66 protein-coding genes and 2 pseudogenes (1 of these 68 only partly in view) are annotated in these 57,080 nt (G+C 39.2%); 57 read left to right on the top strand and 11 right to left on the bottom strand.

The features are described from left to right. The 25 genes from ACFCYJ_RS09640 to upp all read left to right on the top strand — a co-directional run. A protein-coding gene (locus ACFCYJ_RS09640; protein ID WP_376073658.1) for a UDP-N-acetylglucosamine 1-carboxyvinyltransferase crosses the window boundary here: on the top strand, nt 1-88 show its final stretch. The gene continues 1,199 nt to the left of window position 1, outside the view; the window shows 88 of its 1,287 coding nt (coding positions 1,200-1,287); its start codon lies beyond the left edge, outside the window; it ends in the stop codon at nt 86-88. A 95-nt stretch (nt 89-183) separates the two neighbouring features. Next, nucleotides 184-1,143, top strand: a complete 960-nt coding sequence (glpX, locus tag ACFCYJ_RS09635; RefSeq protein ID WP_376073656.1) for a class II fructose-bisphosphatase — start codon at nt 184-186, stop codon at nt 1,141-1,143. 338 nt (nt 1,144-1,481) lie between these two features. Continuing rightward, nucleotides 1,482-2,765 (top strand): transcription termination factor Rho, encoded by a 1,284-nt coding sequence (gene rho, locus ACFCYJ_RS09630; RefSeq protein WP_049668004.1) that lies wholly within the window; start codon nt 1,482-1,484, stop codon nt 2,763-2,765. A gap of 300 nt (nt 2,766-3,065) precedes the next feature. Continuing rightward, complete coding sequence (locus ACFCYJ_RS09625) at nt 3,066-3,197, top strand: zinc ribbon domain-containing protein (RefSeq protein WP_376073654.1); 132 nt, start codon at nt 3,066-3,068, stop codon at nt 3,195-3,197. Between the two features lie 102 nt (nt 3,198-3,299). Further along, nucleotides 3,300-4,103 (top strand): hypothetical protein, encoded by an 804-nt coding sequence (locus ACFCYJ_RS09620; protein WP_376073652.1) that lies wholly within the window; start codon nt 3,300-3,302, stop codon nt 4,101-4,103. A 166-nt stretch (nt 4,104-4,269) separates the two neighbouring features. Next, on the top strand, nt 4,270-4,473 hold the full coding sequence (rpmE, locus tag ACFCYJ_RS09615) for a 50S ribosomal protein L31 (protein ID WP_010857976.1): 204 nt from the start codon (nt 4,270-4,272) through the stop codon (nt 4,471-4,473). 118 nt (nt 4,474-4,591) lie between these two features. Then, complete coding sequence (locus ACFCYJ_RS09610; RefSeq protein WP_376073650.1) at nt 4,592-5,164, top strand: thymidine kinase; 573 nt, start codon at nt 4,592-4,594, stop codon at nt 5,162-5,164. A 203-nt stretch (nt 5,165-5,367) separates the two neighbouring features. After that, on the top strand, nt 5,368-6,444 hold the full coding sequence (gene prfA, locus ACFCYJ_RS09605) for a peptide chain release factor 1 (protein ID WP_376073648.1): 1,077 nt from the start codon (nt 5,368-5,370) through the stop codon (nt 6,442-6,444). Further along, nucleotides 6,431-7,291, top strand: coding sequence for a peptide chain release factor N(5)-glutamine methyltransferase (prmC, locus tag ACFCYJ_RS09600; protein ID WP_376073646.1), 861 nt, complete (start codon nt 6,431-6,433; stop codon nt 7,289-7,291). Before prfA ends, prmC begins: the two co-directional genes overlap by 14 nt. A 44-nt stretch (nt 7,292-7,335) precedes the next feature. Further along, complete coding sequence (locus ACFCYJ_RS09595) at nt 7,336-7,935, top strand: stage II sporulation protein R (RefSeq protein WP_376073645.1); 600 nt, start codon at nt 7,336-7,338, stop codon at nt 7,933-7,935. Between the two features lie 101 nt (nt 7,936-8,036). Next, the gene (locus ACFCYJ_RS09590) at nt 8,037-9,071 is read left to right on the top strand and encodes an L-threonylcarbamoyladenylate synthase (RefSeq protein ID WP_376073643.1); all 1,035 of its coding nucleotides are present in this window, start codon (nt 8,037-8,039) and stop codon (nt 9,069-9,071) included. 306 nt (nt 9,072-9,377) lie between these two features. Continuing rightward, a complete protein-coding gene (locus ACFCYJ_RS09585; RefSeq protein ID WP_376073641.1) occupies nt 9,378-9,875 on the top strand; it encodes a manganese efflux pump MntP in 498 nt (165 codons plus the stop codon). Nucleotides 9,876-9,899: 24 nt separating this feature from the next. Continuing rightward, complete coding sequence (locus tag ACFCYJ_RS09580; protein ID WP_376073639.1) at nt 9,900-10,340, top strand: low molecular weight protein arginine phosphatase; 441 nt, start codon at nt 9,900-9,902, stop codon at nt 10,338-10,340. An 8-nt stretch (nt 10,341-10,348) separates the two neighbouring features. Beyond that, entirely contained in the window at nt 10,349-11,632 is a 1,284-nt protein-coding gene (locus ACFCYJ_RS09575; protein WP_376073638.1) for a methyl-accepting chemotaxis protein, read from the top strand. 257 nt (nt 11,633-11,889) lie between these two features. Further along, a complete protein-coding gene (locus ACFCYJ_RS09570; protein WP_376073637.1) occupies nt 11,890-12,033 on the top strand; it encodes a hypothetical protein in 144 nt (47 codons plus the stop codon). A 62-nt stretch (nt 12,034-12,095) separates the two neighbouring features. Next, nucleotides 12,096-12,239: a hypothetical protein gene (locus ACFCYJ_RS09565; RefSeq protein WP_376073635.1), complete on the top strand. Its 144-nt coding sequence runs from the start codon at nt 12,096-12,098 to the stop codon at nt 12,237-12,239. A 165-nt stretch (nt 12,240-12,404) separates the two neighbouring features. Next, nucleotides 12,405-12,527 carry a hypothetical protein gene (locus ACFCYJ_RS09560; RefSeq protein WP_376073629.1) on the top strand — a complete coding sequence of 41 codons (123 nt, stop codon included), beginning with the start codon at nt 12,405-12,407 and terminating at the stop codon, nt 12,525-12,527. A gap of 83 nt (nt 12,528-12,610) precedes the next feature. Beyond that, on the top strand, nt 12,611-12,733 hold the full coding sequence (locus tag ACFCYJ_RS09555) for a hypothetical protein (protein ID WP_376073633.1): 123 nt from the start codon (nt 12,611-12,613) through the stop codon (nt 12,731-12,733). Then, nucleotides 12,714-12,857 (top strand): hypothetical protein, encoded by a 144-nt coding sequence (locus ACFCYJ_RS09550; protein WP_376073631.1) that lies wholly within the window; start codon nt 12,714-12,716, stop codon nt 12,855-12,857. The genes ACFCYJ_RS09555 and ACFCYJ_RS09550 overlap by 20 nt, the downstream gene beginning before the upstream one ends. 62 nt (nt 12,858-12,919) lie before the next feature. Further along, nucleotides 12,920-13,042, top strand: a complete 123-nt coding sequence (locus ACFCYJ_RS09545) for a hypothetical protein (protein WP_376073629.1) — start codon at nt 12,920-12,922, stop codon at nt 13,040-13,042. Nucleotides 13,043-13,671: 629 nt separating this feature from the next. Beyond that, nucleotides 13,672-14,109: a ribose 5-phosphate isomerase B gene (gene rpiB / locus ACFCYJ_RS09540; RefSeq protein ID WP_376073627.1), complete on the top strand. Its 438-nt coding sequence runs from the start codon at nt 13,672-13,674 to the stop codon at nt 14,107-14,109. 105 nt (nt 14,110-14,214) lie between these two features. Beyond that, nucleotides 14,215-14,757: a TIGR01440 family protein gene (locus ACFCYJ_RS09535; protein ID WP_376073626.1), complete on the top strand. Its 543-nt coding sequence runs from the start codon at nt 14,215-14,217 to the stop codon at nt 14,755-14,757. 58 nt (nt 14,758-14,815) lie between these two features. Further along, nucleotides 14,816-16,057 carry a serine hydroxymethyltransferase gene (glyA, locus tag ACFCYJ_RS09530; RefSeq protein WP_376073624.1) on the top strand — a complete coding sequence of 414 codons (1,242 nt, stop codon included), beginning with the start codon at nt 14,816-14,818 and terminating at the stop codon, nt 16,055-16,057. 385 nt (nt 16,058-16,442) lie between these two features. After that, nucleotides 16,443-18,593 carry an EAL domain-containing protein gene (locus ACFCYJ_RS09525; RefSeq protein WP_376073622.1) on the top strand — a complete coding sequence of 717 codons (2,151 nt, stop codon included), beginning with the start codon at nt 16,443-16,445 and terminating at the stop codon, nt 18,591-18,593. 125 nt (nt 18,594-18,718) lie between these two features. Then, the gene (gene upp / locus ACFCYJ_RS09520) at nt 18,719-19,348 is read left to right on the top strand and encodes a uracil phosphoribosyltransferase (RefSeq protein ID WP_376073621.1); all 630 of its coding nucleotides are present in this window, start codon (nt 18,719-18,721) and stop codon (nt 19,346-19,348) included. Between the two features lie 22 nt (nt 19,349-19,370). Here upp and ACFCYJ_RS09515 read toward each other — a convergent pair whose 3' ends face one another. Then, nucleotides 19,371-19,514 carry a hypothetical protein gene (locus ACFCYJ_RS09515; RefSeq protein WP_376073620.1) on the bottom strand — a complete coding sequence of 48 codons (144 nt, stop codon included), beginning with the start codon at nt 19,512-19,514 and terminating at the stop codon, nt 19,371-19,373. Nucleotides 19,515-19,771: 257 nt separating this feature from the next. Here ACFCYJ_RS09515 and wecB point away from each other — a divergent pair, with 257 nt between their 5' ends. The 16 genes from wecB (at nt 19,772) to ACFCYJ_RS09435 (ending at nt 33,292) form a co-directional block, all read left to right on the top strand. Next, nucleotides 19,772-20,893, top strand: coding sequence for a non-hydrolyzing UDP-N-acetylglucosamine 2-epimerase (wecB, locus tag ACFCYJ_RS09510; protein ID WP_376073619.1), 1,122 nt, complete (start codon nt 19,772-19,774; stop codon nt 20,891-20,893). Between the two features lie 518 nt (nt 20,894-21,411). Continuing rightward, complete coding sequence (locus ACFCYJ_RS09505; RefSeq protein ID WP_376073618.1) at nt 21,412-21,783, top strand: ATP synthase subunit I; 372 nt, start codon at nt 21,412-21,414, stop codon at nt 21,781-21,783. 36 nt (nt 21,784-21,819) lie between these two features. Then, entirely contained in the window at nt 21,820-22,542 is a 723-nt protein-coding gene (gene atpB, locus ACFCYJ_RS09500; RefSeq protein ID WP_376073616.1) for a F0F1 ATP synthase subunit A, read from the top strand. 63 nt (nt 22,543-22,605) lie between these two features. Then, on the top strand, nt 22,606-22,818 hold the full coding sequence (gene atpE, locus ACFCYJ_RS09495; protein WP_049668022.1) for a F0F1 ATP synthase subunit C: 213 nt from the start codon (nt 22,606-22,608) through the stop codon (nt 22,816-22,818). A gap of 173 nt (nt 22,819-22,991) precedes the next feature. Continuing rightward, nucleotides 22,992-23,513: a F0F1 ATP synthase subunit B gene (atpF, locus tag ACFCYJ_RS09490; protein ID WP_376073615.1), complete on the top strand. Its 522-nt coding sequence runs from the start codon at nt 22,992-22,994 to the stop codon at nt 23,511-23,513. Beyond that, nucleotides 23,510-24,046 (top strand): F0F1 ATP synthase subunit delta, encoded by a 537-nt coding sequence (locus tag ACFCYJ_RS09485; RefSeq protein WP_376073613.1) that lies wholly within the window; start codon nt 23,510-23,512, stop codon nt 24,044-24,046. Before atpF ends, ACFCYJ_RS09485 begins: the two co-directional genes overlap by 4 nt. A gap of 28 nt (nt 24,047-24,074) precedes the next feature. Then, complete coding sequence (atpA, locus tag ACFCYJ_RS09480) at nt 24,075-25,583, top strand: F0F1 ATP synthase subunit alpha (protein ID WP_053596444.1); 1,509 nt, start codon at nt 24,075-24,077, stop codon at nt 25,581-25,583. 47 nt (nt 25,584-25,630) lie between these two features. Next, on the top strand, nt 25,631-26,488 hold the full coding sequence (gene atpG, locus ACFCYJ_RS09475; protein ID WP_376073611.1) for an ATP synthase F1 subunit gamma: 858 nt from the start codon (nt 25,631-25,633) through the stop codon (nt 26,486-26,488). A gap of 49 nt (nt 26,489-26,537) precedes the next feature. Continuing rightward, the gene (gene atpD, locus ACFCYJ_RS09470) at nt 26,538-27,953 is read left to right on the top strand and encodes a F0F1 ATP synthase subunit beta (RefSeq protein WP_376073610.1); all 1,416 of its coding nucleotides are present in this window, start codon (nt 26,538-26,540) and stop codon (nt 27,951-27,953) included. A 24-nt stretch (nt 27,954-27,977) separates the two neighbouring features. Beyond that, nucleotides 27,978-28,385 carry a F0F1 ATP synthase subunit epsilon gene (locus ACFCYJ_RS09465; RefSeq protein ID WP_370078469.1) on the top strand — a complete coding sequence of 136 codons (408 nt, stop codon included), beginning with the start codon at nt 27,978-27,980 and terminating at the stop codon, nt 28,383-28,385. Nucleotides 28,386-28,487: 102 nt separating this feature from the next. Further along, the gene (locus ACFCYJ_RS09460) at nt 28,488-28,727 is read left to right on the top strand and encodes a DUF1146 family protein (RefSeq protein ID WP_376073608.1); all 240 of its coding nucleotides are present in this window, start codon (nt 28,488-28,490) and stop codon (nt 28,725-28,727) included. A 366-nt stretch (nt 28,728-29,093) separates the two neighbouring features. Further along, on the top strand, nt 29,094-30,407 hold the full coding sequence (murA, locus tag ACFCYJ_RS09455; RefSeq protein ID WP_376073606.1) for a UDP-N-acetylglucosamine 1-carboxyvinyltransferase: 1,314 nt from the start codon (nt 29,094-29,096) through the stop codon (nt 30,405-30,407). A gap of 376 nt (nt 30,408-30,783) precedes the next feature. Beyond that, nucleotides 30,784-30,939, top strand: a complete 156-nt coding sequence (locus ACFCYJ_RS09450) for a hypothetical protein (protein ID WP_376073604.1) — start codon at nt 30,784-30,786, stop codon at nt 30,937-30,939. A gap of 162 nt (nt 30,940-31,101) precedes the next feature. Further along, the gene (gene spoIID / locus ACFCYJ_RS09445) at nt 31,102-32,040 is read left to right on the top strand and encodes a stage II sporulation protein D (protein ID WP_376073603.1); all 939 of its coding nucleotides are present in this window, start codon (nt 31,102-31,104) and stop codon (nt 32,038-32,040) included. 37 nt (nt 32,041-32,077) lie between these two features. Further along, on the top strand, nt 32,078-32,743 hold the full coding sequence (locus ACFCYJ_RS09440; RefSeq protein WP_376073601.1) for a peptidoglycan DD-metalloendopeptidase family protein: 666 nt from the start codon (nt 32,078-32,080) through the stop codon (nt 32,741-32,743). A 288-nt stretch (nt 32,744-33,031) separates the two neighbouring features. Continuing rightward, entirely contained in the window at nt 33,032-33,292 is a 261-nt protein-coding gene (locus ACFCYJ_RS09435) for a sporulation transcriptional regulator SpoIIID (protein ID WP_079559420.1), read from the top strand. A gap of 151 nt (nt 33,293-33,443) precedes the next feature. Here ACFCYJ_RS09435 and ACFCYJ_RS09430 read toward each other — a convergent pair whose 3' ends face one another. Then, complete coding sequence (locus ACFCYJ_RS09430; RefSeq protein WP_376073599.1) at nt 33,444-33,677, bottom strand: hypothetical protein; 234 nt, start codon at nt 33,675-33,677, stop codon at nt 33,444-33,446. A gap of 135 nt (nt 33,678-33,812) precedes the next feature. Here ACFCYJ_RS09430 and ACFCYJ_RS09425 point away from each other — a divergent pair, with 135 nt between their 5' ends. From ACFCYJ_RS09425 to ACFCYJ_RS09375, 11 genes are all read left to right on the top strand, one after another. Beyond that, nucleotides 33,813-34,085 (top strand): hypothetical protein, encoded by a 273-nt coding sequence (locus tag ACFCYJ_RS09425; protein ID WP_376073598.1) that lies wholly within the window; start codon nt 33,813-33,815, stop codon nt 34,083-34,085. 91 nt (nt 34,086-34,176) lie between these two features. After that, nucleotides 34,177-35,172, top strand: a complete 996-nt coding sequence (mreB, locus tag ACFCYJ_RS09420) for a rod shape-determining protein (protein WP_376073596.1) — start codon at nt 34,177-34,179, stop codon at nt 35,170-35,172. Between the two features lie 21 nt (nt 35,173-35,193). Then, nucleotides 35,194-36,027, top strand: coding sequence for a flagellar hook-basal body protein (locus tag ACFCYJ_RS09415; protein ID WP_376073594.1), 834 nt, complete (start codon nt 35,194-35,196; stop codon nt 36,025-36,027). Nucleotides 36,028-36,051: 24 nt separating this feature from the next. After that, complete coding sequence (locus ACFCYJ_RS09410) at nt 36,052-36,891, top strand: flagellar hook-basal body protein (protein WP_376073593.1); 840 nt, start codon at nt 36,052-36,054, stop codon at nt 36,889-36,891. A gap of 47 nt (nt 36,892-36,938) precedes the next feature. Then, nucleotides 36,939-37,223 (top strand): DNA-directed RNA polymerase subunit beta, encoded by a 285-nt coding sequence (locus ACFCYJ_RS09405; protein WP_376073591.1) that lies wholly within the window; start codon nt 36,939-36,941, stop codon nt 37,221-37,223. Between the two features lie 248 nt (nt 37,224-37,471). Then, nucleotides 37,472-37,915, top strand: coding sequence for a 3-hydroxyacyl-ACP dehydratase FabZ (fabZ, locus tag ACFCYJ_RS09400; protein WP_323648661.1), 444 nt, complete (start codon nt 37,472-37,474; stop codon nt 37,913-37,915). Nucleotides 37,916-38,106: 191 nt separating this feature from the next. After that, nucleotides 38,107-38,490 carry a hypothetical protein gene (locus tag ACFCYJ_RS09395; RefSeq protein WP_376073590.1) on the top strand — a complete coding sequence of 128 codons (384 nt, stop codon included), beginning with the start codon at nt 38,107-38,109 and terminating at the stop codon, nt 38,488-38,490. A gap of 109 nt (nt 38,491-38,599) precedes the next feature. Further along, nucleotides 38,600-38,998 carry a hypothetical protein gene (locus ACFCYJ_RS09390; protein WP_376073589.1) on the top strand — a complete coding sequence of 133 codons (399 nt, stop codon included), beginning with the start codon at nt 38,600-38,602 and terminating at the stop codon, nt 38,996-38,998. Nucleotides 38,999-39,175: 177 nt separating this feature from the next. Then, entirely contained in the window at nt 39,176-39,445 is a 270-nt protein-coding gene (locus ACFCYJ_RS09385) for a hypothetical protein (RefSeq protein ID WP_376073588.1), read from the top strand. Beyond that, nucleotides 39,442-39,693, top strand: a complete 252-nt coding sequence (locus ACFCYJ_RS09380; protein WP_376073587.1) for a hypothetical protein — start codon at nt 39,442-39,444, stop codon at nt 39,691-39,693. The genes ACFCYJ_RS09385 and ACFCYJ_RS09380 overlap by 4 nt, the downstream gene beginning before the upstream one ends. Then, entirely contained in the window at nt 39,690-40,019 is a 330-nt protein-coding gene (locus tag ACFCYJ_RS09375) for a hypothetical protein (RefSeq protein WP_376073586.1), read from the top strand. Before ACFCYJ_RS09380 ends, ACFCYJ_RS09375 begins: the two co-directional genes overlap by 4 nt. On the opposite strand, the gene ACFCYJ_RS09370 is transcribed toward ACFCYJ_RS09375, so the two are convergent. Together ACFCYJ_RS09370 and ACFCYJ_RS09365 are read right to left on the bottom strand one after the other, a co-directional pair. After that, the gene (locus ACFCYJ_RS09370) at nt 39,989-40,969 is read right to left on the bottom strand and encodes a nuclease-related domain-containing protein (protein ID WP_376073584.1); all 981 of its coding nucleotides are present in this window, start codon (nt 40,967-40,969) and stop codon (nt 39,989-39,991) included. The genes ACFCYJ_RS09375 and ACFCYJ_RS09370 overlap by 31 nt on opposite strands. Nucleotides 40,970-41,071: 102 nt before the next feature. Next, nucleotides 41,072-41,497, bottom strand: a complete 426-nt coding sequence (locus ACFCYJ_RS09365) for a YwpF family protein (protein ID WP_376073583.1) — start codon at nt 41,495-41,497, stop codon at nt 41,072-41,074. A gap of 308 nt (nt 41,498-41,805) precedes the next feature. Between ACFCYJ_RS09365 and ACFCYJ_RS09360 the strand changes: the two genes are divergently transcribed. Further along, nucleotides 41,806-42,237 (top strand): single-stranded DNA-binding protein, encoded by a 432-nt coding sequence (locus ACFCYJ_RS09360; RefSeq protein WP_376073582.1) that lies wholly within the window; start codon nt 41,806-41,808, stop codon nt 42,235-42,237. A gap of 248 nt (nt 42,238-42,485) precedes the next feature. On the opposite strand, the gene ACFCYJ_RS09355 is transcribed toward ACFCYJ_RS09360, so the two are convergent. Further along, the gene (locus tag ACFCYJ_RS09355) at nt 42,486-45,248 is read right to left on the bottom strand and encodes a DEAD/DEAH box helicase (RefSeq protein WP_376073580.1); all 2,763 of its coding nucleotides are present in this window, start codon (nt 45,246-45,248) and stop codon (nt 42,486-42,488) included. Continuing rightward, the gene (locus tag ACFCYJ_RS09350; protein WP_376073578.1) at nt 45,245-46,819 is read right to left on the bottom strand and encodes a hypothetical protein; all 1,575 of its coding nucleotides are present in this window, start codon (nt 46,817-46,819) and stop codon (nt 45,245-45,247) included. Before ACFCYJ_RS09350 ends, ACFCYJ_RS09355 begins: the two co-directional genes overlap by 4 nt. A gap of 198 nt (nt 46,820-47,017) precedes the next feature. Here ACFCYJ_RS09350 and ACFCYJ_RS09345 point away from each other — a divergent pair, with 198 nt between their 5' ends. The 3 genes from ACFCYJ_RS09345 (at nt 47,018) to ACFCYJ_RS09335 (ending at nt 49,052) form a co-directional block, all read left to right on the top strand. Further along, entirely contained in the window at nt 47,018-47,491 is a 474-nt protein-coding gene (locus tag ACFCYJ_RS09345) for an IDEAL domain-containing protein (RefSeq protein WP_376073576.1), read from the top strand. A 35-nt stretch (nt 47,492-47,526) separates the two neighbouring features. Further along, on the top strand, nt 47,527-48,054 hold the full coding sequence (locus ACFCYJ_RS09340) for a hypothetical protein (RefSeq protein WP_376073574.1): 528 nt from the start codon (nt 47,527-47,529) through the stop codon (nt 48,052-48,054). Between the two features lie 164 nt (nt 48,055-48,218). Next, the gene (locus ACFCYJ_RS09335) at nt 48,219-49,052 is read left to right on the top strand and encodes a flagellin N-terminal helical domain-containing protein (protein ID WP_376073685.1); all 834 of its coding nucleotides are present in this window, start codon (nt 48,219-48,221) and stop codon (nt 49,050-49,052) included. A gap of 36 nt (nt 49,053-49,088) precedes the next feature. On the opposite strand, the gene csaB is transcribed toward ACFCYJ_RS09335, so the two are convergent. From csaB to ACFCYJ_RS09315, 4 genes and pseudogenes are all read right to left on the bottom strand, one after another. Further along, nucleotides 49,089-50,168, bottom strand: a complete 1,080-nt coding sequence (csaB, locus tag ACFCYJ_RS09330; protein ID WP_376073572.1) for a polysaccharide pyruvyl transferase CsaB — start codon at nt 50,166-50,168, stop codon at nt 49,089-49,091. After that, a pseudogene (locus ACFCYJ_RS09325) lies at nt 50,168-51,922 on the bottom strand (DUF5693 family protein); the annotation flags it as partial. The gene csaB and the pseudogene ACFCYJ_RS09325, both read right to left, overlap by 1 nt. Nucleotides 51,923-52,111: 189 nt before the next feature. Continuing rightward, nucleotides 52,112-53,659 (bottom strand): annotated as a pseudogene (locus ACFCYJ_RS09320) (putative polysaccharide biosynthesis protein); the annotation flags it as partial. Continuing rightward, nucleotides 53,656-54,396: a WecB/TagA/CpsF family glycosyltransferase gene (locus ACFCYJ_RS09315; protein WP_376073570.1), complete on the bottom strand. Its 741-nt coding sequence runs from the start codon at nt 54,394-54,396 to the stop codon at nt 53,656-53,658. The pseudogene ACFCYJ_RS09320 and the gene ACFCYJ_RS09315, both read right to left, overlap by 4 nt. Before the next feature lie 260 nt (nt 54,397-54,656). Between ACFCYJ_RS09315 and ACFCYJ_RS09310 the strand changes: the two genes are divergently transcribed. Then, nucleotides 54,657-54,854: a hypothetical protein gene (locus tag ACFCYJ_RS09310; protein ID WP_376073568.1), complete on the top strand. Its 198-nt coding sequence runs from the start codon at nt 54,657-54,659 to the stop codon at nt 54,852-54,854. Between the two features lie 226 nt (nt 54,855-55,080). Here the strand turns inward: ACFCYJ_RS09310 and ACFCYJ_RS09305 are convergent, their stop codons facing one another. Beyond that, complete coding sequence (locus ACFCYJ_RS09305; protein WP_376073567.1) at nt 55,081-56,952, bottom strand: S-layer homology domain-containing protein; 1,872 nt, start codon at nt 56,950-56,952, stop codon at nt 55,081-55,083. Nucleotides 56,953-57,080: the final 128 nt, after the last annotated feature.

Here is a 57,080-nt window from a genome sequence, read left to right as displayed (position 1 = left end):
TAGCTCACTTATTGAGAAATTACGTGATTTAGGCGCTGATATTCGACGTGAAACAATAATGGCACGCGTAGCAGAGACAAAGGAATAATGAGAGCTAAAAGTTTTGAACTAACTATGTTACAATAGAGGTAATTTGAATGTTTCGGCGAAGAAATATGCCGATAACGGGAGGCAAATAAGACAATGGAACGTAGTTTATCGATGGAAGTAGTACGAGTAACAGAGGCAGCAGCAATCGCATCCGGGAAATGGATGGGTCGCGGTTTAAAAATTGAGGCAGATGATGCAGCAACGACAGCGATGCGCGCAATGTTCGATACAATTCCAATGCATGCTACAGTAGTGATTGGTGAAGGCGAAATGGATGAAGCACCAATGCTTTATATTGGTGAAGAGCTTGGCTTACGCAATGGTGGTCCTCAAGTAGATATTGCAGTTGACCCATTAGAAGGTACAAATATTGTAGCGAAGGGTACAAATGGTGCAATGACAGTTCTTGCTATTGCAGATAAAGGTAACCTGTTAAACGCGCCTGATATGTACATGGAGAAAATTGCAGTAGGACCAGAAGCGGCTGGTAAGGTAGATATTAACGCTTCTGTTACGTATAATTTATTACAGGTAGCAAAAGCTAAAAATAAAGATATTTCAGACGTAGTAGCTACACTTTTAGATCGACCACGTCACCAAGCAATTGTTGATGAAATCCGAGAAGCTGGAGCACGTATTAAATTTATTCAAGACGGTGACGTTGGAGCAGCTATCAATACTGCTTTTGATGAAACTGGCATTGATATTATGTTTGGTACAGGTGGTGCACCAGAGGGTGTTATTTCAGCTGTTGCATTAAAATGTCTAGGTGGAGACTTCCAAGCGAAGCTAGTGCCAGAAGATGATGAACAGTTAGAACGCTGCAAAAAAATGGGTGTAGACGTAGAAAAAGTTCTTTATTTAGATGACCTAGTTAAAGGTGACGATGCTATTTTTGCAGCGACTGCTGTAACAGATTGTGAGTTATTAAAAGGTGTTCAGTATAAAGGAGCCTACGCATTAACACATTCAGTAGTTATGCGAGCTAAATCTGGAACTGTGCGATTTGTAGAAGGTCGTCACGCTCTTGATAAAAAACCTAGCTATAAATAAAATTTTCTTCTAAAATATACCTAGTGCATCTTTTTGCACTAGGTACCTTCTTCTAAATTTTCAACCATCCCATAGTTTTATAAGGCTATGTTATGCTTCAATGTTTTGCCTAGTTAATTGAAGTATCTATCGCCCTGCTTAATTTCTAACGAACAACTGAAAATGCTGACAGGTACGAAAAAATTAACTTTATCTTCATTTAGCAAAATGCTATTGTAGTGAAAGCAAAGTGTAACAAATTACGCCAAGGCGATATGGATCACTAAGCCTATCGCAAAAAACTTCTATGATAACCCCAAAAATGAAATTATATTTTGAAAAAGACTGGAGTTGTGCATATGTCTGCATTGACAATCGCTCAATTAGAAAACATGACGTTAAAGGAGCTTTACGCCCTTGCACGCCAATATAAAATTTCATATTATAGCAAGCTAACGAAAAAAGAATTAATATTTGCTATTTTGAAAACACGTTCGGAGCAAGAAGGCTATTTCTTTATGGAAGGTGTACTAGAAATTGTTTCGCAAGAAGGCTTTGGCTTCCTTCGACCAATTAACTACTCTCCAAGTAAAGAGGACATTTATATTTCTGCTTCTCAGATTCGTCGCTTTGACCTACGAAATGGGGACAAGGTATCTGGTAAGGTACGTCCACCTAAAGAAAATGAACGCTATTATGGACTGCTACAGGTAGATGCTGTGAACGGTGAAGACCCAGAAGTGGCTAAGGAACGTGTGCATTTTCCTGCATTAACACCTTTATATCCTGATCGACAAATTAAGCTTGAAACAACACAACGCAATTTATCGACTCGTATTATGGATTTAGTAGCACCTGTAGGGTTTGGGCAGCGTGGATTGATCGTTGCACCACCAAAGGCAGGGAAAACATCATTATTAAAAGAAATCGCAAATTCAATTACAACCAATTATCCAGATGCAGAGTTAATTGTATTACTTATTGACGAACGCCCTGAGGAAGTAACTGATATTGAACGTTCAGTGAATGCAGATGTAGTGAGCTCGACTTTCGATGAGGTTCCAGAAAATCATGTGAAAGTTGCAGAAATTGTGTTAGAACGTGCACGCCGCTTAGTTGAGCATAAGCGTGATGTTATTATTTTAATGGATTCTATTACACGTTTAGCACGAGCGTATAACTTAGTTATTCCTCCGAGCGGTCGTACACTTTCGGGTGGTATTGATCCGGCTGCCTTCCATCGACCAAAACGATTCTTCGGTTCTGCACGTAATATTGAAGAAGGCGGTAGTTTAACAATCTTAGCTACAGCTTTAGTGGATACAGGATCTCGTATGGATGAGGTCATTTATGAGGAATTTAAAGGAACAGGTAATCTAGAGCTTCATCTTGATCGCCAATTAGCAGAGCGTCGTATTTTCCCTGCGCTTGATATCCGCCGTTCAGGTACACGTAAGGAAGAGCTTCTTCTTGAGCCTGAGCAACTTGAAAAGCTATGGGCAATTCGTAAAACATTCTCGGACGCACCTGATTTTGCGGAGCGCTTCATGAAAAAATTACGTACGACAAAATCAAATGAAGAATTCTTTGAAAAGTTAAATGAAGATATGAAAAAAGCTACTAAAGGTAAAGGTCTACTATAAACATGAATCACCATTGACTAGCGATAGTCGATGGTGATTTTTTTTACCATACCGTGCGGTAATATTCCGATAAAATTTGAAATTGTTCCGATAAATCTTCAAAGTATTCATCTAAAAATGAATTCATCACAATAACGTGGAGTTGATTGTCCGATGGGCCGCTTGGGCCAAAACGAAGGCGTTATCACAGGACGTGACGCTGATCTCCAATAAATTTAACCAGGAAAATGGTATAGAAAACAAATAATCAAAGAAAGGTATGAATAATTATAGTAATCAAATGTATTATTTTATAATTTTGTGTTGTATAATTTTGTTATAATATATAGTGAATGGGTATTATTAGTGGAATTTTGCACAAATTGTGGGGCGCGAAATAGTGAGGAAGTATCGTTTTGTGCATACTGTGATAAAGCTGCAATCGTGATATAAAGAAGGTTCCGCTGATGATGAACATAAAAAAGAAATATGTCTTTTCGTATGAAAATGGACAACTTAGATGCGAAAAAGACAAAAAGTTAATGAGGTGTACATATGAAAAACTGTTTAGCATGTGGTCATGCACAGGATGAAGGAAGATTTTGTGGGAAATGTGGAGCGCCATTTGAAAATGCTGCACATGAACAAGCAGCGACAACGAGTAGCATGAGTGATGAACAACCACAATCGCAATATGCGCAGACTGCTCAGGGAACTACGCAAAGTAATGAGCAAATTGAATTAATTAAAAAGCAATCTAAGTTATACTTTAATTATTTTTTAGAACAATTAAAAATGCCATCCGCAAATTTTAATGTAGAAGCTACTTGGAAAAATAGTTTTATTAGTATGATTATCTATGTTGTATTAACAGCATTATCAGTATTCACATTAATAAAAGGATTCTTTTCTGGAGGATTTGGTTTCTTTGAAAGCTTTGGCCCATCCTTCATGCAAGTATTTTTTTACATGTCTTTATTTATTTCTTTACTAATAGCAATAAGTATCTTTGCTATATTTTTAACGGCAAAACTATTTTCAGAAAGTCTAAGTTTTACAAATGTTATTAGTAAAATAGGAAACTATTATACACTACCTATAGCTATTATGGTTTTAAGTATTTTATTAGGGTTGTTGAAATCATTTTCGTATTCAACAATGATGATATATATTGGATTTGCGTTAGCTATTGGTATCATCCCTATGTTTGTAATGATTAAGTTGTTAAGTAATAAATCTAAAAATATTGATAGTTTTTACGGTTTTATTTTCTATTTAGTAGTAACATGTATTTTATCTTCGATTGTTTTTTCATTTATAATAGACTCTGCAATAGGTGAAGTGTTTAAATTTTTTTAATAACTGATCGTTAATACACTCAAAACTATTGTCAATTGTATATTTCATATGGTATTATTGCTAAGTATGCAACGTGTACATATGTAGCCGACATATTCGGGCTAGGTAAGGTACAGTTCGATAATACTCTGTTCCAGATGGTTCAGGGCGAGAGGAGAAAACGAATATGAAACAAGGAATTCATCCAGATTACAAAGAAGCAACAGTAACTTGCTCTTGTGGTAATACTTTCAAAACTGGTTCAGTAAAAGAAAACATCGTTGTCGAGTTCTGCAACGACTGTCACCCATTCTATACTGGCCGTCAAAAATTCGCGTCTGCTGATGGTCGCGTGGATCGTTTCAACAAAAAATACGGTCTTAAAAACTAATGTTAGTTTAATACCTGCCAAGCATGTGCTTGGCAGGTATTTTTTTCAGTATAATAAAGAAACCCTGATGCGAGTCTTTTCAGTATCCAGATCGACATGAAGAAAGGGAGAAGACAAATTGGCACAGCTATATTTTAAACATGGCGCAATGAACAGTGGTAAATCCATAGAAATTCTAAAAGTTGCGCATAACTATGAAGAACAACAAAAACCTGTAATGATGTTTACACCAGGCATAGATACGCGAGATGAAGTAGGCTATATCTCAAGTCGAGTAGGCTTACGTCAACAAGCCATTCCTGTTAATGATGATACAAATATTTTTGAACTAGTAAAAAACAATGCTGTAAAACCATATTGTGTGCTTGTTGATGAAGTACAATTTCTAAAAAAAGAGCATGTTTTGCAGTTAGCATATATCGTAGATGAGTTAGATATTCCAGTTATGGGCTTTGGTCTAAAAAACGATTTCCAAAATGAGCTATTTGAAGGCAGTCAGTACATGCTTACATATGCAGATAAGATTGAGGAAATGAAAACAATTTGCTGGTTCTGTCAAAAAAAGGCGACAATGAATTTGCGTGTTGATGAAAGTGGAAAGCCTGTTTATACTGGTGATCAAATTCAAATTGGCGGGAATGATTCCTATTATCCAGTTTGTCGAAAGTGTCACGCACATCCGCCACTATAACGTAAAACGGCTCAGTTGATAGGGCTAAGAAAAAGTAGCATACGTGCGGAAATTTCCTTATACTAAGTAGTGGAAATAAAAAATATTTATAAAAAATCTTTACGCGCTTAGCGTAATTCTAATTTAGAGTTTCTCTTTTTCAGTAACGATACGACAGTTACAACAGAGCAAACTTCATAAAAAACTAAATAGAGGTGAAATCCATGTTCGATCGATTACAAGCAGTAGAGGATCGTTACGAAAGGTTAACAGAGCTTTTAAGTGATCCCGATATTGTGAATGATAGTAAAAAATTACGTGAATATTCCAAAGAACAATCAGATATCCAGGAAACTGTAGATGCTTATCGTGAATATAAAAGTGTAAAAGAGCAATTAGCTGATACACGTGAGATGCTAGATAATGAAAAAGATCCTGATATGCATGAGATGGTGAAAGAAGAATTTAACCTTCTTAAAGAACAGCAAGAGGAGTTAGAAGAACGTTTACGTATTTTATTAATTCCAAAAGATCCTAATGATAATAAAAACGTTATTATGGAGATTCGTGGGGCAGCTGGTGGAGACGAGGCAAATATTTTCGCGGGTGATTTGTTCCGTATGTACTCTCGTTATGCAGAAACACAAGGCTGGAAAATTGACATAATGGAAGCGACGCCAAACGCAATGGGCGGCTATAAAGAAGTCATTTTTATGATTAATGGTCAAGGAGCATATTCGAAATTCAAATTTGAAAATGGCGCACACCGTGTACAACGTGTACCTGCAACAGAATCTCAAGGGCGTATTCATACATCGACAGCGACAGTAGCTTGCTTACCTGAAGTTGAAGAAGTAGATGTTGAAATCCATGAGAAAGATATCCGAGTGGATACATTCGCATCTTCTGGTGCCGGTGGTCAATCGGTAAATACAACGATGTCAGCTGTACGTATGACTCACTTACCGACAGGTGTTGTTGTATCGATGCAGGATGAACGATCACAAATTAAAAACCGCGAAAAGGCAATGAAAATTCTGCGTGCTCGTGTTGCTGATATGTATATGCGAGAAGCACAAAAAGAAATCGATGCTACACGTAAATCAGCTGTAGGTTCAGGCGATCGCTCTGAGCGTATTCGCACATACAATTATCCACAAAACCGAGTAACAGACCACCGTATTGGTTTAACGATTCAAAAACTAGACCAAATCGTCGAAGGAAGACTAGACGAAATCATTGATACGCTCATTTTAGAAGAGCAAGCATCGAAGTTAGAGCGATTAAATGATGACCTATAATAATGTAATGGAGGCCCTTCAATGGGCTTCTTCTTTTTTAGTGGATAATGGTCGTGAGGAAACAGCAGCACGTATTGTCATGCAGCATATACTTGGCACAAGCTATTCAGAAGTAATGTTACACCTTCAAGACGAATTAACAACTGAACAACAAGAGAAATTTAAAGAACTCATCGAAGAGCACGCGAGTGGAAGACCAGTACAGTATTGCGTCGGCAGTGAAGAATTTTATGGTCGTTCATTTATGGTCGATGAGTCAGTACTTATTCCTAGACCGGAGACCGAGGAATTAGTACTTGGAACGATCAATCGTATGAACAAAATATTTAAAAATCAAATATTAAAGCTTGCAGATATCGGTACCGGTAGTGGTGCAATTGCTCTTTCTATGAAGCTAGAATGTCCAGAGCTAACAGTCGTAGCCACTGATTTATCCGAAGCTGCTTTATCTACGGCACAAGAAAATGCACAAAGGTTAGCGGCGGATATTGATTTTCGACTAGGGGATTTAACGAAACCTCTATCAGGTGAGAAATTTGATATCGTTTTATCGAATCCACCGTATATTGCTTTTGATGAAGCAAAAGAGATGTCAAATACCGTGCTAGAGCATGAACCACATAGTGCTCTTTTTGCAGAAGAAGCCGGACTTATTTTATATAGAAAATTGGCTGAACAGCTTCCACCCCTTATGAATAAACCAGCCCTCATTGGTCTTGAAATCGGTTATACACAAGGAGAGCAGGTGGCTCAATTCTTTAAAAATAGTTTTCCGCAGGCTACAATTTCGATAGAAAAAGATATAAACGGTAAGCCTCGAATGATTTTTTGTGAAATTCATGTATAAAGTATCTACTTCTTGCCCACAATGTTGAGCAAGGAGGGATTTTTATGTTAAACGAATACAAGATTATTAGATTACCTAAACAAAATATCTTTTTAGCTTTTGCAAGATTAGTAGTAATTGCGATTGCATTGCAATTATGTATTTTATATATTCCAACATTAGTAGGTTTTGCGAAAGAAGCTAGCAATCATGAGCAAGAAAGTGATTTTCGTATACGCGTGATTGCCAATAGCAACACGACACAGGATCAGCTTGAAAAAGAACAGCTTGTCAAAAATTTAAAGCCGTATTTTAAGCAATTAGTAGCTAGTGCTGGAGCTAAAACTGTGGATAACGAGCAAATACTTTCGTTAAAACAAGAAATTGAAGCGGAAATTAAAAATAATTATCCACAACTTCATGCACAAGTTGTAATTGGGGATAACTTATTTCCACCGAAGAGACATAACGCAGTGCTTTATCCACAAAATTTATATCAATCGATTGTCGTGAAAATCGGTGATGCACGTGGTGATAACTGGTGGTGTAGCATATTCCCATCGGTTTGTGAGCCTGATAAAGTAGAAGCGAAAGAAGAAGTAAAAGAAGAGAAGGAACATGTTACATTTTTTATATGGGAATGGATTAAAGGTTTTTTTGAATGAATTATTTACAAATTCAGATAACTTATGCACAATTTTTAATAAGTTATAAACATTATGTGGATAATTCAGTAAAAACGAATAATTGAAGGAAGGTTTTAATTATGGAAACCGTTTGCAAAATTGTGGATAGTAATGCGAATAGTCAGATAAATTATACACAGGCTGTGGATATCTTAAATGCAGGTAAAGTCGTGGCATTTCCAACAGAAACGGTTTATGGACTTGGAGCTGTTGCAACAAATGATACAGCAGTCAAAAAGATATTTGAAGCAAAAGGTCGTCCTTCAGACAATCCGCTAATTGTCCACATTGGCACGAAAGAGGAAGTTGAACTCTATATCGAGCATATTTCAGAAGTAGCCAAAAAATGCATGGATTTATTTTGGCCAGGTCCACTGACACTTGTCATGCCTGTAAAGCCAAATGTGCTGGCAAACAGTGTGACAGCTGGTCTTACGACTGTCGGGATTCGAATGCCAGATCATCCAGTTGCACTAGCTTTACTGCAACATTTAAAAAAGCCACTTGCTGCGCCGAGTGCTAATCGTAGTGGTAAGCCAAGTCCTACAGAAGCCATACATGTTCAGGATGATTTGGGAGGGTACATACCTTATATTTTAGATGGAGGTTCTACTGGGATTGGGCTCGAATCCACAGTGTTAGATGTTACACACGAACCTCCAGTAATTTTGCGTCCAGGTGGAATTACAAAGGAAATGTTAGAGGCTAAGATTGGTCCAGTACTGCAACCTTCAAAAACAGAGCAGAAATTAGAGACTACCCCAAAAGCCCCTGGTATGAAATATACACACTATGCTCCTAACGCCCCTGTGCTATTAATTGATTGTGATTTGGAGAAAGTTCATGAGGCTGTATATCAATTACAAAAGCAAGGGCAAAAAGTAGCGTTACTTGCACCAGCTAGCTTTGTTGACAGCAAGGCTGATTTTTATTTCTCAGTAGGACAAGCTGGTAGTAAAGAAGAAATGGGTGCGACATTGTACCATGCCCTAAGAGCTTGCGATAAAACAGCAGCTACAATAATCTTAGCGACTACTACATCGACTGATGGGGTAGGGGCTGCAATTATGAATCGACTTGAGAAAGCAGCTGGCGGGAAATGGTATACTCCATAAATAAACTACCGATAAAATAGTATGCTGGAGGTAACTTCTAGCATACTATTTTTTGTGGGATTTTCTTTCCTTCGCAAATTAGCAGTGAGCAGTTAATGAACGCTTCGCTTTCGGTATAAAAATCCACATAGTCTTTTGTACTTGAGCTATAGATGTAGAAAGCATAGCGAGTTTTTACCATAACGGAAGCCACTTCTCCATTGTTAGAGTGACTTTTAGCACCATATTGTAAGGAAATTGTATTATGATAATACTGTATTTTCGAGCATAAAATGATAAAATATTAGAGAGCGAAGGAGTGCTTTCTTGCAGGGAATTCTTGCAGGTATAATAACGTCTGTAGATGTGATTGGCTTATATGTATTAATGCCAAATGTTAGATATCGATTTTTTTTATCAGTATGGACAGCTGCTTTGCATATGCTCTTCCCGTTATTAGGTTTCGAATTAGGAAGCTATTTAATGCGTTTCCTCTTAGAATGGGGACAATGGATTTCAAGTATTTTGTTATTTTGTATGGGCTTGCATTTACTATTATTTTCGCGAAAAGATGAAAAAGTTACAATTTCACCAATACTATTAGCCGTGACCGCAAGCCTAGATACCTTTTCAGTAAGTGTTTCTTTTGGTATGCTAAACTTAGAGAAAACTGTATTTATTATAAGTGCAGGTGTCAGTGCACTTATTTGCTCTTATGGGTCATTAGTCATTGCGCGTAAAAGTCAGATCCTACTTGGCAATAAATTTCAAATCATTACAGGAATTTTTTTAATTATTATGGGTTTCCTTGCTATCCGGCAATAGAGAAATCAATGGAGGGTGATAAGTATGAAAATACTATTTGTTTGCACCGGGAATACTTGTCGCAGTCCCATGGCAGAGGTAATTTTAAAACATAAACAAATGGGCAATGTAGAGGTCCGTTCGGCGGGCATATATGCCATGCCAAATGCAGAAATGTCTGCACATGCACAACAAGTATTATATGAAGCAAATATGACGCATCAGCATTTAGCAACACAATTATCAATAACTGAAATGGAGTGGGCTGATTTAATTTTAACAATGACAACAGCTCATAAAGATACAATTATTGCTAATTATCCAAATGCTGATCAAAAAGTTTTTACTTTAAAAGAATATACAAGCGAAGTTAGTGGCGGAAATGTTGTAGATCCTTACGGTGGTAGTATAGGAATTTATCAAGAAACATTTGCAGAATTAACGAAATTAATAGAACGATTAGTAAAAAAAATTGAAGAGAATTGAGGGTCGCTATGAAAAAGCAGCTTGGTTTACGACTTAAACTAATATTATTTGTCGGTATTCTTGCACTAATCACATACAGTATCAGTTTTATATTTATCGAATATTTACAACCTATCCTCTTCCCAGAGAGCAACCGTAAGATGTTTGAAATTATTACTTATCTGTTAGGGATTACGTGGTCATGCATTTTGGCCGCGGTGTTCAGTGTAATCTTAATTAAACCTTTACAGCAACTTGAAAATTCAGCTTCCCGTGTGGCAGAAGGGAAAATTGGACAGGATGTAGAAATGCCGAAAACAAGTGATGAAATTCGATCTGTTGCAGAGGCATTTCAACAAATGGTATTAAATTTACGACAGATGGTTGAAAGTATAGATCTTAACTTCCAACAAACAAATCAATCGATCATTCAACTATCTGATGAAGCCGCAGTTGCAACGAAAAAGGCAGAGGGTATTGCCTCTACGGTAAAGCATATTTCTTCAGGAGCAGAGGCGTCTGCTACAGCCGTACAAGATACAGCTGAAGCTATTGAAGATGTAAGAGCCCTCGCTACAGAAGTCAATAGTAGAGCTGAGGCATCGGCAACCCAATCCAAAGAGATTCTACATAATTTAACGACAACAACAAAAGCGATCGAAACGTTAGTGAATAGTATTCAACAAATTGCGGCTGGCAATAATGAGGCATTAGAAAGCATTCGTCTACTAGAGGGAAATGCCGGACAAGTAGAGCGTATTATTAGCTTAGTTGGCGATATTGCAGCACAAACAAATTTACTAGCATTAAATGCTTCAATTGAGGCAGCGCGTGCTGGAGAACATGGCAAAGGTTTTGCAGTTGTAGCTGAGGAAGTTCGTGGTTTAGCTGATGAAAGTGCGAAAGCGGTACAAGGCATTACGTCCCTTATTCAATCCATGCAACAAAACGTTGAGGTTGTTGTCAAACAAATGAATCACCAGGTGGCATTTGCGACAAAAGAAGCTGCCCGCGTATCAGAAACTACGACAGCGGTAGAAGGCATGTCTTCAAGCGTACACGAAATGGCAACATCGATTGTAGAAATTTCTTCACTAATTGAACAACAAATGCATAATATAGAAACAACTGCTCGTCAATCTCAAGAAGTGGCAGCCATTGCAGAAGAAACGTCAGCAGGTGCACAAGAAGTTCGCAGTGCAACAGAAGAACAAGCCTACGCAATTGAGCAAGTAGAAAAACTAGCAGAAGGCTTAAAGAAACAATCAGAAGAGCTGCACAAAATGATTCAACAATTTGATAGACAAGCATAAATGCAATTTTTTTAGACTGTAGATAAACTCAGGTGAGCCTTGAGTTTATCTACAGTTTTTTTGTTTTATTAAGGCTTTGTACTGATGCCCGTAGAGAGAAGAGCGACGGAAAGAAAAGCCGAAACGAAGGATAGTCGGCCAAGCGACGGAAAGAAGAGAAGTAACGACGGATAAAACTGTTGGAGTGACGGATAGAGAGAGAAGAGCGACGGAAAGAAAAGCCGAAGTGAAGGATAGTCGACTAAGCGACGGAAAGAATGGCAGTAACGACGGAAAGAACTGCGGGAGCGACGGATAGAGAGAGGAGAGCGATGGAAAGAAAAGCCGAAGCGAAGGATAGTCGGCCAAGCGACGGAAAGAAGAGAAGTAACGACGGATCAAACTGCGGGAGCGACGGATAGAGAGAGAAAAGCGACGGAAAGAAAAGTCGAAACGAAGGATAGTCGACTAAGCGACGGAAAGAATGGCAGTAACGACGGAAAGAACTGCGGGAGCGACGGATAGAGAGAGGAAAGTGATGGAAAGAAAAGCCGAAGCGAAGGATAGTCGGCCAAGCGACGGAAAGAATGGCAGTAACGACGGAAAGAACTGCGGGAGCGACGGATAGAGAGAGGAAAGTGATGGAAAGAAAAGCCGAAGTGAAGGATAGTCGACTAAGCGACGGAAGGAGGAGCAACAACGACGGAAAGAACCGCGGGAGCGACGGATAGAGAGAGGAAAGTGATGGAAAGAAAAGCCGAAGCGAAGGATAGTAGGTCAAGCGACGGAAAGAATGGCTGTAACGACGGAAAGAACTGCGGAAGTGACGGATAGAGAGAAGAAAGCGACGGAAAGAAAAGCCGAAGCGAAGGATAGTCCGTCAAGCGACGGAAAGAAGAGTAGTAACGACGGATAAAACTGCGGGAGCGACGGATAGAGAGAGAAAAGCGACGGAAAGAAAAGTCGAAACGAAGGATAGTCGACTAAGCGACGGAAAGAATGGCAGTAACGACGGAAAGAACTGCGGGAGCGACGGATAGAGAGAGGAAAGTGATGGAAAGAAAAGCCGAAGCGAAGGATAGTCGGCCAAGCGACGGAAAGAATGGCAGTAACGACGGATAGAACTGCGGGAGCGACGGATAGAGAGAGGAAAGTGATGGAAAGAAAAGCCGAAGTGAAGGATAGTCGACTAAGCGACGGAAGGAGGAGCAACAACGACGGAAAGAACCGCGGGAGCGACGGATAGAGAGAGGAAAGTGATGGAAAGAAAAGCCGAAGCGAAGGATAGTAGGTCAAGCGACGGAAAGAATGGCTGTAACGACGGAAAGAACTGCGGAAGTGACGGATAGAGAGAAGAAAGCGACGGAAAGAAAAGCCGAAGCGAAGGATAGTCCGTCAAGCGACGGAAAGAAGAGTAGTAACGACGGATAAAACTGCGGGAGCGACGGATAGAGAGAGAAAAGCGACGGAAAGAAAAGTCGAAACGAAGGATAGTCGACTAAGCGACGGATAGAGAGAGGAAAGTGATGGAAAGAAAAGCCGAAGCGAAGGATAGTCCGTCAAGCGACGGAAAGAATGGCAGTAACGACGGATAGAGAGAGAAGAGCGATGGAAAGAAAAGCCGAAACGAAGGATAGTCCGTCAAGCGACGGAAAGAAGAGTAGTAACGACGGATAAAACTGCGGGAGCGACGGAAAGAAAAGTCGAAGCGGCGGATAAACCGCAAAGCGTGGATAGAACCATCGAAATGATGGTTAGAGCAATCAAATACTGGTAATACATAGAAAAAATATTGATATAGTATGTCCACTGTAATTGAAAAAGGAAACAAAAATTAGAAGATAGAATATTACATCAAAAGACGATTATCCGAATTTATCAACATGATATTCACAATATCCACAGGAAAAGAGGTCTTAAAGTGAATGATTTTATGTTAGTTTACAAGAAACGTTCGTCTTTTAGGAGAAATCAGCATAAAAATGCAAGAAAAATCATGTTATTCTTGGGAGAGAAGTGGTACACTAGTGTTGACTATAATTTCGAAAAGAGGGAACCCAGTGAGAATAGCAATTTCTTCTGATCACGGAGGCAATAACTTACGTCGTGAGATTATGCAGCTGTTAGATGAGCTACATATTAGCTACGAAGATTTTGGTCCACAATCTGCGGATTCAGTAGACTATCCTGATTATGCAAAACCAGTTACTGAAGGTGTTGCTAGCGGGGAATTTGATAAAGGTATTTTAATTTGTGGTACAGGCATTGGTATGTCCATTGCTGCAAATAAAGTTAAGGGGATTCGTTGTGCTTTAGTACATGATTTATTTAGTGCAAAAGCAACGCGTTGCCACAACGATTCAAATATTTTAGCAATGGGTGAGCGTGTTATTGGGCCAGGCCTTGCACGTGAAATCGCTAAAGTATGGCTTGAAACAGATTTTGAAGGTGGTCGTCATACGCGACGCATTGAAAAAATCACTGAGCTTGAGCAATAAGAAAAGCAATTAAGTTTGTTAACATATGTCCTACGCTAGAAAGTTTCTTCAAAGAGCTTTTTAGCTGTGTGACATAAATAATTTAGAAATAAGGGGCTGAGCATAGTGGTTGTACAACAAATACGAACACATTTGACTCAGTTACTCAGTGAATTTGAAGAGCAGGTAACCCTACGACCAAATACTATTTTTGTTGTAGGTTGCTCGACATCTGAAGTGATTGGTCAGAAAATTGGCACAGCAGGCGCGCTTGAAATTGGAGAGGCGATTTTTGAGCCGTTGCAGGCATTTGCAAAAAAACATCAACTACATCTAGCGTTCCAAGGATGTGAGCATATTAATCGTGCTATTACAATGGAAGCTACAACGGCAGAACGATTTGGTTATGAACCAGTAGCAGTTGTACCAGTTCGTACAGCAGGTGGCTCGATGTCCGCTTATGCGTTTACGCAATTTACAAATCCAGTTGTTGTGGAAGGTGTGCAAGCACATGCAGGTATTGACATTGGTCAAACCCTCATAGGTATGCATTTAAAGGCAGTAGCTGTTCCAGTTCGTACTTCTGTGCGAATGGTAGGAGAAGCGGTTGTAACAATTGCAACAACACGTCCGAAGCTGATTGGCGGAGAGCGTGCAGTATATAAATAAAATTACCTCTGAAATCAGTGGTATACAAATAATGATTATACTTAGGAGGCTTTTTAACATGGCATACGAAAAATTAGCAGTACAAGACAAAGCAGTATTAGACGGAATTCTTGCGGAAAAAAAACGTCAACAAGCAAATATTGAGTTAATCGCATCAGAAAACTTTGTATCAGAAGCAGTAATGGAAGCACAAGGTTCTGTTCTAACAAATAAATATGCTGAAGGTTATCCAGGTAAACGCTACTATGGCGGTTGTGAACACGTAGATGTTGTGGAAGATATCGCACGTGATCGTGTGAAAGAAATCTTTGGTGCAGAATATGCAAACGTACAACCACACTCAGGTGCACAAGCAAACATGGCTGTATACCACACAATTTTAGAACCAGGTGATACAGTACTTGGGATGAATTTATCTCATGGCGGTCACTTAACACATGGATCTCCTGTAAACTTCTCAGGTATTCTATATAATTTCGTTGAATATGGCGTAACAAAAGATACTCAAGTAATCGATTATGAAGATGTACGCCAAAAAGCGTTAGAGCATAAGCCAAAACTAATTGTTGCAGGAGCATCTGCATACCCACGTGAAATCGATTTTGCTAAATTCCGTGAAATCGCTGATGAAGTAGGAGCATATTTCATGGTGGATATGGCACATATCGCTGGTCTTGTAGCTACTGGTGAGCACCAATCACCAGTGCCATACGCTGATTTTGTAACATCTACAACACATAAAACATTACGTGGCCCACGTGGTGGTTTAATCCTTGCTTCGAAAGAATGGGAGCAAAAGCTTAACAAATCTGTATTCCCAGGTATCCAAGGTGGACCATTAATGCACGTAATCGCTGCAAAAGCTGTTGCATTCGGTGAAGCATTACAACCAGAATTCAAAGAGTATACAAAACAAATTAAAGCGAATGCTAAAGCTTTAGCAGAAGTATTAATGGCAGAAGGTGTTGAAATTGTATCTGGTGGTACAGATAACCACTTGTTACTTCTTAATGTGAAATCTCTTGGCTTAACAGGAAAAGTAGCAGAGCACGCACTTGATGAAGTAGGGATTACAACAAATAAAAATACAATTCCTTACGATACAGAATCTCCATTCGTAACTTCTGGTATCCGCATTGGTACACCGGCAGTAACATCTCGTGGCTTCAATGAAGAAGACATGAAAGAAGTTGGTGCAATTATTGCTACGATTCTTAAAAACCCAGAAGATGAAGCGGTTAAAACTGAAGCGAAAGCTCGCGTAAAAGCTTTAACGGACAAACATCCATTATACGCATAATTTAATAGAGTAGATAAGGCTGTGGTTAAAGTGGTAGATTGCACTTTAACCGCAGCTTTTTTTGTTGGCTCTGCCGCTACCGCTACGCTTTCGCGCAAAAACCATCTGCTGCTCAAAGTGGCTCACGGATACTCCTAAGAAAGGACTTAGTGGAATGGAAAATCAACCACGCGTTTCGATAATAAGTTATTTTTCGCTCGCATGGAAATAAAATACTTTTATTTTTGAATTTATTTACATAAACTTAGTATAAAAGGATATATTATAAAAGAGCGAGACAAATAGTGTCCTTATGAAGAAGTGTTTTTTTATAAAAGTGACAATTTATTGAATTTTTATGTACAATGTAAGAAGGATTTAAAGTGATAGAGGGAGGAGGGGCTGTATGGTTACTAAAACGATGTCCATAGAAAATGAAATGTTATTAAATACAATTCGTAGATTAGGGGATAATTCTAAAGAAAGCTACGTTATTTTTGATGCGACAAATAATCATGGCGTATTGGAATGTAATGATTCTTTTTGTACGCTGACAAATACTACACATTCGCAAATAATAAATAGCGATTATTTTTCATTGTTGTCAAACGAAGAACAGACAACTATTGAAAAGTTTAAACAAAAAATACATAGCGGAGTACTGGTACAAGCAAAATTGCACCATAGTTGCTTCGATAAACCTCTTTTTTGGGCAGAGATACAGGCACTCCCGTTTCAAAATGATAAAAATGAAACCTTATTTGTTTTAGTACTTGTAAAGGATGTTACGCACTATCACAACGAGGAGTTTTTAATGCGCCTTGAGAAAGCTATGTACGAAGCGATTGAAAAGGACAATTCCTTTGATAAAAAGATGAGCATTATTTGCAGTGGTCTAGATGAATTTTTCATGCCGAATATATCAAGTATGGTACTTGTCAAATCGGAGGCAGATCAATTACAGATTTTTAGAGGGAACGATAAAATAAAAGGTTTATCCGAGTGTTGTGCAAACAATGGCTTTTTTAAGAAAGTTATGCAAGGGGAGACATCCATTCTAGTGAAGAACTTGGATGATATTGATATTCCAATAGAACATAAAATGTTTGCTAATGCATCTAAAAAGCCATTTGGATGGTTTATGCCGATATACAATCAACAACAGCAAGCAATTGGACTGTTCGCGATATTGTTAGAGCAGCATAGTAGCGACCAGAAGGTTTTTGAATGCATGTTTCGAAAAATCGGTGCTCTTGTTGCATTGGCATACTCGTATGCAAAAACGCAAAAAAAGATATGGGATTTAGCCTATATCGATATCACAACGGGGCTACCTAATCGACATGGTTTTTTAAATAAGGTAGAAAAAGAGTGCAGGCAAAATGGCAACATCAAAATCTTAAAGCCAAGCGAGTTTCATCAAATTGTCGAGTTATATGGTCGTGAAGCGGGAGACGAGCTTTTAAGACAAATTGCCAAACGTCTAGATGAAGAGAAGTATGAGCATAACGAATATATTGCTAGATTTACAAGCTCTAGTTTAATCATTTCAAATGCGACATCTGAAGAAGATTTCTTCTATTATGAAAGGCGTATAAAAGAGATTATTCGTCAGCCTTTCATTATAGGTGGAAAGAAAATTTATATTACGTTAAAAACTGGTATTGCTTTATATAACGATGAGATCAAAATGGCTGATGCGATTCGCTTTGCAGATAATGCGGTATCCTTTGCTGCTAATAAACCAGGTACTCATACAGAAATATTTACACAAGAAAGAAACGATGTGCTTGAGCAACAAATGACCGTGTTAAACCATTTGGCACAGGCATTAAAAAATAAAGAGATCTCGGTAAATTTGCAGCCAAAGGTTGATTTACGGACAGGTGAAATTCATAGTATTGAAGCGCTTGCTCGCTGGATTTCTCCAAAACTAGGTTTTGTGTCACCGGCAATCTTTATTCCAGTGGCGGAAAGTGCGGGAAAGGTACGCGAAATCGATGTTCAAATATTAGAGCTTGTTCTTTCATGGTTAGCAGAGCGCGAAAAATTAGGGAAAAAAATAGTGAAGGTGGCAGTCAATATTTCGCCTGATCATTTTTACTATGCTAATTTTGTACAGGATACATTGGGGCTTGTCCGGAAATATGATATTGATCCGAAATATATCATTTTAGAGGTGACGGAAAATATTGGCCTAGTAGATTTTCAGGCCGCTTTTTCTATTATCCAGGAATTAAAGGGCTACGGTTTTAAAACGTCGGTGGACGACTTTGGTACAGGCTTCTCATCACTCAGTTATTTGCAAAGACTGCCGTTTACTGAATTAAAAATAGATCGAAGCTTTATTAATGCTATTGATGATGGTGCGACACTTGCTATTGTCCGATCCATTATTCAATTAGCATTAAACCTAGGAATGACTTCGGTCGCAGAAGGTATTGAAAATAAAGAGCAAGTTGAGATTTTACGTGCACTCGGCTGTACAGTTGGACAAGGATATTTCTATTACAAACCAATGACAATAGAGCAAGTAGATGCAATACTCGATAAATAATCAATATTATATGTAGAAAACATTCTTGAAAAGGAATTGTCCCAAATTTATTTTTGAGACGACTCCTTTTTTCTGTTATACTAGGTGAGATAAAAATGAATCCGAACGGTTAGGAGAGAATCCCTTTGAGCAAAGTATACGTATTTGATCATCCACTAATCCAACACAAGTTAACTTATATTCGTGATAAGAATACAGGAACAAAAGAATTTCGTGAGCTAGTAGACGAAGTGGCAACATTAATGGCATTCGAAATTACACGTGATATGCCTGTAGAAGAAATTGAAATTGAGACACCTGTTACTATTGCTAAGACAAAAGTACTTTCTGGTAAGAAAATGGCGATTGTTCCGATTTTACGTGCAGGTATCGGCATGGTAGATGGCGTATTAAATCTAATTCCAGCTGCTAAAGTTGGTCATATCGGTCTTTATCGTGATCCAGAAACGTTAAAACCTGTAGAATACTATGCAAAACTTCCTGCAGATGTGGAGGAACGTGATTTCATCATTGTAGACCCAATGCTTGCAACTGGTGGATCAGCAGTGGAAGCGATCAACTCACTGAAAAAACGTGGTGCGAAAAGCATTAAATTCATGTGCTTAATCGCTGCGCCAGAGGGTGTAAAAGAAATTCAAGAGCAACATCCAGATGTAGATATTTATATTGCTGCACTTGATGAAAAATTAAATGACCATGGCTACATTGTACCTGGTTTAGGTGATGCAGGCGACCGCCTATTCGGTACGAAATAATACTGAACAATATTCAATGGTATTAACAAAATTCACCAACGGAAAATAGGGATGACATTTTGTTAAAACGTATATCATGATGATAAGTTGATTGGAGTGGAGACTGGGCGACTCCTCGGGGATCAGCGTTACAGATGAGACCCTGCAGCGAAGCGAAGCGGCTCATCGGACGCCCCCAGGAAAGCGCCCAGTCGGAACGGAAATCAACCTCACGTTATGATGATAAGCCAATGAAAAATAGATTTAGTATGTAATTTTTAGGAAACTTATAACTTTTGAGAGCGTCCTTCATTATTGAAGGACGTTTCATAGTATGTTAGGCGAATTACTTCTCTTGAAGTTCGACGCTTGCCTCATATGACGCAGATCAATGGAAGTAAAGCACTTTTCATACAAATATAACAAAGGACGGTGCAAATCGTTTTGACGAAAAAATGGAAAGTAATGACGATTTTTGGTACGAGACCAGAGGCTATTAAAATGGCCCCACTAGTATTGGAATTACAAAAGCATCCTGAGCAAATAGAGTCGATTGTGACGGTAACAGCCCAACATCGCCAAATGCTCGATCAAGTTTTAGAAACATTTAAAATTACACCTGACTACGATTTGAATATTATGAAGGATCGTCAAACATTAATTGACGTGACGACGAATGCATTACAAGGCTTGGACAAAGTCATGAAAGAAGCGAAACCAGATATTGTTTTAGTACATGGCGATACAGCAACAACTTTCATTGCAAGCTTAGCTGCATTTTATAACCAAATTGCTATCGGACATGTGGAAGCAGGTCTTCGAACTTGGAATAAGTATTCACCATACCCAGAGGAAATGAATCGCCAGTTAACAGGTGTTATGGCTGACCTTCATTTCGCGCCGACAGAAGTATCAAAGAAAAACCTTTTAGATGAAAATAAAAACTCTGAAACTATTTTTGTCACAGGTAACACAGCTATCGACGCATTAGCGACAACAGTAAGTGAACATTACACACATCCTGTGTTAGAAAAAATAGGTTCGGATCGTATGATTTTATTAACAGCACATCGTCGTGAAAATCTAGGTGAACCTATGCGTCATATGTTCAGAGCGATTACTAGAATTTTAGCAGAGCATGAGGATGTACAGGTTGTTTACCCAGTCCATATGAACCCAGCTGTACGAGAAATAGCGAATGAAATTTTAGGAGATCATAAGCGTGTTCATTTAATTGAACCTCTTGAGGTCTTCGATTTCCATAACTTTGCGGCTAATTCTTATATGATTTTAACGGATTCTGGTGGTGTCCAAGAGGAAGCACCTTCATTAGGTAAACCAGTTTTAGTACTTAGAGATACAACAGAGCGCCCAGAAGGTATTGCAGCAGGGACTCTAAAGCTAGCAGGAACGGAAGAAGAAACAATCTACTCTTTAGCTAAGCAATTAATAGAAGATAAAAATGCTTATGAAGCAATGGCGAAAGCGTCAAATCCTTATGGTGATGGACATGCTTCTGAACGTATTGTGAAGGCTCTTCTAGGATTTTTGCAAAAAAGCAAGTAATATCCCTTTTCGAAAATGAAAAATGAGTCTAATGTACTAATCGTGATAGGTGGGCTAATTTACGAGCATATATGTGTCGTAAATTAGCTTTTTTTTGCACAAACGTGAACCATGATTTTGAAACTATGAATTTTCATACACAAATTTGTCAACAATTTGACAAGAGTATAGTGGCTGTGAAGTTTTTCTCCTTTACTAATTGACTTCAAATATCTCCTATTGTATGCTTACAAAGGGTAAGAATGATAAGGGTTTCTATTCGTAAATAGTGGTTGAAACACTTGTTACATCAAGTTTCTACTAAATTGACAGTTCAAACCAGAAACTGTCGATTTGCAACGTTTTGTGCGTTTCGGGGTGTAAGATATTTTTTTGGATTTACACCTGTAATTTCAAAATGACGCTCTCCCGTTACTATTCCGCTGTGAGTAGTGTTTTTCACTGCTCTTTTCTGATTTCACATAGTGGTCAGCAAATGTTTCTTTACTCGAAAAAATGATTCAGGAGATTACAAACCAATGCTAGATTTGCATCACATTTTTGCTGTGCAGAAGAGAGCGTTATTTTTTTTGCTCGCACTCTGTGCATTAGGCTGGGGATTTACGCCCTATCAGACGTTTTTTGCGGGCATCGCAAGCGGTGCATTCTTTGGTACGTATAATTTTTGGATTTTAGTTCGCCGTATGGAGAAGTTTGATCGATCCATTAGTGAAGGGAAGAAAATAGGCTCACTTGGTACAATGCTTCGCTTTGGATCAGGTGTAGCGGCAGTCGCTCTAGCCATTTCGTTGCCAAACTATTTTCACTTAATTAGCACGGTCATAGGGCTAATGATTCCGTACGTTTTTCTCTTTGTCGAGAGAATTGTGTCACATGTAAGGAACCGCTAATGTGCTTTAAATTAGAAAGAGAGGTGAAAAATAACAATGAATCATGAAGCTCCATTAAAAGTAGTTGATTTCGGTTTGTTTACTCTAACATTCAACCTTTCAACTGTTATGATGTTACTAGTTGCAGCCGTAATCGTTTTCTTAATTGCATTTATCTCAACTAGAAGCCTAAAGTTAAAACCTACAGGTATGCAAAACTTTATGGAATGGATTATGGATTTCGTAAAGAACATCATCAAAAGCAATATGGACTGGAAAACTGGTGGACGATTCCATATTTTAGGTATCACGTTAATTATGTTTATCGCTGTATCTAACTTATTAGGTCTTCCATTCTCTATCGTCTATGACGGCGAACTTTGGTGGAAATCTCCTACAGCCGACCCAACTGTTACAATGACTCTTGCAGCAATGATTTTAGCCTTAACACATTTCTATGGTATTAAAATGAAGGGGACAGGCCATTATGTTGGTACATTCTTCAAACCAATGTCATTCATGTTCCCGCTAAAAATCGTTGAAGAGTTTGCGAACACTTTAACATTAGGTCTTCGTCTTTACGGTAACATTTATGCAGGTGAGATTTTACTTGGCTTAATCGCAGGCCTAGCAGCATCAGGTGCTGTTGGATTCATCGGGGCAATTGTTCCAATGATGGCATGGCAAGGTTTCTCTATTTTCATCGGCTTTATCCAAGCCTTTATCTTCACAATGTTAACAATGGTTTACATGGCTCATAAAGTGAGCGATGACCATTAATATAAAGCATAAATATTATGCTTAAACCAAAAAAACAAACAATTCCAAGGAGGAAATTTTCAAATGGGTTTATTAGCAGCAGCAATCGCAATCGGTCTAGGTGCACTTGGTGCAGGTATCGGTAACGGTCTTATCGTTTCAAAAACAGTAGAAGGTATCGCTCGCCAACCAGAAGCACGTGGCGTTCTTCAAACTACAATGTTCATCGGGGTAGCATTAGTTGAGGCCCTACCAATCATCGCAGTTGTAATCGCATTCATCGTAATGAACAAATAATTCAGTTGTATACTGAATTCTAGTGGCGAAGCAGGAATCTCCAGATGAAACTTCGCCATTCATTTTGGAACTGATAAAAGCTATGTGTAAATATAGCTTTTTAAAATAGGTAGTTTTTCAAATAATTAATTTATTATGTTGAAGTCAAAGCTCTTGAAGGGAGTGAAACAATCGTGTTTTTAGATTATCTTGTACTAGGCAGCGCTGAGCCAGGTTTCAATGGTGGCGATATCGCCGCAACATTAGTGATCTTCTTAGTGTTAATGCTTTTACTTAAAAAGTTCGCTTGGGGTCCACTTATGGGCATCATGCAACAACGTGAAGAATTAGTAGCTAGTGAAATCGAAGCAGCTGAAAAAGCCCGCAAAGATTCGCACCAATATTTAGAAGAACAAAAGAGCCTTCTTAAAGAAGCTCGTACGGAAGCACAATCGATTGTTGAAGGCGCTAAGAAGCAAGGCGAAGTGCAAAAAGAAGAAATTCTTACTGCAGCTCGCAATGAAGCAAACCGCTTAAAAGAATCGGCTTTACGTGAAATTGAGTCTGAAAAAGAAAAAGCTATTGCAGCTGTACGTGATGAAGTCGTTTCATTATCTGTACTTGCAGCATCTAAAGTCCTTAGCAAAGAAATTTCTGAGGCTGACAACCGTGCTCTAATTGAAGAGACGATTGCGAAGGCAGGGGAAGCTCGATGAGTAATTCAACTGTAGCAAAACGTTACGCACAAGCGCTTTTTGAATTAGCGCAACAAAAAAACATTCTTGCTGAAGTTGGAGCAGACTTAAACGAGCTAACAAAAGTAGTCAAAGAATCTCCTGATTTTTTAACACTTTTAAATGCTCCTAAGTTCTCTATCGAACGTAAGAAACAAATGGTAGCTGAAATCTTTGCAAGTGCAACTCCAGATGTTTTACACACAGTTCAACTACTTGTTGAGAAAAAACGTGTAAACGAAGTGAAGCTTATTGCGAACGCATATGCTGAGCTTGCTGCACAGGCACAAGGTACTGCAGATGCAACAGTATTCTCTACTCGTGCACTTTCTGCTGAAGAAAGCGCTAATATTTCTGCAACATTTGCGAAACTTGTAGGGAAACAATCATTAAACATTACAAACGAAATTGATCCATCGCTTCTTGGTGGTATTCGTGTTCAAATCGGTAATCATATTTATGATAGCTCAGTAGCGAACAAGCTTGAGCGCCTAAAACGTGAATTAATCGGTTAATAATTTAGAAATGTGAGAGGTGACATACATGGGCATCAAGGCTGAAGAAATCAGCAGTCTGATTAAACAACAGATTGAGAATTATGAATCTGAACTTAAAGTAAGCGAAGTTGGTACAGTTATCCGTATTGGTGACGGTATCGCACTTGCTCATGGCCTCGACAACGCCATGGCTGGAGAGCTTTTAGAGTTCTCTAACGGTGTTATGGGTATGGCTCAAAACCTAGAAGAAGGTAACGTTGGTATCGTAATCCTAGGTCCATATGCTGACATCAAAGAAGGCGATGAAGTTCGTCGTACAGGTCGTATCATGGAAGTACCAGTTGGTGAAGAACTAATTGGCCGTGTTGTAAACCCACTTGGTCAACCAGTGGATGGACAAGGTCCAATCAACACAACAAAATCTCGTCCAATCGAAAGTCCAGCTTTCGGTGTAATGGCTCGTAAATCAGTACACGAACCACTACAAACTGGTATCAAAGCGATTGACGCTTTAGTACCAATCGGTCGTGGTCAACGTGAGTTAATCATCGGTGACCGTCAAACTGGTAAAACATCAGTAGCAATCGATACAATCTTAAACCAAACTGGTGAAAATATGATTTGTATCTATGTTGCTATCGGTCAAAAAGAATCAACTGTACGTGGTGTAGTTGAAACGTTACGTAAGCACGGTGCATTAGATTATACAATCGTTGTAACTGCTGCTGCGTCTCAACCAGCTCCATTACTATACTTAGCACCATTTGCTGGTGTTTCTATGGCAGAAGAATTCATGTTACAAGGTAAGCACGTATTAATCGTGTATGATGATCTTTCTAAACAAGCATCAGCTTACCGTGAACTTTCACTTCTTCTACGCCGTCCTCCAGGTCGTGAAGCATACCCTGGTGACGTGTTCTACTTACACAGCCGTTTACTTGAACGTGCTGCGAAGTTAAATGAAACATATCAAAATGGTTCTATTACAGCTCTTCCATTCGTTGAGACACAAGCTGGGGATATCTCTGCATACATCCCAACTAACGTAATCTCAATTACTGATGGACAAATTTTCTTACAATCTGACTTATTCAACTCAGGTGTACGTCCAGCGATTAACGCCGGTCTTTCTGTATCACGTGTAGGTGGATCTGCTCAAATTAAAGCGATGAAAAAAGTTGCGGGTACTCTACGTCTTGACTTAGCTGCATTCCGTGAGCTTGAATCATTTGCTCAATTCGGTTCAGATTTAGATAAAATCACACTTGCTAAACTTGAGCGTGGTAAACGTACGGTTGAAGTGCTTAAACAAGACCTAAACAAACCACTTAAAGTTGAAAAGCAAGTTGCTATCCTTTATGCATTAACTAAAGGTCACTTAGATGATATTCCAGTACAAGATATCGTTCGCTTTGAAGGTGAATTCTTAAGCTGGTTAGAAACAAACCACACAAACGTTTTAGATCACGTTCGTACTACAAAAGAACTTGCTCCTGATGCTGATTACGTAGCAGCTTTAACTGAGTTCAAAAAAACTTTCGCTAAATCAGAATAAGTTCGAGCTAGTCACTTGATTAAAAAACAAAAGGTGGTGAAATATCAGTGGTAAACTTACGCGAAATAAAAGGTCGTATTAATTCTACAAAGAGTACGAAACAAATTACGAAAGCGATGCAGATGGTTTCTTCTTCCAAGTTACGTCGTGCAGAGCAAAACGCTAAAGCGTACGTTCCTTACATGGAAAAAATTCAGGACGTAGTAGGCGCAATCGCTTCAGGGACAAAAGACAGTGGACATCCAATGTTAACTGCTCGTCCTGTTAAGAAAACAGCTTACTTAGTCATTGGTTCTGACCGTGGTCTTGCAGGTGCTTACAATTCAAGTATCCTACGTCAAGTACAACGTACAATTGACGAGCGTCATAAATCAAAAGACGAATACGTTATTTTAGCAGTAGGTCGTGTTGTTCGTGACTACTTTGTGAAACGTGATCATAATGTCATCAGCGATGTTGTCGGTCTTCCGGACCAACCAACATTTGCTGATATTAAAGAAATCGCTCGTAAAGCTGTTGGTATGTTCACTGATGGTACGTATGATGAACTTTATATGTACTACAATCACTTTGTCAGCGCTATTGCTAGCGAAGTGACAGAGAAAAAACTTCTTCCATTAACGGATCTTGCACCTGCTAGCAGTAATGCTTCTTACGAATTTGAGCCATCTGGTGAAGCAATTCTAGAAGTATTACTTCCACAATACGCGGAAAGCTTAGTTTACGGCGCATTATTAGATGGAAAAGCAAGTGAACATGCTTCTCGTATGACGGCTATGAAAAATGCAACTGATAACGCATCTGATCTTATTTCAGACCTTTCATTGCAATATAACCGTGCACGTCAAGCGGCGATTACACAAGAAATTACAGAAATCGTTGGTGGAGCTGCAGCCTTAGAATAGGCCCAGCTTCCCAATGTCGTATAAGAATACGATAGGAGGATACACAGTAATGAATAAAGGACATGTTATTCAAGTAATGGGTCCAGTTGTTGACGTAAAATTTGACAATGGCCAATTACCAGCAATCTATAACTCACTAACAGTTAAGATTGAACGTCCTAATGAAGAACCAACAATTCTTGCATTAGAAGTTGCTCTTCATTTAGGTGATGATTCTGTTCGTACAATTGCAATGTCATCTACTGATGGCTTACAACGTGGAGCAGCAGTAACAGACTCAGGAAAAGCTATCTCAGTACCAGTTGGTGAAGTTACTTTAGGTCGTGTATTCAACGTACTTGGAGAAGTAATCGACTTAGGTGAAGAGATTCCAGCTGACGTTCGTCGTGATTCAATTCACCGCGAAGCACCAACTTTCGATGAACTTTCAACTACAGTTGAAATTCTTGAAACAGGTATCAAAGTAGTAGACTTATTAGCACCATATATTAAAGGTGGTAAAATCGGTCTATTCGGTGGTGCCGGTGTAGGTAAAACTGTATTAATCCAAGAATTAATCAACAACATCGCACAAGAGCACTCAGGTATCTCTGTATTCGCTGGTGTAGGTGAGCGTACTCGTGAAGGGAACGACTTATTCTTCGAGATGAGCGATTCAGGCGTTATCAAGCAAACAGCGATGGTATTCGGTCAAATGAACGAGCCACCAGGTGCACGTATGCGTGTAGCATTAACTGGTCTTACAATGGCAGAATACTTCCGTGATGAGCAAGGTGCTGACGTACTTTTATTCATCGACAATATCTTCCGTTTCACACAAGCAGGTTCTGAGGTTTCTGCCCTATTAGGTCGTATGCCTTCTGCGGTAGGTTACCAACCAACACTTGCAACTGAAATGGGTAAATTACAAGAACGTATCACATCTACTAACAAAGGTTCTGTAACTTCTATTCAAGCGATTTATGTACCAGCCGATGACTATACTGACCCGGCTCCGGCTACAACTTTCGCCCACTTAGATGCAACTACTAACCTTGAGCGTAAATTATCAGAAATGGGTATCTACCCTGCGGTTGACCCATTAGCTTCGACTTCTCGTGCTTTATCACCAGAAATCGTAGGCGCTGAGCACTACGCAATCGCTACTGGCGTACAACGTACAATCCAACGTTACCGTGAATTACAAGATATCATTGCTATCTTAGGTATGGATGAATTATCTGATGAAGATAAACAAACAGTAGAACGTGCTCGTCGTATTCAATTCTTCTTATCTCAAAACTTCCACGTTGCGGAACAATTCACTGGTCAAAAAGGTTCTTATGTACCTGTTAAAGAAACTGTTCGCTCATTCAAGGAAATCCTTGATGGCAAATGGGATCACCTACCAGAAGATGCTTTCCGTCTAGTTGGATCTATTGATGAAGTGGTTGAAAAAGCGAAAAGCATGGGCGTAGAGGTTTAATACTAGGGACGAGGAGGAAAAAATATGAAGACAGTTCTAGTCAATATTGTCACTCCCGACGGCCCAGTATACGATTCTGAAGTATCAATGGTAATCGCTAAAACAACTTCAGGTGAAATCGGTGTTCTTGCAGGCCATATTCCTATGGTTGCTCCACTTGCAATTGGTGCAGTGAAGCTTAAAAAAGAAGACGGTTCAACTGAACTAGTTGCCTTAAGCGGTGGTTTTATTGAAGTTCGCCCTGAAAAAATCTCAATTTTAGCGCCATCTGCTGAAATTGCTGAAAGCATCGATGTTAAACGTGCTAAAGAAGCCGTTAAACGTGCTGAAGGTCGTCTTCAAGATAAACAAGATAACATTGATTTCAAACGTGCTGACCTAGCATTAAAACGTGCGTTGAATCGTATCAACGTTCATGAGGGTAATATCTAATTCAAATTTTAACGGGCAGATTCAACATCTGTCCGTTTTTTAACATTATCTCAAATGTACCGTTTAAGCATTGGCAAGAGGAATTATTATGGAGGAACAAACATGGGAATTTATGAGGCAATAGGGCAGGAAGCTTTAATAGGTATTTTATCGCATATATTTTTTATCGCTATTACTTTTTATGCGCTACAAGCATTTATGTTAGAAAAGCTCTTTAAGAAGAATAAAGTATTTCAAGTCCAACTAATTTATATTTTATTAAGCATTGCGGTAGGATCAGCCGTTTCAAATTTCTTTCTCCAAATTTCAAAGTGGTCAGGGAATCTTCCGTATTTATTTTAATAGACCCTCTATGTTAAGTATTAAATCTACATATTTCACAGGACTTTATAACATAATTTATGTGGTCCTTTGAAATATGTAAAAAAGAAATTTGTGAGATTTTGTTTTTTGTTCACATATCTTTGGGTATATATATAAAATTAACGCTTATCTCCCGTGTTATTGGTCATTCACAAAAAAAAAAATCATGCGTACAATAAATAAATAGCAAAATATTAAAAAATGCCGTAAAATAGTGATTTGGATGCTTGAACGAGCGTCAGAAAAGTTGTACTATAGAGTTGTTTGTTTACTGATTATGACATTATACTTCTTTTTAAAATAAAATTTTGATAGGTTAATAGATTGAATTCGGAGGGACATAGGGTGGAAAAAATAATAGTGACTGGCGGCCAACAGCTACAGGGGAAAGTACGCGTAGAGGGCGCAAAAAATGCGGTGTTACCAATCCTAGCAGCAGCTTTACTTGCTTCTAAAGGAGAAAATGTAATTAAGGAAGTCCCTAACTTAGCAGACGTCTTTACTATAAATGAAGTACTAAAAAGTCTAAATGCGGCTGTTACATATATACCTGAGGATAATACAGTATATATAGATACTACAAAAGAACTTTCTAGTGAAGCTCAATTTGAATATGTTAGTAAAATGCGTGCATCGATTTTAGTGATGGGTTCTTTACTTGCAAGAAATGGCTATGCTCGTGTTGCATTACCTGGGGGCTGTGCAATCGGTTCCCGTCCAATTGAGTTACATTTAAAGGGCTTTGAGGCTATGGGAGCAAAAATTTCTTTTGGTCATGGTTTTGTAGAGGCGAAGGCAGACGGACGTTTAAAAGGCGCAAATGTGTATTTGGACTTCCCTAGCGTTGGGGCAACAGAAAATATTATGACGGCTGCAGCGTTAGCGCAAGGAACAACTGTAATTGAAAATGCAGCGAAAGAGCCTGAAATTGTAGATCTTGCAAACTTCATTAATAGTATGGGTGGCCGTGTTATCGGTGCAGGTACGAATACGATTCGTATCGAAGGAGTCGATACATTATATGGAACAGAACATCATATTATTCCTGACCGTATTGAAGCTGGCACATTTATGGTTGCAGCAGCAATTACAAAAGGTGATGTAACGATTGAAAATGCAGTTCCAGAACATATGACAGCATTAATTGCAAAGATGCGTGAGATGGGTGTAGAAATCACTGAGCTAGATGAAGGAATCCGCGTACGCGCTTCTAAAACATTAAAAGCAGTTGATATTAAAACTATGCCACATCCAGGTTTCCCGACAGATATGCAATCTCAAATGATGGCCTTGATGTTAACTGCTGAAGGTACGAGTATAATTACGGAAACGGTTTTTGAAAATCGTTTTATGCATGTTGAGGAGTTCCGTCGTATGAATGCCAGTGCTAAAATAGAAGGACGTTCTGTGTTTATCGAAGGGCCTATAAACCTTCAGGGTGCTGAAGTAATGGCGACTGATTTACGAGCTGCGGCTGCACTAATTTTAGCAGGACTTGTATCTGAAGGTATAACTAGAGTTACAAAACTGCATCACTTAGATCGTGGTTATGTCGATTTCCATGGCAAATTGGCTTCACTTGGCGCACAAATTGAACGTGTACCAGTTGAGGATGTTATCATTAAAGAGAAGTCAACTGTTGAATTACCAACAAACTAAATAGATTTCAAAACCCTTTGCATAGGAGCAAAGGGTTTTTTCTTTATAGTTTAGTCCATGCTGGCGAGAGTGACGCTGCAATAGAAAAGAAAGAGGACTAAAACCGTTTTAACAGTGACAATGTATCTGTGGAAAGAAGCGTATTTCCATCATTTAAGAGGATGTGAGGTCCTATTTAGCGATTTTAAAACGTATACCATGTTAAAAGTTGAAGTGGAGGCTGGGCGACTCCTTGGGGATCAGCGAAAGAGGAACAAAGGCTAAAACCATCACATCCTGTGAGAACGCCTTCGTGACCAACCTCGTGTCGCTGTCGCTACGTTACACTGCGCTTTCGCACAAATAACATCTATTGCCCCGACGCCCACAGGAAGCTTTGCTCTGTGCGAAAGCGAAGCGGCAGCAACAAATGTTTTCTGTAGCGAAAGCAAAGCGGCAGCAACAAATGTTTTATCTGTGCGAAAGCGAAGCGGCAGCAACAAATGTTTTATCTGTGCGAAAGCGAAGCGGCAGCAACAAATGTTTTCTGTAGCGAAAGCGAAGCGGCAGCTACAAATGTTTTATCTGTGCGAAAGCGAAGCGGCAGCAACAAAGCGCCCAGCCGGAACGGAAATTAACTTCAAGTTATGGTGATAAGAGATTTTTAGAGAGCCCTCAATCGTATATTTTGAAAAGTTTCAGCATATTATTCCTTATGAAAAAATGGATAATGAGTATAGGCATGATTTGTTTGATTGGAGCATTATATATGCTTCCTGTGGCATTTGGTGAGAGACGTACGGTTGAGGATTCGCCTGCAACAACAACAGAGCAAGCTTGTGAAATATTCATAGAAGTGGAGGGACAACCGGAGAAAATCCCTTTAGAAACGTATGTGACTGGTGTGATAGCCGCAGAAATGCCTGTTTCATTTAAAAAAGAAGCTTTAAAGGCACAGGCTATTGCCGCAAGGACTTACGCATTGAAATCGACAAATTACGGTAAAATAGCCATCGCTCCTACTGTTGCTAAACAAGTTTTTTACAATAAGGAGCAAAGAAAAGAGAATTGGACTAGCAATTTCCCGGGGAATGAAAAGAAAATTGTCGAGGCTATTAACGAAACGAAAGGACAAGTTCTTCTATATAATAATGAATTAATTACGGCAATGTTTCACTCTACTAGTAATGGTAAAACAGAAAGTGCCTACGAATTTAGTGGCAATGATGTACCATATCTACAAAGCGTTGCGAGTAATTCGGATCTATCATCACCAAAGTTTGCAGCGATGAAAGAATGGACATTGACTGAATGGAATGCACTATGGCCTGTTAAATGGCAGGCAAACGATTTCAACCGTGTACAGTTCTTTTTAAATGATTCGGGACGTGTTGAGCGCATGCAGCTAGGGAAGAATGTATGGTCAGGACGAGAAGTTCGAACACTTTTACAAATATCATCAACAGACTTTAAAATCGCATATAACGCCACTGCTGGAAAAGTGCAGGTGAGCACGAAAGGATACGGGCATGGGGTAGGTATGAGTCAATATGGAGCAGAGGCTATGGCAAGTGATGGGAAAACTGCTACCGAAATTTTACACTACTATTATCAAGATATTGAGATAAAAAAGATAGATGCATGTTTAAAATAACTTCTAGTTGTTCACACTGCAACTAGAGGTGATGAAAATGAGAGAGGATAAAAATAGTAAAACTTCTCAAAATCAAGATGAAAAAGTTCAATTACAGAAGAAACCATGGTTTTGGCCAGTTGTTTACGCTGGTGGTGCTCTAATGCTAGCAGGTTTGCTACTTGGTTACAATAGTCTCGTATCAAAAGTAGAAGAGGCTCCATTACCAGAAGTAGCAGAAGTAGATTCAGGTCCTGTAGTTGAAACCAATGCACGAACAGAAAATATGAAGTACCCATTCAAGGAAGCAAATCTTAATAAAATTCAAGTTTCACAAGAGTTTTATGATGTAGAGGCTAATGCAGAGTCACGTGAAAAAGCACTAATGGTATTTAATCAAACATTTACGACATCTTCCGGTATTTCTCTTTCTATGAATGGTGAAGAATTCGAAGTACTTGCTGCTTTAAGCGGTAAAGTAAAACAAGTAAAACTTGATGCATTTACAGGCAATAAAATTGTTATCGAGCATGCAAATGGTAAGGAAACAAATTATAGCTCTGTAAAAGACATTGCTGTCAAGGAAGGCGATGAGGTAACACAAGGTCAGGTACTTGGAAAAGCGACTGACAATGAGTGGAACCAAGCAGCTGGCGTTCACATGCATTTTGAAGTACTTGAAAACGGAAAATATATTAATCCGAAAAAATTACTAGGCTTTTAACTTAGTTCAGCGGCTGCTAAACTAGAGTAACTCAAGCCCAGCATCGTGCCTACTATCGATTATGCAGAAGCATAATTGATAATAGGCACTTTCTTTTCTCCCAAACAATGAAAATGATCACTTTCATGAAAGAAACGAATACTAAAAAATGCATAAAAAATCAGTAATTTATCGTGAAAATGTAAAATGTGTTCTGAATAGCTTTGTCTTTACATAATTTGAAGAAATGCGCAGACGTGCATCTGATGCCAAAGCCATTTGTGAATTTGTGTGGAAAGGACGAAGAACGTGCACGAGCACATTCGGAAGCGCTGTATACGCCTCGGTGAATTATTGATTGAGACGCGTGAGACTGTGCGTGTCCTCGCGAAAATGACAGGTTATTCAAAAAGTACGGTGCATAAAGATTTAACAGAGCGACTGCCAACAATTCATGAAGGATTAGCTGAGCAAGTAAAGGAAATACTCGCCTACCATAAGGCCGTACGTCATATTCGCGGAGGAGAGGCAACGAAAAACAAGTGGAAAGAAAGAGCGAGTCATGAATGATTCGTTCTTTTTTTATGCAAAGTAGGACAAGTTAGATACATATTTCCTCATAAAAAGCTACTCACAATAACGTGGGGTTGATTTCCGTTCCGGCTGGGCGCTTTGTTGCTGACGCTACGCTTTCGCACAGATAAAACATTTGTCGCTGACGCTACGCTTTCGCACAGATAAAACATTTGTCGCTGACGCTACGCTTTCGCACAGATAAAACATTTGTCGCTGCCGCTACGCTTTCGCACAGATAACTTCCGCTTCGCTGTAGGGTCTCGTCTGTGGCGCTGATTCTCAAGTAGTTGCCCATAGTAGAGAAAAACAGGAATTGTTCCGATAAAACGAGACTTTGTTCCGATAAATCTTCAAAGTATTCATATGAAAATGAATTCATCACAATAACGTATGGTTGATTTACGTTCCGACTGCGCTTTGTTGTTGCTGTCGCTACGCTTTCGCACAGAGCAAAGCTTCCTGTGGGTGTCCGATGAGCCGCTTCACTGCGGGGTCTCGGGCCAACAGATGTTTTTTGCGCGAAAGCGAAGCGGTAGCGGCACCGATGTTGGTCACGAAGGCGTTATCACAGGATGTGATGGTTTTAGCCTTCATTCCTCTATCGCTAATCCCTGAGGAGTCGCCCATCCTCCACTACAATCAACATAATCACATAAATACGCTTGAAAAGTGTCAGCTCAAACTTTCGATGATGGACCATATAAAAAATTGTTTAGGCAATTTCTTCTTTTCAATAACTGTTCATATAATTGAAAGGAATGCAGTTCTATTCACTAAATTTAGGTGAAATTACCAAAAGGATATGATAAAATATTCTAGATAAACAGATAAAAATGAACGTTATGTAGTTGGAAATGGCGGGAAGGAGAAATTATAAAATGTTTTCGAAAGATATTGGCATTGACTTAGGAACTGCGAACGTATTAATACACGTTAAAGGTAAAGGAATCGTCTTAAATGAACCATCTGTTGTGGCGATTGATAAAAAAACAAATAAAGTATTAGCGGTGGGGGAAGAGGCTCGCCAAATGGTAGGGCGTACGCCTGGTAACATTACTGCAATTCGTCCACTACGAGATGGTGTCATTGCGGATTTTGACGTTACAGAAGCCATGCTAAGACATTTCATTAACAAGTTAGATGTAAAAGGATTTTTAGCTAAACCACGTATTTTAATTTGCTGTCCAACGAACATTACTAGTGTTGAGCAAAAAGCTATCCGTGAAGCCGCAGAAAAATCAGGTGGAAAAAAAGTATACTTAGAAGAAGAACCAAAAGTAGCTGCAATTGGTGCAGGCATGGATATATTCCAACCTAGCGGCAATATGGTAGTCGATATTGGCGGCGGAACAACAGATGTTGCAGTCCTATCAATGGGTGATATTGTAACGAGTGAGTCCATTAAGGTAGCAGGAGACATTTTTGATAATGATATTTTGCAATATATTAAAAAAGAATATAAATTGCTAATTGGTGAACGTACTGCAGAAGCCATTAAAATTACAATCGGTACAGTCTTTAAAGGTAGCCGAAACGATTCAATGGATATTCGTGGTCGAGATATGGTGACAGGTTTACCACGTACAATAACGATTCACTCTGAAGAAATTGAACGTGCATTACATGAATCGGTTGCTATGATTGTCCAATCTGCAAAAAATGTTTTAGAAAAAACGCCACCAGAGTTATCAGCTGATATAATTGATCGTGGGGTCATTATTACTGGCGGTGGTGCTTTACTACACGGTATGGACCAGCTACTAATCGAAGAACTAAAAGTACCTGTATTCATTGCAGAGCAACCTATGGATTGTGTAGCAATTGGTACAGGGATTATGCTTGAAAATATTGATCGAGTGCCGGCATCCTTATAAAAATATAATGAGGTGAGTCCTTTGTTTAAAGGGTTTTATACAGTTGCAACTGGTATGATTGCACAACAAAGACGAACAGAATTACTAACCAATAATTTATCAAATGCGGATACACCAGGGTTTAAAGCAGACCAATCAACAATTCGGTCATTTCCCGATATGCTCATGTCAAGTGTAGGGAAAACGAATGCACCGGCTAATCAGCAAGCAGGCTCTCAATATATGAGCCAAGTTGGCGCATTAAATACAGGGATTTATATGCAAGAAACATTACCAAATTACATACAAGGCCAAATCTATAGCACTGATTTTACGACAGATATGGCTTTGATCGATGGAAACTTACCGCAAAATGCAGATGGTACTAGTGGATCTATTTTCTTCCGTTTAGCACATCCAGAAGGCGGAGAAGCATATACACGCAACGGGAATTTCACATTAGATGGTCAAGGCTATTTAGTAAATCCACAAGGGCTGTATGTGTTATCAGACGGAGGCCAACGCATCCAGCTACCAAATGATGATTTCCGCCTAGATGAGAACGGAGCAATTTATGTTAATGATCAGCAAGTAGCTCGTGTTGGCGTATCATATGCAACGGATCCGAACATGCTACGTAAACAGGATAATGGTTTAATCCGAACAGAAAACGGTGAGAACTTACCGACAGCTTACGGTGCCAATGGCGTATCCTTTACACTGCGTCAAAATTATCTAGAAGGCTCAAACGTAGATTCTAGTCGCACAATGACTGATTTAATGACAGCATATCGCGCTTTCGAGGCTAACCAAAAAGTGTTACAAGCTTATGATCGCAGTATGGAAAAGGCTGCTAATGAAATCGGGAAAGTATAATAGGCGAACAGGAGGCGTTTGATCATGCTACGTACCATGATGACTGCAACAAACACAATGGGGCAATTACAAAATAGACTAGATACAATTAGTAATAACATTGCCAATAGCAATACACAGGGCTTTAAATCAAAAGAAACTACATTTAATGAATTGCTTTATCAGCAATTTAACAATGACAAGCAAGATCGAGCTGTTCGACAATCACCTGTTGGTATCCGTTATGGTTCAGGTGCAATGCTTGGACAAATCCAATCTAATCAAAAGCAAGGCTCTCTACAAACAACAGATCGAGACCTTGATTTAGCTTTTACAAAACCAAAACAATATTTCAATATTTTAATGCCAGATGGTGAAAATCGCACAAAAACAGTGTATACTCGTCAAGGTGACTTTTATTTATCACCATTAAATAATGGAACAGTAATGGTTGTAACTGCAGATGGATATCCATTGGCAAACGAAAATGGACAAGCTATTACATTACCAGATGATGTAAAAAGTTTCGCTATTCGTGATGGGGGCGTATTAGAGGCATCATATCCAAATGGAGATATTAGACGTACTAATGTAGGGGTGACAGAGTTCCAAAAGCCACAGCTTATGGAGGACATTTCTGGATCCTATGTTGGATTGCCGAATAACCTGGCTCAGCTAGGATATACGCAAGCTGAAGTTGTCACTGAATTACGAGGAGCAAATCGTCAGCAAATTGGTATGCAGAGCGGTGCTCTTGAAATGTCGAATGTAAATCTTTCGAAGGAAATGACGGATTTAATGCAGACACAGCGTTCTTATCAATTCAATTCAAGAGCTGTCACTTTAGCAGACCAAATGCTTGGGCTCATTAATGGTATTCGATAGTAAATCCGTTATTACTGTTTAGTAAGGAATGAAGAGGAGTACAATCTATGACAAACGATTCAAGTCGAGGTTCTATGCAAACAAAAGAAACCGATACGCCACCAGAAGAGAAGGAACACGGCTCAAATGGAAAGCAACGAGAGGTTCGATGGGTGCAAATACGGCTGATTCCGATTTGGCTACGCGTTGTACTTATTATCATCTTAGTTGTTGTTGCCGCAGTTTTAGGTGCAATAATTGGCTATAGTGTAATTGGACAAGGTAAAGCCATGGATATTTTCAAACCAGAAACATGGCAGCATATATTTGATATTATGAATGGTAAAGAATAATATTATTCTTTACCATACTTTGTTTTACATATTATTTATCTTAATTCAGCAAATGTTTTGTAACATTTACTGAATTAGAGGAACTCAGGCTAAGAACTTCACATCCTGTGAAAACGCCTGAGTGACCAACATCATGTTTTCTGCGCGAAAGCGAAGCGTCAGCGGCAAATGTTTTCTGCGCGAAAGCGAAGCGTCAGCGGCAATTACGCCAAGGCGAAATTGATATTAAGCATTAAGGGGGAAAAGAAATGTTAACAGCAGAGCAAATTCAAGCAATTTTACCACATCGTTATCCTTTTTTATTCGTTGATCGTATCGTTGAATTAGAAGAAGGCAAGCGTGCAGTCGGTTTAAAAAATGTCTCTATGAATGAAGACTTTTTTAATGGGCATTTCCCTGGCTATCCAGTAATGCCTGGGGTTTTAATTGTAGAGGCGCTAGCACAAGTGGGTGGCGTAGCATTATTAAACGCAGATGAATTCAAAGGTCGTTTAGCTTTTTTGACGGGTATTGATAATTGTCGTTTCAAGCGCCAAGTCGTACCAGGAGATCAACTTCGATTAGAAGTAGAGTTCGTGAAACTACGTGGAGTAATGGGCAAAGGTCATGGTGTGGCGACAGTCGATGGGGAACTAGTATGTGAAGCGGATATTCTATTCGCTATTGGACCTGCACAACCAAAACAGGTGTAATTTGCAATTATAGGCTAAAAGATTTAAACTAATTATATCGAAGAATATCTTTACTGCTAATCTTTTAATAGTTTATCTATAGAAAGTGCAGTTAAAGAAATCACGATATTTTATAAAAATGTAATGGCGCTATATGTGATTGTGAATGAATACATGTAGTTTTGTTTTTAAAACGTAGGAGGATTATATAGATGTATAAGGAATTGTCTTCAGGTATTAAAATTAGCATTACGCGTTCGATTTCAACATCTTTTGAATCATACTTAGCAAGTATTGATTGGAAAGAGGAGCGTTTTTCTATGGAAGACTTTATTGCTAACTGGCAAACTTATTTTCAAGAAAATGCCGCATGGATCGAAAAAATCCCAGCAGATGTTTTGATGAGTACTGATTTCCATGAAGAGATGGCGCAGAAAATCGACGATGTAATTGCAAAAATTTTAAATGAAGAACCAACAGCTAAACAAATTGAAATAATTGAGGCCTTGCAAAAAGAGCTAGGTACAAATTATAGCTACGACTGTAAAGCAGAAGCAGCATACATTGAACAATTGTTAAAAGAAAAACAAAAATAGTTTAAAAAAAAATCGGATAGTTCCCTCCTTTCCCGGGCAATCTATGTAGGATCACAAATACACACATTGTATTTGCTGACATAGCACCGAGGGAAGGAGGTTTTTTCATATGTGGAGAATGTCATTTTTGGCAATTATTCTTGCTGCTTTATTCCTTGGAGGTTGTAACTGGGGAAATAGAGCAGTTGAAACAAGACCAGCGGAGAACGTTAAACACGACGTTCGCCGAGGTGTTGAGAAAGTAGAAGAAACTGTAGAGCCGGCTAGACGAAATGACGTTTACAATCGTGACGTTAATGGTGTTAACCGTAACACTGTGCTTCCGGAAGCTACAACGCCAGGAACTACTACTGCACCAAGAACTACAACACCAGGTACGACGACAGTACCAGGAACTACAACACCAGGAACAAATGCTGATTTAAATGGTACAAATGGCTATAACAACGTTCCAAATGCTAATGGCGTAGTTAAAGAAAAGATCGTCGAAGAGAAAGTTACGCGATAATTTAAAAAAGAGTGTTTCCAACTAATGGAACACTCTTTTTTATATTTTAAATTCGCGGAGGGAGGGAGTGAATATTCGCGGCCCGCTGGAAGGAGGAAATAACCCGCGGAAGAGAAGCGAATACCCGCGGAAGGAGGAAATACCTGCGGAAGGGAAGCGAATACCCGCGGAAGAGGAGTGAATACCCGCGGAAGAGAAGGAAATACCCGCGGAAGGGAAGCGAATACCCGCGGAAGAGGAGTGAATACCCGCGGAAGAGGAGGAAATACCCGCGCAAGAGAAGGAAATACCCGCGGAAGAGAAGCGAATACCCGCGGAAGGAGGAAATACCCGCGGAAGAGGAGTGAATACCCGCGAAAGGAGGAAATACCCGCGGAAGGAGGAAATACCAGCGGAAGAGAAGTGAATACCCGCGGAAGGAAGCGAATACCCGCGGAAGAGGAGTGAATACCCGCGTAAGGAAAGCGAATACCCGCGGAAGGAGGAAATACCCGCGGAAGGGAAGCGAATACCCGCGGAAGAGGAGGAAATACCCGTGGAAGAGAAGTGAATACCCGCGGAAGGGAAGCAAATACCCGCGGAAGAGAAGTGAATATCCGCGGAAGAGGAGTGAATACCCGCGGAAGAGGAGTGAATACCCGCGGAAGAGAAGCAAATACCCGCGAAAGGAGGAAATACCCGCGGAAGAGAAGTGAATACCCGCGGAAGAGGAGTGAATACCCGCGGAAGGGAAGCGAATACCCGCGGAAGGAGGAAATACCAGCGGAAGAGAAGTGAATACCCGCGGAAGGAAGTGAATACCCGCGGAAGAGGAGTGAATATCCGCGGAAGAGAAGGAAATACCCGCGGAAGAGAAGTGAATATCCGCGGAAGGGAAGCAAATACCCGCGGAAGAGGAGTGAATACCCGCGGAAGAGAAGGAAATACCCGCGGAAGGAAAGCAAATACCCACAAAGCGGAAAAAAGTAAATCCCCGCACACAAGAACCCCTCAAGAAGAACGGAAAAATGGCTTCATATAGTCCACTAAATTTTCAGGTAATTGGTAAACGCGATTTTTATAAGAACCTGTATAGGGAAATTGGAATTTTCTAAGTAAACGATTGGCAGCATCACTGGAATGAATATTGAAAAATTCACGTAACTGTTTGTTGGTAATTGTCGGTCTAACTAAGTATCGATAATCTTGTAAGGCTTCAGCAAAAATTTCTTCGCTTGCATAGCGACAGTATGAACATTTCCAAATTCCCCGAGCATAATGCATTTGGGACTTGTATTGGCATTTCGGGCAAAGCACGCCTTGGCGAAATCGTGAAGCATCAAGAGAAGTCGGAACTTTCGATGGCTGATGTCGACTAAGAAGTTGTTGAGCCATTTGAGTTAGTTGTTCATCGCTTAAAATAGGTTGTGTATATTTTTTAAAAAGAGAATGGAGATGTTTTTGAAGTCCTGAAACATGGAAAATCGGAATTGTGTTTGGATGACTGGCAATGATCGCGGAGGGGTTAGAAATAATAACTGCGCCCTCAATGGGGAGAGAATAGTTTTGGGAAATAACTTTAAGAAATTGCATATGTCGTTGGGTCTGAGTAAGTGCATTTGGAAATCCTTCAACAGTACCATCTGGCTTTGTTCGGATACACTGATGAGTAGTATCGTCAAAATCAAGACGGCCGTTAATATTTTTTATTTCAACAACTAGCATAAAATGACGGCAAATGAAAAGTGTATCGAGTTGATGTGAATGGTGTGCAGAATTGATCAGAATTAAATTATGTAACACTAAAAAAGTATAGGGACATACTAATTCAAGCCATTCACGGTCCACTCTCCTTTCACCAGCAAAGCCGGCATCGAGTCGTCGAAATTGCTCATTATAATAGCTAAAATCTGGATCCTCATCGAACAACCGCCTCTTTAAAGCCTCAAGCCACAATAATTTAACAGGCTTTTTTCTAATAGCAATAGTCAAGTATAGTTACCTCCTATAATTTTTACATCGTATTGTACCTTAAAATCTATACCTGTCCAATAAAAAAATAACGATGCAGATGTTTGCATCGTTAAATCAAGTTCAATCATTTTTTAGTTTTGGTCGTTCTTTCATATCGTGCGAGAAGCGGTCCAATAACTTATCTAAAGTAACACCCTCTGCTAGCAACTCGGCAAGCAATTGCTCGGCATATTTTGAGCGTTTTATCTTGAGCTTTCCTTTTAACAGGACAGAGATGTGCTCGCCAATTTCTTGAACTGTATGTACGGCAACCTGGAAAGGAGCAGGCTCATTATCTGGAAATGAAATAACTGCACGTACATTAAAGACATTAGCATTTGCTAAAAGTTCATCAAAAGTTGAACGATATTGTCGGTCCATAAACAGTTCAAGAATCCAAGATTGATGGCTATTTTCTTGGTTAATAATAATACCATCGACTAAAGGGAAAGGTTGCATGCCGTCTTTTGTGACAAGGTCAAAGGAAAGCATCTTAAACGTTTTCATTATGTAATATCCTCCTAAGTCGGTCATCTTTTTTAGTATAACATATTCAATTAGCACTGTTTATGGAAGGGGCCATGCTCTTTTTGCACAATCAACAAAAACAGCGAAATTGCATATTTCAACAATTAGCATTTGCTACTACAGTGAAAAGCATTCAGCTCGAAAAATCATTCAATAATTGAAAAGTAAAAACCTCAATATACCCAATTTATGATTAAAAACTAAAGGAAATGATAAAAATCGACTTTTGCCAATGCTGAATTAATTTTTGTATGATGAGAGCAATCAAAAGCAAAGGAGGTGAATCAATGAACCAAGTCGGACTGGTCGGAAGGTTAACAAAGGATCCAGTGTTACGACACTTATCTGGAAATCGCGTGCAAACACATTTTTCACTAGCCATTAATCGCAATTACAAAAACAGTCGTGGGGAAGTGGATGCTGACTTTATTCTTTGTACAGTATGGGGAAGGCTTGCAGAGCATATCGTCAAATATTGCGGAAAAGGCTCATTAATTGGGGCAAATGGTCGTATTCAATCAAGATCATTTTTAGATGAAAAAAGCACAAAGGTTTTTATAACAGAGGTAGTCGTAGAAGATGTCCGATTTTATCAGCTTAAGCCAAGGGATAGTGACGGGGCTATTGTGTTGCCAAAGCCACCTGATGAGCAGGACGGCTTAAAGGATTTTGTACTACCTGAAGTAGAAGTACAATTACCAGTAGTATCGCAGTCCTAAATGGTACATACGGGGCAAGTGCAAGTTGTCTGATCCGCCATTCTCCTTCTATACTTGCACCGTAATCAATTTAGAGAGGAATGATGTATACCTTTCATAACGTAGTTCATTGCTGAAGACCGCACAGCAATGAGCCTTTTAAACACAACTAAATATAAATATGAAGTAAGTAGGGGGAGAAGTAACAAGCAAGATCCACTGAAAAAAAGAGCGCCAAGAACGTTTTGCTCTTGGCGCACTTCAAATCTTTAAAAATCGAGCGTCATTAAATCACGAAGTTCATCATCTTCTAACTCAGTTAACCACTTGCTTGATTGAATTAGTTCTTCTGATAATGCAGATTTCTGAGCAAGCATTTTATCGATTTTCTCTTCGATGGTACCAATAGTAACAAACTTATGCACTTGCACAAATTGTGTTTGACCAATTCGATATGCACGGTCTGTCGCTTGATTTTCAACGGCTGGATTCCACCAGCGATCTGCGTGTAATACATGATTTGCAGCTGTTAAATTTAGCCCTGTTCCACCTGCTTTTAAGGAAAGGATAAATATTGGGAACTCTCCTGCCTGAAAAGCCTCTACTAAGCGGTCACGCTGCTGCTTAGGCATTGCACCTGTTAAGAACGGTGCATCAATATTATATAGTTCACTAAAACAATGCTGTAGTAATTGTCCCATTCCAATATATTGTGTGAAAATGAGGCACTGCTCGCCATTGTCCACAATTTCTGTAGCCATTTGCACGATACGTTCTAATTTCGTAGAACGAGTCAGCATTGATTCGGCATCCTCGAAAGGTTCTTTTAAATACAAGGCAGGATGATTACATAATTGCTTTAACTTACTGAGCATCTTTAAGACGCGTCCTTTTTTTTGAAAGCCTGTTAATTGCTCTAGCTGATCGAGCGTCTCTAATATATATCCTTCATATAGAGATGCTTGCTCAGTTGTTAATGGACAATAATCATGAGACTCTTGTTTATCTGGTAAGTTAAGTTGTAAATGTGGGTCACGTTTTGTACGACGAAGTAAAAACGGTTGAATTTTTGTACGTAACTTCTGTTTATGTGACTCAGACTCATCTCGTTCTACCGGTAAAATAAATTCTTCGTTAAAGCGACCGAAGCTACCTAAATAGCCTTTATGGATAAAGTCAAAAATTGCCCATAGCTCCGATAACCGGTTTTCCACTGGAGTACCTGTTAAAGCAATATGATGCGTACCCTGTAATTTACGAATAGCTCTTGATTGGAGCGTTTGCATATTTTTAATATTTTGAGCTTCATCCAGTACAACTGTTGCCCATTCTACTTCCTGTAAAAACTCAGCATCCTGAGATACGGTGCCGTAAGTAGATAAAATTACATGTGGTTTTTCTCTTTCTACTAGCTGTTTAAAAGCATCCTCCTTTGCTCGATTCGCCTGATAATGCGTATGCACAATCAAAGAAGGAGCAAAACGGGCCAGTTCCTTTTGCCAGTTGCCTAACACTGATGTAGGACAAATAATGATGGCTGGCTTTGTATCCTTAATCGTTTCATTAAGATAAAGCAAATATGAAATAAGCTGAACCGTTTTACCAAGACCCATATCATCAGCTAGACACGCACCAAAGCCTTGTTCGCGCATGAAGACAAGCCATTCGAAGCCCTCATGCTGATAAGGACGTAATTCGGCCTGCAAAGATGTAGGAACCGGTACTGACGGAAGTCCTTTTTTCTCTTGAAGCTGCTCCATATAGGATTTAAGCGATTGTTGCAATTCAAATGCAAAAATTGGGTCATCTCGCATTTCATCATCGGCATCCTCTTCTTCAAGAGGTAAGGATAAATCCTCTGGTAGCTCGCGGAATAGCAATTCACGAACAGTCCAGCTTTCATCTTCTGCTTGCTGCATCAATGTACGCATTTCTTGCATCCAGTTTGCATCGACTCTAAACCATTCAGTACCTATACGAATGAATTCGCGTTTCTCCTCTACAAGCTCTTTAAATTGCTCAGGTGAAATGGACTGTCCGTTCATAGAAAACTGCCATTTGAATGTTAAAATATCATCTAGTCCAGCAACCTTCTTTGTCGATACATTGCCAGTACTTACACGAACACGCATTTTTGACTGTTTTAAATCCTTAAGCCAAGCCGGTAATACAACGTCAAAGCCGAGTGCCTGTAATCTTGCTAAATCTTCACGTAAAAATGTTCGAACTTGTAAATCCTCAAGCATAATACGGATGAAAATATCGTTACGTACATCTTCATTAGAAAGAAGATCTACAATTTGTCCTTGTTGTTGTTCAATAGCTTCAGCATACATTTGCCATTTTGCTGGTAGAGCGTCAGCAATTGGTAGTGACTGCTTTCGCATAGCAGGCGTCCAGTAGTTTTTGGCTGTAGCCGTGCTAAGTACTGTTTCTAAAAGCCAAACTTCTGAATCTTCCTCAGGCTCACTTAAGCGTAGGGAGACAGTCACTGCACCTGCCTGTCGTTCCTGCTCTAATGGCCAGCCACCACGCAAGAAAAATGGCACTAGCTTTGGTAAATCAGACAGTATAAGACCTGCTTGTGCCAGTTTTTGCTGCACGGCCGTTTCTAATAAAGCTGTTTCAACACCGTCCAGAGGGAATGTTAGCGAGGAAAAATCATCTGCAATAACTGCGTGTGACCAGAGCGATGGCTCTTGCCAATACGTTTGTAAAGCCGACGCTTTTTCTAGCAATACCTGACTTTCTGTGTTTACACCTTGCCATTCAATAAAAGGATGTAGATAACGCTGTGAAAATATATCAAGGAGCTCAGAAGTTGAAACCTCAATCGTAAGCTCTGAACGATTGGTTAATATCCCATAGACATTCACTTCATAGTTAAAAAATAATGAAGAAATGAGTGAGTCTGCGTCCATTGCTGCACCATCAGCAGTAAATCCCTGTAACGTAAAATATCCTTCCTGTGCTGCATGAATACGAAGCTGTAATTTTTTTGAAAACGGGGAAGGAGCATTTATAGTCATCATACTAAGTTTCCTTTCTCAATTTCTTCCTGTAATGCACGGAGTCGTTTATACTCTGCACGAATTGTTTGCATATATGTTTCAAAATAAGCCGTTTTACCAGCACGCTTTGCTGCGCTGCGCATACTTTTCCAAATTCGTACAGCCTGCTTATAGTTCATACGTGATTTTTGTGTAATTTCAGCCATGGCATATAGGTGATATAAGGGTAATACTGTTGCAGGAGCAACCTGAAGCACATCCTTTAATCCACACATTTCTAAATAGGAAAGGGAGGAGAGGTTTAGCTGATGAAGGGCTGCCCATTCACGATAACGTCCTTTTTTAATAAGAAAGAACGAAAACGGTTGAAGTCCGTAAACACCAAATGCACTATATAATGTAGCTTCCTCTTCCTCTGTAAGCTGTATGTCTTCGTATAAAAGCTGGAATTGCCGTACGTATTGAGCTCGCTTTACAACTGGCACAGTTTGCTGTAAAAAGACTTCGGTAAATGGTAGCATCGCACGTAAAATAATGGTCTGTGCGAGTGATTCGCCAGCACGTTTTGCAAAGGTAGCCAGCTCAAAAAGATCCTGCATATGTTGTACATCAATATGGGCAATTCTTTCCTGTAATAAACTTTCTTTTTGTAGCAGTACATAAAATAGCAGTTGTAATGACTGCAAGGAAATCTCAGATGAAGGATTCTCAAGGTTATTGATAAGTGCTAATTCCTGTTCGCGTCGCGGCTTTTCATAAAAAAGCACGGCCCAAAGTAGCATATAAATTTGTAGTCGTTCAGCAAACAATCCTTGTCGTTCCAATAAAAACTTCCTAACTAATTCCTGAATCGCATCATAGAATGGATCAGTGGCAAAAAGTCGTGATCGGCCATTTAGCTCGGTCAATATACTTTCGAATGATTGGACACTTTGATCAATAAAATATTTCATATAAGGAGAATCCAACGAATGTCCTTTTGTCTCATTTAAATGACGCCATATTGTATTAAAGATCGATAGCTCCATATAAAGCTTATAAAGAGGCTGCCACTCACGTTCGAATGGCGTATGCCGTTGAAGTCGCTCCATTGCATCTGTCCGTATAGCAGAAAGGCCATATCCTTCTAAAATACGCCCAGGTGGTAATAAACGTTTCATGACTTCATTGACCATCAATTGCCAGCTTTCTGGACTTCGTTCATCTGCTAATGATTTTAATTGCACTGATTTTTGCGCACGCCAAGCGCTTGACCAATTTTGCACAGAGTCAAAATGCTGATAGAGGGCAAGCAATGCGCCGACTTGATGTCTACACCATTTTAGCTGAGGACAGTTACAGCTCAACTCCTCTTTGGCAAAATCAATTTCTACAGAAGCAGGTCTGACATCCTGTACACTTGCATATAATATAGAACTTGCTCCATTAAAACGTTCAAAGACAACTGATTTGTTCCGCACTGAAAAAACAGCACGACGCACTAGCTCTTCGTCTTCAGTAGAGGAAGGATGTAACGCCTGTTCAGCTTCCTGCAATCTGGCAAGGATAAATTCTTGGTGTTCCTTAGCTAATTGGGCAATAGACAATGCCATAACCTCACTCCTTTCAAAATGTATAGCTAGTGAGCATGTAAGTATAAAGAAAAAAAGACTGTCCTTCCATTATACGATTAAAATGCGCACATGATAAGCCGAATGATTAGAAAGAAAAAAATCAAGGAGAAGATAGTTAACAAGATAATTTATTTGTGTTAAAATCTGAATAATCAGATAAATAGGGAGGGATGAAGGATGATGCAAGTTCAATATATGAAGCCATTTTACACGAAGATTACTGGAGACAAACTACGTCTCGTGTTTGCTTATCAATATTTCTCTATATTAAAAGAGAATGAAATTTTCCATTTCATTCCCATTGAAGGTAAAGAGATGATTATCAACTTGAATACACAGCAAATTGAAAATATATCTGAGGTATTTGTTTTCCAGAAAGGGAATCGTTTTATCCGACTGCCATTATATCAATTATTATTAATTACAAATGTTCATGATCATTTAGCACCGATTCTTGAAAGCGCTACGCCAAAGCCTCAGTTACCACTTGTATCTTCAGTGACTGTTGGCGAAGTAGATCAGCTCATTACAGAATTGGAGCAGAAAAACATTGATCATTTAATCGACCAGGCATTACTAGATCATAATAAAGATCTCTTTTTTGAACTACTACAACAAAAGAACCATCAACTCGGAGGTTTCGAAAATTGAATACACGGTATTTTATTTAGGCACCCTTTCCATATATGAGAAGTGGGTGCTTTTATCTTCATTCAGCAATTGTTTTTGTAACGAAAGCAAAGCGTCAGTTACAGATGTTTTATGTAACGAAAGCAAAGCGTCAGTTACAAATGTTTTTTGTAACGAAAGCAAAGCGTCAGTTACAGATGTTTTATGTAACGAAAGCAAAGCGTCAGTTACAAATGTTTTGTGTAACGAAAGCAAAGCGTCAGTTACAGATGTTTTATGTAACGAAAGCAAAGCGTCAGTTACAAATGTTTTATGTAACGAAAGCAAAGCGTCAGTTACAGATGTTTTATGTAACGAAAGCAAAGCGTCAGCTACAAATGTTTTGTGTAACGAAAGCAAAGCGTCAGTTACAGATGTTTTGTGTAACGAAAGCAAAGCGTCAGTTACAAATGTTTTGTGTAACGAAAGCAAAGCGTCAGTTACAAATGTTTTGTGTAGCGAAAGCAAAGCGTCAGCTACAGAAGACTTCCACCTCTGTATGTAGTGAGATGAATGTAGATGTTGTTCCTTTTAACACCTACTAGGGGAACTAAGGCTAAGCGAAATGTGTATGGGTCTAAAGTCGAAATTGTAAATTGGATCAACAATCATTACTATATGAATCTCGCTAAATTAGGATGTATTACCAATATAAGTTAAAATAATTGGACATAGACCGATATACATAACAATAGGGGGTGGTGAAATGGTGCTTGGAAAGTGGTCAGCAACGGGGATGTCCATTTTAAATAATATGAATAGACATTACGGGGCAATGAGTAAGGCAATGCTTCGAATTTCTTCTGGTTACCGCATCAATAGTGCCGCTGATGATCCGGCGGGACTTGCGATTTCTGAAAAAATGCGTGCGCAAATTCGCGGTTTGAACATGGCCGCGAAGAATATCCAGGATGGTATTTCACTTGTTCAAACAGCTGAGGGAGCATTGAATGAAACACATGATATGATTCAGCGCATGCGTGAGCTCGCAGTCGAGGCAGCTAACGATACTTTAACAGATGATGATCGGAAGAAACTCGATTTGGAATTTCAGGAATTAAAAAAAGAAATTCAGCGCATTTCGAAGGACACTGAGTTTAATACTAAGACTTTGCTAAATGGGGATTACGCTACGAACGGTATTAAAATTCAGGCAGGTGCCAACGCTGGTCAAAGCATCGAGCTGTTTATTGGCGATATGGGGGCTGGAGCACTTGGCTTGGACGATACGACATCTATTGCAACTCGTGAGGATGCCGATAAAGCCATTTCCTCAATGGACGAGGCTTTAAAGCGTGTATCAAGTGAGCGCTCAAGACTTGGTGCCTACCAAAATCGTCTAGAGCATGCCTATAACGCGAACGTAAACACGGCAGAAAACTTACAAGATGCTGAGTCTCGCATTCGTGATGCAGATATCGCCAAAGAAATGATGAATATGGTGAAGGCCCAAATTCTAATGCAAGCAAGTCAGTATGTACTAGCGATGCATATGCAGCAGGCACAATCCATTTTAAAATTGTTAGAGTTCGAAAAAAAATGATGAATTTCAATTTTTATTGAAATTCATCATTTTTATTTATGCCTTTGTGAAAGCCTCTAATGCTAATTTTGCTGTCGTCTCTGCAGCAGCTTGGAGCCCTTGGACTTTTTGATGCAGGTTTTCTTGGATGGTCGGTAATTGTTCAATTACTTTTATAGTTTGTTCAAACAATAATGTCCCGTTCCAATCATCTACTTCAACATGTCCAATAATGGGTTGGTCTACAATTTCAGCAAATGCATCGATTTTCGGATCGTAAGAAATCGCTATAAATGGGGTAGAGTGGATGGCTGAGAAAATTAATGAATGTAATCTCATACCAATTAGCAGTTTAGACTGCCCAATCACCGCAATTTTTTCTTCGATCGATAGATCAGCAGGGGCTATGATACTCTTTTCTTGCATAAGTGCTGCTACTTCTTGTGAAGACTTTGCATCGTGCTCACCATGCATCGGCAAGAAGACAATCTGTTCACCATGGCGTACTAATTGATCGAGGCTGACTGCTATTTTTTGCTTGTAATTTACTGTTGATGGCCAGTCACGAACACTTATAGCGATATAAGTGTTCGTTGATAATGACGCATCTGCTAACCAATTAGTATGGAAGGTGCTACCGTTAAGTCCAATCACCGGATCGGGTACCACTAAAGCCTCGTTTTTGACACCAATCTCTGTTAAAAGAGATTGTGAGGCTTTATCTCGTACTGTTATTTCTACCTTATTAAAGGCTTTGCGGACAATAAATTTACTTACAGGATGATTGATTGGACCCATACCTTGAGCGTAAACAAATACAGGTTTTTTTAACCATTTTGCTATTTGAATAACGCCCGCATAGTAAGGAATCGTCTTCATTCCTGTTTGGTCTTGCATGAGGCTACCGCCACCACTGATGAGCCCATCAGCTGTTTTTAGTACTTGTCTGATTTCGTTCATTTTCCAACGATTCACGGCTTTCACACCATATGTTTTTTCAGTGGCCGCTGGATTATTCGATAATACCGTAATGTCTATATCACTTTGAAGTTTTCTTAGAGCTTGGATAATGGAAAGTAGTATCGCATCATCGCCAACATTATCGAATCCGTAATAGCCAGACAATACAACATGCATTATGTCCACCTCGCGATTGCTTTAGAAATAAAACGGTAACCGATCTTGAAGATAAAGATAAACACTAGTCCTACGACAAAACCAAATGAAACGCTATAAAGTGTACGTAATGCCGACACAGCAACAGGGATGTGTAAATGTGTAAAGGTATTAACAATAGACAAGAATCCAATAACACCTGGTATTAGAAGGATACTGCCCCATTTTCGATTAATGCCCATCACATATAGCGCTAAAACAAAGAATGGGAAACCAATTAAAAATTCCTTCGTTCTTGGTCGAACATATAGGATATTTTCAAGCCATTGTCTAAATACCAATTCTGCATTACTAACGGAACCAGAGTTACCTGTTCTACTGATATAGAATAATCCTACTCCTGCAACGACAATTAGCAGTAAAACATGCCAATATTTTAAATCTCTATTTAATAATGTAACGGTATTTGAAAGTGTTTTCTTTAGATCTTTATCAACTAGACGGTTAAGTTCTAGTAGCACAAATACTAATACACCTGCGATTGGAACAACATAAACAAGCTTAACGCCTTTAAATGCTTCAAAGCCTGTCATAAATGCATTGCCATTTAATAATCCAATGACAATAACGATACCAATGATGCTAATACCTACTGCTTTTAAATATTGTAGTAAGATCGAAGCAATATTTTTAGAGCCCTTAGCTGTTTTAATGACAGCATACGTTGGGGCCATAACTGCAATAATTAACGCGAATGCTTGTAAGAAAAGAGTACTTTTCAGAAGGAAGTACGCGATGGCTAAAGCACTCATAAATACAACTGCTGTTATACGAAGAGGCATCCATTTCACTAGTTCTGAGATAAGGTAAATAAATACGATACCTGCTAATAAGACAAGTGCCGTTACCCATGTTGGGACTGCAACAGTATCAAATAGTTTTGGCATGCCAGACTTGAAATGATTTGGCATCTGCTTTTGAACACCTGTTAAATAATCAACTGTTTCCGCCAAATTTTTCTTAGCATTACCTTTTGTTTTAATATGATAGAAGATAGATCGAATATTTCGCTCTTTTACTGCGCGTGTTGTACGATCAATGCTTGCATTAAGCGTTAACTTTGTCTCTCTATTTACATTGATGCTATGCAAGCGAATCATATTATAGTCTGTACTTTTTGCAATCTTGTCTTCGCCCTTAAGGGGATTGCTTTCAATTGTGTAGAAATAATAGCCTGCCTTACTTAGCTGTTCAATCATTTCATTACCTGACTTCTGTCCAAATCCGATGGCCTCATCCCCTGAACCAAGTAAACGGCCTGCAGAGGAATCTTTTAATTCAAGCAATTGCTTAACGATTTTTTCGTTGGCCGCTTTATTGTCTGCATTTTCTACTTTAAAGATGAGGGACAGATCATGCTTGTTGATCATCTCCATTGCAGGTTTATCGTAACCAATTGGTGTTTTTAAATCATAACGATGGTTTGAACTCGGAAGGAAATAGAAAGACTCATCTCCTATTTGTACTTCTTCAGGCTTCATGCTGTCTTTAATGAGTTGTTGATAGCTTGCGTTTTCAGGAACGCTAATATAGTATCCACTCTTATTGACATCAACAGCACCTTTATAAGGTGTGAAACGTAGTTGTGCTGCTAATTCATTTTCATCGTAAATGGAAATCAGACTTTGACGTTCCATTTCCTTTAATGTTAAAGGCTCAAGGCTAACGGTTGTAAGCCCTGCATCTTTTAAAGAGGAAAGGATTTTATCCATTGTTAAATCGCTTTCCTTGTTTACTACTTGAATTTCATCATAAGGAATCACTATTTCATAGGCATCATTCGATTGCTCAGCATTCCACCTCATCATGATTCCAGGTGAAGACACGACGAGCAATAGGATGACAATTCCCCAAAGCCATTTCTGTTTCGACATAAATTTTCTACCTCTCTTATTTATGAAAACCTTTTTCCCGATAATCGGGATTTTCTTTAAATCTTGTTCATTAATGGCATTCATTAACCATAATAATAGGAAATAAATAACACATCCAATTGCAATTGCAACAGCTAGATAACCCATTGCCCACGTTCTTGACCACTTTTCAATATCAAACCAAAGTGTAGGTAAACCGACTGCAGCTCCCATTAGGATAGAAGATAGGATGATTTTGATCGTATCTTTTCCAAGTACGGTGAAGCGAATTGCACGATAAATAAAAATAGAATTTACAATAAATAAAACAAAGTAAACAAATAATGTTGCATAGGCTGCCCCATCTAATTCGAACGCTTGGATAAAGAAGATATTTGAAAATATCTTTAGTACAACACCACCAAGAATGATGATAGCTCCAGTTTTGGCAGCATTCATCCCTTGTAAAATACCTGTACCAAGTAGTGTCAGAGATGTAAATACAGAGCTAAGGTTAATAATTGCTAACATTAAGCTTCCCTCTAAGTCTGTGAAAAGAGCGAGGTTTAAAGGTAAGGTTAATGCTAGTAACCCTAAAGCAGCTGGCCAGGAAATAAGATGGGTAATACGGTGTGTTTGCTCAATAATCCCACGTGTTTCATCTAATTTACGTTCTGCTAGTTTTGTCGTAATTAGTGGAACAAGCGGTAATATGATAGAGGACGCAAAAACAGTTGTAATTTGAACAAGCGTTAATCCTCGACCATAAATCCCGTAAAGGAAATTAATTTCACTTGAGTCAGCACCAGCACTTCTTAAGCCATACGTTACTGTAAAGGAGTCAACAAAGTTAAAGAGTGCCATTGTGACAGAACCGATGGCAATCGGAATCGATATTTTTAAAATTGTCTTACCCCAGAGTGAGAAATCGTTAAATTTATATTTCTCTTTGCTGGTTACTTTTACAGATGAACGGAAATATTTAAAGCGTAAATAGAAGAGAGATGCAACAGCCCCAAGTACAGAGCCTGCCATAATACCCCCAGCGACAATATCATTGGAATAATCCATTGCAACTAGGAAATAGGCAACAATTAAAATTAGAGCAACACGCACTAACTGTTCAATTACCTGAGAAATCGCAGTCGGACGCATATCCCCATAGCCTTGGAAAAATCCTCGATAGACAGCCATATAAGGAGCAACGAGCAATGTAAGAGCAACAACAATTAACGCAATTTTTGTTGATGGGCCTCCTAAAGCATTTGCGATTTCAGTTGAAAAGCCATAAATGATTGCAAAACTTAAGACGCCAAAGCATAGCGCTAGGATGCTTGCTGTGACATAAATTTTCTTTACTTGATCTGTGTCTTTTTTTGCATTGGCCTCCGCAATAAGCTTCGAAATGGCAATAGGGATTCCGGCAACCGATAAATAGAGTGCCACCATATAGACTGGATACACTAAACTGAATATACCAAGTACCTCATCGCCCGCTATATTTTGTAGCGGAATTCGGAAAATACTACCGATGACTTTAGAAAGCAACATAGCAACTGTTAGGACAAGAGTACTTTTAACAAATGTGGACTGACTCATTTTGGTGCTCCCTGACCTTTAAATTTTAATGCGAAAACCTTTAAAGCAAATCGAGGAAGGACAAGCATTCTTCCGAAACGACTTGGCTGACGAAGCAGTCGATAGAGCCATTCGAGATTTAATTTTTGCCAGATCATAGGAGCTCGTTTGACTGTTCCTGCAATAACATCAAAGGAACCACCAACACCGATAAATACACCTTTGCTAAATTGACCTAGATTTTCTGTAATCCATTTTTCTTGTCTTGGCACACCTAATGCAACAAATACAAGATCAGGCTGTAATGCAGCAATTTCATTTGCAATATCATTCTTGTTCCAATCAAAAAATCCATCATGATAGCCTACTACGTCCACATTTGGATACGTTTGATTAATATTTTTCACAGTCTTTTCGAGCGTTTCATTTTGTGCACCTAACAGATAAATCTTAAAGCGCTTTGTATTGCCCACTTCTAAAAGTTGTACCATCGTGTCGTAACCAGTAACACGCTCCGGAAGCGGATCACCAAGTATTTGTGCAGCTTTTACAACGCCGATACCATCTGCACAAATGTAAGTAGCTTGTTTCAGATAATTCATGACAGTAGGATTTTCATTTGCCTGCATCACGACTTCGGGATTTGCTGTAATAACGAATGTCTTTTCTTCATGTTCAATACGATTGACGAGTATATCAACAAACTCTTGCTGATTACTATGTAAAAAGGGTACGCCCATAATCGTTACATGCTTCATATAGTGTTCAAACCTTTCTTTATTCCTTTTTCACTGCAATCTATCATACCACAAAAGCAATATTGACAGGAAATTTTCGGTGATGGATGGGCATTGCGTCAGGAGAATAATATTGAGGGAATTGTGAAGAGAAGCGGACTGAAATTGCTATGGCATATTAGGCTTATCACTAAAAATGAGGGGTTGATTTCCGTTCCGACTGGTCGCTTTGTCGCTGACGCTTCGCTTTCGCACAGAGCAAAGCTTCCTGGGGGCGTCCGATGAGCCGCTTCCTTCACTTCGTTCAATCCAAGGTCTCGGGCAAACACGATGTTGGTCACGAAGGCGTTATCACAGGACGTGATGTTTTTAGCCTTCGTTCCTCTATCGCTGATCCCCAAGGAGTCGACCAGTCTCCACTCCAATCAACTTTTTGTACAGCACATATATTTCCAATTGTATGTTCAATTTTACAGTGATTAATCTATAAAAGTGCCTTTCAAAAGACGGTAAAAGTAATAAGATAATATGGTAATATAATCCTTAAAATTCGAGTTTCTTCTATTATATATAGCATATAAATGTTATAGAGGAAATAAGCGTATCATCATGGGGGGATTTTTAATTTTTCGTGGATTTAAACAATTGAATGTACATAAAGAAAGAGTGCGAATAAAATGATTCGCACTCTCTTGCTTTATAAACCTATTTTGAATCGAGTGATTTGTTATTCACAATATAATCACCATAAACCCATCCCGTTTTGCCATTATAGAGCACCTTATACCAGTTACCGTTTTTTACAAAATCACCATTAGCATCTACAACACCAATGATAAAGCTCTTTGGTTTTACAGTACCTAAAATGGAAGACGTAGTAGATGGCTCGCTTCTTACATTTAGCGTGATGTTCATATCGACAATCTGCAATCCATTTTTCAAACTTACATACTCTTTAAATAGCCATCCTTCTTGTCCATTCACTTTGACTTTGTACCAACCGCCATTTTCACCGAGCACAGTGAACGATGTATCCTTTGGTAATTTCGTGATGATGGAAGAAGCATCCGCTGTATTCGGATAAGTTCTCATATTTAGGTCGTCAACCGTAGCCTGTCCAGTGGCCCCAGCTAAAGCTGTATCTACTGCATATTGCTTTGCAGGAGTAGGTAACGAAGTAGGGGAAGACTGGTTTTGATAGACAGGAACGTCAAACACTAAGTTAGTCGTAGTATTGGCACCTGTTAATTCATACATGTCATAAATCTTTTGCGCTTGGAGCACTGCCCACATGACATGTGTTGCATACTGATGGACCGTTGGGTTTTCAGGATTCCAACGCATTTTATATAATGTGTCCTGCCCTTTACTAATATATTGATCTTTCACAAATTGTGCTCCACCAATAATCGCATCCTTGATCGTGAACCATCCATTTGTATAAGCTCGTTCAGCTCCAAATTTATTGGCGTTTGCATCAATAGCCCCAATGCCATATACATTGTATGTTTTCTTAATTGCAGTCAGGCTATTTCGATTTTCAGTCGTGACCATTACTGCTTTACCGTCCTTATCGAGACCAACTTCAATACCATTTGCTAGTGCTGAAGCTCCATTGCCTGTTTCATGCAATGCATGTGACAACAAATAGATGGCATTGACATTATGATCAACACCGGCCTGAATAAAGGCGTCTGCTGTACCGACTAAGCTTCCTTTATTATAAAGAACTTTGTCGTTGATCGTTTTTGCATTTAGATTCGTCACAGCCGTCGATAATTTTAAAAATTGATAATAGGACGGACTATCTTGAATAAAACTTTTAGGGTGTACATAGTATGACACTAGTGCCTCGCTAGCAGTGAAAACGCCAGCACCATCTACTTTTGGATTATTTTTTGCCTGTTTATCCACCACAGCCTTGTAGTCCTGTGCGTAGTTGGTAGTAGTATATTGCTTGCCACCAACTTCAGGTGCATCTAAATGTATCAATCGATAGAGTACAGTAGCTGACTCAGCACGTGTTGCTTGGGCAAGTGGCGCAAATGTATTGTTCGGCTTACCAACAATCAGCCCTAACGACACGACTTCTTGCACATCGGTATAAGCCCATTTAGCGATACTAGCATTGTCATTAAACTTAAGAGGGGAGGCAGTCGTCTTGATGTTTTGGTAATCGAGTGCTCTTTTTAGCATGGCAGCCATTTGCTGACGATCAATGTTATCGTTTGGATCAAACTTTCCATTTGCATTGCCTTTGACTATTTGATAATGACTCGCCTGCTTTATGACATCGTAATACCAATCTCCTTCACGTACATCCGAGAAGTTAGGTTTCGTAGATACTTCTGGTAAGTTAAGTGCTCTTACGAGAAATGCGGTGAATTCAGCACGAGTGACGGAATCATTCGGGCGATAATTGCCTGAATCATCACCTTTCATTAAATCGTGTGTAATCAGATAGTTCATTTCATAGTAGGCCCAATGCTTAGAAATATCTTCTGCAGCTACATTTGTAGGTGCTAAATAGAACATCGCAATAAGCATGGCCCCGAAAATAGAGAGTTTACCTTTCATTCTTTAAGCTCCTTTCAATAGTTGATAAAATCCTATCAAACTATTAAAAGTGTAGCATAAAAATAGGGAATCTATTGTTACAACATGGAAACAGGTCCATTTTTACAGTAATAATAATGTAGGAAAAT

The sequence above is a fragment of the Lysinibacillus sp. NPDC056232 genome (genome assembly GCF_042267565.1).
Lineage (GTDB): Bacteria > Bacillota > Bacilli > Bacillales_A > Planococcaceae > Lysinibacillus.
This window is presented reverse-complemented; position numbering and strand designations above follow the sequence as displayed.

Excerpts from the sequence above, each read along its gene's own strand:
- glpX (WP_376073656.1), top strand. The coding sequence starts at position 184 with ATGGAACGTAGTTTATCGATGGAAGTAGTACGAGTAACAGAGGCAGCA.
- rho (WP_049668004.1), top strand. The coding sequence starts at position 1,482 with ATGTCTGCATTGACAATCGCTCAATTAGAAAACATGACGTTAAAGGAG.
- ACFCYJ_RS09620 (WP_376073652.1), top strand. The coding sequence starts at position 3,300 with ATGAAAAACTGTTTAGCATGTGGTCATGCACAGGATGAAGGAAGATTT.
- rpmE (WP_010857976.1), top strand. The coding sequence starts at position 4,270 with ATGAAACAAGGAATTCATCCAGATTACAAAGAAGCAACAGTAACTTGC.
- prfA (WP_376073648.1), top strand. The coding sequence starts at position 5,368 with ATGTTCGATCGATTACAAGCAGTAGAGGATCGTTACGAAAGGTTAACA.
- prmC (WP_376073646.1), top strand. The coding sequence starts at position 6,431 with ATGATGACCTATAATAATGTAATGGAGGCCCTTCAATGGGCTTCTTCT.
- ACFCYJ_RS09595 (WP_376073645.1), top strand. The coding sequence starts at position 7,336 with ATGTTAAACGAATACAAGATTATTAGATTACCTAAACAAAATATCTTT.
- ACFCYJ_RS09590 (WP_376073643.1), top strand. The coding sequence starts at position 8,037 with ATGGAAACCGTTTGCAAAATTGTGGATAGTAATGCGAATAGTCAGATA.
- ACFCYJ_RS09580 (WP_376073639.1), top strand. The coding sequence starts at position 9,900 with ATGAAAATACTATTTGTTTGCACCGGGAATACTTGTCGCAGTCCCATG.
- ACFCYJ_RS09575 (WP_376073638.1), top strand. The coding sequence starts at position 10,349 with ATGAAAAAGCAGCTTGGTTTACGACTTAAACTAATATTATTTGTCGGT.
- ACFCYJ_RS09570 (WP_376073637.1), top strand. The coding sequence starts at position 11,890 with ATGGCAGTAACGACGGAAAGAACTGCGGGAGCGACGGATAGAGAGAGG.
- ACFCYJ_RS09565 (WP_376073635.1), top strand. The coding sequence starts at position 12,096 with ATGGCAGTAACGACGGAAAGAACTGCGGGAGCGACGGATAGAGAGAGG.
- ACFCYJ_RS09560 (WP_376073629.1), top strand. The coding sequence starts at position 12,405 with ATGGCTGTAACGACGGAAAGAACTGCGGAAGTGACGGATAGAGAGAAG.
- ACFCYJ_RS09555 (WP_376073633.1), top strand. The coding sequence starts at position 12,611 with ATGGCAGTAACGACGGAAAGAACTGCGGGAGCGACGGATAGAGAGAGG.
- ACFCYJ_RS09550 (WP_376073631.1), top strand. The coding sequence starts at position 12,714 with ATGGCAGTAACGACGGATAGAACTGCGGGAGCGACGGATAGAGAGAGG.
- ACFCYJ_RS09545 (WP_376073629.1), top strand. The coding sequence starts at position 12,920 with ATGGCTGTAACGACGGAAAGAACTGCGGAAGTGACGGATAGAGAGAAG.
- glyA (WP_376073624.1), top strand. The coding sequence starts at position 14,816 with ATGGCATACGAAAAATTAGCAGTACAAGACAAAGCAGTATTAGACGGA.
- ACFCYJ_RS09525 (WP_376073622.1), top strand. The coding sequence starts at position 16,443 with ATGGTTACTAAAACGATGTCCATAGAAAATGAAATGTTATTAAATACA.
- ACFCYJ_RS09515 (WP_376073620.1), bottom strand. The coding sequence starts at position 19,514 with ATGAGCCGCTTCGCTTCGCTGCAGGGTCTCATCTGTAACGCTGATCCC.
- ACFCYJ_RS09505 (WP_376073618.1), top strand. The coding sequence starts at position 21,412 with ATGCTAGATTTGCATCACATTTTTGCTGTGCAGAAGAGAGCGTTATTT.
- atpB (WP_376073616.1), top strand. The coding sequence starts at position 21,820 with ATGAATCATGAAGCTCCATTAAAAGTAGTTGATTTCGGTTTGTTTACT.
- atpE (WP_049668022.1), top strand. The coding sequence starts at position 22,606 with ATGGGTTTATTAGCAGCAGCAATCGCAATCGGTCTAGGTGCACTTGGT.
- ACFCYJ_RS09485 (WP_376073613.1), top strand. The coding sequence starts at position 23,510 with ATGAGTAATTCAACTGTAGCAAAACGTTACGCACAAGCGCTTTTTGAA.
- atpA (WP_053596444.1), top strand. The coding sequence starts at position 24,075 with ATGGGCATCAAGGCTGAAGAAATCAGCAGTCTGATTAAACAACAGATT.
- atpD (WP_376073610.1), top strand. The coding sequence starts at position 26,538 with ATGAATAAAGGACATGTTATTCAAGTAATGGGTCCAGTTGTTGACGTA.
- ACFCYJ_RS09465 (WP_370078469.1), top strand. The coding sequence starts at position 27,978 with ATGAAGACAGTTCTAGTCAATATTGTCACTCCCGACGGCCCAGTATAC.
- ACFCYJ_RS09460 (WP_376073608.1), top strand. The coding sequence starts at position 28,488 with ATGGGAATTTATGAGGCAATAGGGCAGGAAGCTTTAATAGGTATTTTA.
- spoIID (WP_376073603.1), top strand. The coding sequence starts at position 31,102 with ATGAAAAAATGGATAATGAGTATAGGCATGATTTGTTTGATTGGAGCA.
- ACFCYJ_RS09440 (WP_376073601.1), top strand. The coding sequence starts at position 32,078 with ATGAGAGAGGATAAAAATAGTAAAACTTCTCAAAATCAAGATGAAAAA.
- ACFCYJ_RS09430 (WP_376073599.1), bottom strand. The coding sequence starts at position 33,677 with ATGAATTCATTTTCATATGAATACTTTGAAGATTTATCGGAACAAAGT.
- mreB (WP_376073596.1), top strand. The coding sequence starts at position 34,177 with ATGTTTTCGAAAGATATTGGCATTGACTTAGGAACTGCGAACGTATTA.
- ACFCYJ_RS09410 (WP_376073593.1), top strand. The coding sequence starts at position 36,052 with ATGCTACGTACCATGATGACTGCAACAAACACAATGGGGCAATTACAA.
- ACFCYJ_RS09405 (WP_376073591.1), top strand. The coding sequence starts at position 36,939 with ATGACAAACGATTCAAGTCGAGGTTCTATGCAAACAAAAGAAACCGAT.
- fabZ (WP_323648661.1), top strand. The coding sequence starts at position 37,472 with ATGTTAACAGCAGAGCAAATTCAAGCAATTTTACCACATCGTTATCCT.
- ACFCYJ_RS09395 (WP_376073590.1), top strand. The coding sequence starts at position 38,107 with ATGTATAAGGAATTGTCTTCAGGTATTAAAATTAGCATTACGCGTTCG.
- ACFCYJ_RS09390 (WP_376073589.1), top strand. The coding sequence starts at position 38,600 with ATGTGGAGAATGTCATTTTTGGCAATTATTCTTGCTGCTTTATTCCTT.
- ACFCYJ_RS09365 (WP_376073583.1), bottom strand. The coding sequence starts at position 41,497 with ATGAAAACGTTTAAGATGCTTTCCTTTGACCTTGTCACAAAAGACGGC.
- ACFCYJ_RS09360 (WP_376073582.1), top strand. The coding sequence starts at position 41,806 with ATGAACCAAGTCGGACTGGTCGGAAGGTTAACAAAGGATCCAGTGTTA.
- ACFCYJ_RS09355 (WP_376073580.1), bottom strand. The coding sequence starts at position 45,248 with ATGATGACTATAAATGCTCCTTCCCCGTTTTCAAAAAAATTACAGCTT.
- ACFCYJ_RS09350 (WP_376073578.1), bottom strand. The coding sequence starts at position 46,819 with ATGGCATTGTCTATTGCCCAATTAGCTAAGGAACACCAAGAATTTATC.
- ACFCYJ_RS09345 (WP_376073576.1), top strand. The coding sequence starts at position 47,018 with ATGATGCAAGTTCAATATATGAAGCCATTTTACACGAAGATTACTGGA.
- ACFCYJ_RS09340 (WP_376073574.1), top strand. The coding sequence starts at position 47,527 with ATGAGAAGTGGGTGCTTTTATCTTCATTCAGCAATTGTTTTTGTAACG.
- csaB (WP_376073572.1), bottom strand. The coding sequence starts at position 50,168 with ATGCATGTTGTATTGTCTGGCTATTACGGATTCGATAATGTTGGCGAT.
- ACFCYJ_RS09315 (WP_376073570.1), bottom strand. The coding sequence starts at position 54,396 with ATGAAGCATGTAACGATTATGGGCGTACCCTTTTTACATAGTAATCAG.
- ACFCYJ_RS09310 (WP_376073568.1), top strand. The coding sequence starts at position 54,657 with ATGAGCCGCTTCCTTCACTTCGTTCAATCCAAGGTCTCGGGCAAACAC.
- ACFCYJ_RS09305 (WP_376073567.1), bottom strand. The coding sequence starts at position 56,952 with ATGAAAGGTAAACTCTCTATTTTCGGGGCCATGCTTATTGCGATGTTC.